General features: G+C 59.9%; 44 protein-coding genes and 4 tRNA genes (1 of these 48 only partly in view). 25 read left to right on the forward strand and 23 right to left on the reverse strand.

Annotation, left to right across the window (positions count from 1 at the left end; translation table 11 throughout):
• From HMPREF2884_RS02235 to asd, 3 genes are all read left to right on the forward strand, one after another.
• Positions 1 to 438 carry the 3' end of a thymidylate synthase gene (locus HMPREF2884_RS02235; RefSeq protein WP_049353365.1) on the forward strand. The gene continues 444 nt to the left of window position 1, outside the view, so 438 of the gene's 882 nt are visible here — the last part of the coding sequence; its start codon lies beyond the left edge, outside the window; it ends in the stop codon at positions 436 to 438.
• A gap of 22 nt (positions 439 to 460) precedes the next feature.
• Complete coding sequence (locus HMPREF2884_RS02240) at positions 461 to 1,114, forward strand: dihydrofolate reductase (protein ID WP_070615213.1); 654 nt, start codon at positions 461 to 463, stop codon at positions 1,112 to 1,114.
• 247 nt (positions 1,115 to 1,361) lie between these two features.
• Positions 1,362 to 2,501 carry an aspartate-semialdehyde dehydrogenase gene (gene asd / locus HMPREF2884_RS02245; protein WP_049353807.1) on the forward strand — a complete coding sequence of 380 codons (1,140 nt, stop codon included), beginning with the start codon at positions 1,362 to 1,364 and terminating at the stop codon, positions 2,499 to 2,501.
• Between the two features lie 110 nt (positions 2,502 to 2,611).
• Here asd and HMPREF2884_RS02250 read toward each other — a convergent pair whose 3' ends face one another.
• The gene (locus HMPREF2884_RS02250) at positions 2,612 to 2,908 is read right to left on the reverse strand and encodes a PGPGW domain-containing protein (RefSeq protein WP_239665120.1); all 297 of its coding nucleotides are present in this window, start codon (positions 2,906 to 2,908) and stop codon (positions 2,612 to 2,614) included.
• A 308-nt stretch (positions 2,909 to 3,216) separates the two neighbouring features.
• Here HMPREF2884_RS02250 and HMPREF2884_RS02255 point away from each other — a divergent pair, with 308 nt between their 5' ends.
• Together HMPREF2884_RS02255 and HMPREF2884_RS02260 are read left to right on the forward strand one after the other, a co-directional pair.
• Positions 3,217 to 4,644, forward strand: a complete 1,428-nt coding sequence (locus HMPREF2884_RS02255) for an MFS transporter (protein ID WP_070615214.1) — start codon at positions 3,217 to 3,219, stop codon at positions 4,642 to 4,644.
• A gap of 132 nt (positions 4,645 to 4,776) precedes the next feature.
• Entirely contained in the window at positions 4,777 to 5,748 is a 972-nt protein-coding gene (locus HMPREF2884_RS02260; protein WP_070615217.1) for a histidine kinase, read from the forward strand.
• Between the two features lie 103 nt (positions 5,749 to 5,851).
• Here HMPREF2884_RS02260 and HMPREF2884_RS02265 read toward each other — a convergent pair whose 3' ends face one another.
• The 3 genes from HMPREF2884_RS02265 to HMPREF2884_RS02275 form a co-directional block, all read right to left on the reverse strand.
• Positions 5,852 to 6,958, reverse strand: a complete 1,107-nt coding sequence (locus HMPREF2884_RS02265; protein ID WP_070615220.1) for a UDP-N-acetylmuramate dehydrogenase — start codon at positions 6,956 to 6,958, stop codon at positions 5,852 to 5,854.
• Between the two features lie 234 nt (positions 6,959 to 7,192).
• Positions 7,193 to 7,654: a MaoC family dehydratase gene (locus HMPREF2884_RS02270; RefSeq protein WP_070615225.1), complete on the reverse strand. Its 462-nt coding sequence runs from the start codon at positions 7,652 to 7,654 to the stop codon at positions 7,193 to 7,195.
• Complete coding sequence (locus HMPREF2884_RS02275; protein ID WP_005504824.1) at positions 7,654 to 8,106, reverse strand: MaoC family dehydratase N-terminal domain-containing protein; 453 nt, start codon at positions 8,104 to 8,106, stop codon at positions 7,654 to 7,656. Before HMPREF2884_RS02275 ends, HMPREF2884_RS02270 begins: the two co-directional genes overlap by 1 nt.
• A gap of 209 nt (positions 8,107 to 8,315) precedes the next feature.
• Between HMPREF2884_RS02275 and HMPREF2884_RS02280 the strand changes: the two genes are divergently transcribed.
• Positions 8,316 to 9,317 (forward strand): LLM class flavin-dependent oxidoreductase, encoded by a 1,002-nt coding sequence (locus HMPREF2884_RS02280; RefSeq protein WP_070615238.1) that lies wholly within the window; start codon positions 8,316 to 8,318, stop codon positions 9,315 to 9,317.
• Positions 9,318 to 9,501: 184 nt separating this feature from the next.
• Here the strand turns inward: HMPREF2884_RS02280 and HMPREF2884_RS02285 are convergent.
• From HMPREF2884_RS02285 to HMPREF2884_RS02305, 5 genes are all read right to left on the reverse strand, one after another.
• Positions 9,502 to 9,573: transfer RNA gene (locus tag HMPREF2884_RS02285), tRNA-Thr, on the reverse strand.
• 1 nt (position 9,574) lies between these two features.
• Positions 9,575 to 9,648: transfer RNA gene (locus HMPREF2884_RS02290), tRNA-Met, on the reverse strand.
• 38 nt (positions 9,649 to 9,686) lie between these two features.
• A tRNA-Thr gene (locus HMPREF2884_RS02295) sits at positions 9,687 to 9,758 on the reverse strand.
• A gap of 270 nt (positions 9,759 to 10,028) precedes the next feature.
• Positions 10,029 to 12,233 carry a DEAD/DEAH box helicase gene (locus HMPREF2884_RS02300; protein ID WP_070615242.1) on the reverse strand — a complete coding sequence of 735 codons (2,205 nt, stop codon included), beginning with the start codon at positions 12,231 to 12,233 and terminating at the stop codon, positions 10,029 to 10,031.
• A gap of 659 nt (positions 12,234 to 12,892) precedes the next feature.
• Entirely contained in the window at positions 12,893 to 14,752 is a 1,860-nt protein-coding gene (locus tag HMPREF2884_RS02305) for a DUF2079 domain-containing protein (RefSeq protein ID WP_070615245.1), read from the reverse strand.
• Positions 14,753 to 14,972: 220 nt separating this feature from the next.
• Here HMPREF2884_RS02305 and HMPREF2884_RS02310 point away from each other — a divergent pair, with 220 nt between their 5' ends.
• Entirely contained in the window at positions 14,973 to 16,235 is a 1,263-nt protein-coding gene (locus tag HMPREF2884_RS02310; protein ID WP_070615248.1) for a DNA-3-methyladenine glycosylase family protein, read from the forward strand.
• Between the two features lie 90 nt (positions 16,236 to 16,325).
• On the opposite strand, the gene HMPREF2884_RS02315 is transcribed toward HMPREF2884_RS02310, so the two are convergent.
• The 3 genes from HMPREF2884_RS02315 to HMPREF2884_RS02325 form a co-directional block, all read right to left on the reverse strand.
• Positions 16,326 to 16,703, reverse strand: coding sequence for a thioredoxin family protein (locus tag HMPREF2884_RS02315; RefSeq protein ID WP_005504813.1), 378 nt, complete (start codon positions 16,701 to 16,703; stop codon positions 16,326 to 16,328).
• Positions 16,704 to 17,088: 385 nt separating this feature from the next.
• Positions 17,089 to 17,170, reverse strand: a tRNA-Tyr gene (locus tag HMPREF2884_RS02320).
• 225 nt (positions 17,171 to 17,395) lie between these two features.
• On the reverse strand, positions 17,396 to 17,782 hold the full coding sequence (locus tag HMPREF2884_RS02325) for a hypothetical protein (RefSeq protein ID WP_070615250.1): 387 nt from the start codon (positions 17,780 to 17,782) through the stop codon (positions 17,396 to 17,398).
• Positions 17,783 to 17,924: 142 nt separating this feature from the next.
• On the opposite strand from HMPREF2884_RS02325, the gene HMPREF2884_RS02330 reads away from it, so the two are divergent.
• The gene (locus HMPREF2884_RS02330) at positions 17,925 to 18,416 is read left to right on the forward strand and encodes a YajQ family cyclic di-GMP-binding protein (protein ID WP_070615254.1); all 492 of its coding nucleotides are present in this window, start codon (positions 17,925 to 17,927) and stop codon (positions 18,414 to 18,416) included.
• A 217-nt stretch (positions 18,417 to 18,633) separates the two neighbouring features.
• Here HMPREF2884_RS02330 and htpX read toward each other — a convergent pair whose 3' ends face one another.
• Both htpX and HMPREF2884_RS02340 read right to left on the reverse strand, forming a co-directional pair.
• Positions 18,634 to 19,518 carry a zinc metalloprotease HtpX gene (gene htpX, locus HMPREF2884_RS02335; protein ID WP_070615257.1) on the reverse strand — a complete coding sequence of 295 codons (885 nt, stop codon included), beginning with the start codon at positions 19,516 to 19,518 and terminating at the stop codon, positions 18,634 to 18,636.
• Positions 19,519 to 19,657: 139 nt separating this feature from the next.
• Positions 19,658 to 19,921, reverse strand: a complete 264-nt coding sequence (locus tag HMPREF2884_RS02340) for a hypothetical protein (protein ID WP_049338049.1) — start codon at positions 19,919 to 19,921, stop codon at positions 19,658 to 19,660.
• Positions 19,922 to 20,115: 194 nt separating this feature from the next.
• Here HMPREF2884_RS02340 and HMPREF2884_RS02345 point away from each other — a divergent pair, with 194 nt between their 5' ends.
• Positions 20,116 to 20,706, forward strand: coding sequence for a Fur family transcriptional regulator (locus tag HMPREF2884_RS02345; protein WP_070615261.1), 591 nt, complete (start codon positions 20,116 to 20,118; stop codon positions 20,704 to 20,706).
• 114 nt (positions 20,707 to 20,820) lie between these two features.
• On the opposite strand, the gene HMPREF2884_RS02350 is transcribed toward HMPREF2884_RS02345, so the two are convergent.
• Entirely contained in the window at positions 20,821 to 22,155 is a 1,335-nt protein-coding gene (locus HMPREF2884_RS02350) for an SseB family protein (RefSeq protein WP_049338047.1), read from the reverse strand.
• Between the two features lie 280 nt (positions 22,156 to 22,435).
• Here HMPREF2884_RS02350 and HMPREF2884_RS02355 point away from each other — a divergent pair, with 280 nt between their 5' ends.
• Positions 22,436 to 23,773 carry a DUF6882 domain-containing protein gene (locus HMPREF2884_RS02355; RefSeq protein ID WP_070615264.1) on the forward strand — a complete coding sequence of 446 codons (1,338 nt, stop codon included), beginning with the start codon at positions 22,436 to 22,438 and terminating at the stop codon, positions 23,771 to 23,773.
• Between the two features lie 188 nt (positions 23,774 to 23,961).
• On the forward strand, positions 23,962 to 24,933 hold the full coding sequence (gene rarD, locus HMPREF2884_RS02360) for an EamA family transporter RarD (RefSeq protein ID WP_070615268.1): 972 nt from the start codon (positions 23,962 to 23,964) through the stop codon (positions 24,931 to 24,933).
• Between the two features lie 114 nt (positions 24,934 to 25,047).
• Here the strand turns inward: rarD and HMPREF2884_RS08980 are convergent, their stop codons facing one another.
• The 4 genes from HMPREF2884_RS08980 to HMPREF2884_RS02375 form a co-directional block, all read right to left on the reverse strand.
• The gene (locus HMPREF2884_RS08980) at positions 25,048 to 25,194 is read right to left on the reverse strand and encodes a methionine/alanine import family NSS transporter small subunit (protein ID WP_083309666.1); all 147 of its coding nucleotides are present in this window, start codon (positions 25,192 to 25,194) and stop codon (positions 25,048 to 25,050) included.
• Positions 25,195 to 25,202: 8 nt separating this feature from the next.
• The gene (locus HMPREF2884_RS02365) at positions 25,203 to 26,786 is read right to left on the reverse strand and encodes a sodium-dependent transporter (RefSeq protein ID WP_070615271.1); all 1,584 of its coding nucleotides are present in this window, start codon (positions 26,784 to 26,786) and stop codon (positions 25,203 to 25,205) included.
• Positions 26,787 to 27,165: 379 nt separating this feature from the next.
• Positions 27,166 to 28,227, reverse strand: coding sequence for a polyprenyl synthetase family protein (locus HMPREF2884_RS02370; protein ID WP_005504796.1), 1,062 nt, complete (start codon positions 28,225 to 28,227; stop codon positions 27,166 to 27,168).
• 54 nt (positions 28,228 to 28,281) lie between these two features.
• Complete coding sequence (locus HMPREF2884_RS02375) at positions 28,282 to 29,013, reverse strand: demethylmenaquinone methyltransferase (protein ID WP_005504795.1); 732 nt, start codon at positions 29,011 to 29,013, stop codon at positions 28,282 to 28,284.
• Positions 29,014 to 29,268: 255 nt separating this feature from the next.
• On the opposite strand from HMPREF2884_RS02375, the gene HMPREF2884_RS02380 reads away from it, so the two are divergent.
• The 3 genes from HMPREF2884_RS02380 (at position 29,269) to HMPREF2884_RS02390 (ending at position 31,856) form a co-directional block, all read left to right on the forward strand.
• Positions 29,269 to 30,108, forward strand: a complete 840-nt coding sequence (locus HMPREF2884_RS02380; RefSeq protein WP_005508313.1) for an ABC transporter substrate-binding protein — start codon at positions 29,269 to 29,271, stop codon at positions 30,106 to 30,108.
• 131 nt (positions 30,109 to 30,239) lie between these two features.
• A complete protein-coding gene (locus HMPREF2884_RS02385; RefSeq protein WP_005504788.1) occupies positions 30,240 to 31,043 on the forward strand; it encodes an amino acid ABC transporter permease in 804 nt (267 codons plus the stop codon).
• Between the two features lie 33 nt (positions 31,044 to 31,076).
• Positions 31,077 to 31,856 (forward strand): amino acid ABC transporter ATP-binding protein, encoded by a 780-nt coding sequence (locus HMPREF2884_RS02390; RefSeq protein WP_049349160.1) that lies wholly within the window; start codon positions 31,077 to 31,079, stop codon positions 31,854 to 31,856.
• A 101-nt stretch (positions 31,857 to 31,957) separates the two neighbouring features.
• On the opposite strand, the gene HMPREF2884_RS02395 is transcribed toward HMPREF2884_RS02390, so the two are convergent.
• From HMPREF2884_RS02395 to HMPREF2884_RS02405, 3 genes are all read right to left on the reverse strand, one after another.
• The gene (locus HMPREF2884_RS02395; protein WP_070615274.1) at positions 31,958 to 32,791 is read right to left on the reverse strand and encodes an oxidoreductase; all 834 of its coding nucleotides are present in this window, start codon (positions 32,789 to 32,791) and stop codon (positions 31,958 to 31,960) included.
• 223 nt (positions 32,792 to 33,014) lie between these two features.
• Entirely contained in the window at positions 33,015 to 33,392 is a 378-nt protein-coding gene (locus HMPREF2884_RS02400; protein WP_049327511.1) for a cupin domain-containing protein, read from the reverse strand.
• 168 nt (positions 33,393 to 33,560) lie between these two features.
• Positions 33,561 to 35,237: a phosphatase PAP2 family protein gene (locus HMPREF2884_RS02405; protein ID WP_070615277.1), complete on the reverse strand. Its 1,677-nt coding sequence runs from the start codon at positions 35,235 to 35,237 to the stop codon at positions 33,561 to 33,563.
• Positions 35,238 to 35,530: 293 nt separating this feature from the next.
• Here HMPREF2884_RS02405 and HMPREF2884_RS02410 point away from each other — a divergent pair, with 293 nt between their 5' ends.
• The 3 genes from HMPREF2884_RS02410 (at position 35,531) to HMPREF2884_RS02420 (ending at position 39,779) form a co-directional block, all read left to right on the forward strand.
• On the forward strand, positions 35,531 to 36,574 hold the full coding sequence (locus HMPREF2884_RS02410; protein WP_070615280.1) for an o-succinylbenzoate synthase: 1,044 nt from the start codon (positions 35,531 to 35,533) through the stop codon (positions 36,572 to 36,574).
• A 78-nt stretch (positions 36,575 to 36,652) separates the two neighbouring features.
• Positions 36,653 to 38,482 carry a 2-succinyl-5-enolpyruvyl-6-hydroxy-3-cyclohexene-1-carboxylic-acid synthase gene (gene menD, locus HMPREF2884_RS02415; RefSeq protein ID WP_070615281.1) on the forward strand — a complete coding sequence of 610 codons (1,830 nt, stop codon included), beginning with the start codon at positions 36,653 to 36,655 and terminating at the stop codon, positions 38,480 to 38,482.
• A 277-nt stretch (positions 38,483 to 38,759) separates the two neighbouring features.
• Positions 38,760 to 39,779, forward strand: a complete 1,020-nt coding sequence (locus HMPREF2884_RS02420) for a glycosyltransferase (RefSeq protein WP_070615284.1) — start codon at positions 38,760 to 38,762, stop codon at positions 39,777 to 39,779.
• A 108-nt stretch (positions 39,780 to 39,887) separates the two neighbouring features.
• Here the strand turns inward: HMPREF2884_RS02420 and HMPREF2884_RS02425 are convergent, their stop codons facing one another.
• Positions 39,888 to 40,796 carry an MBL fold metallo-hydrolase gene (locus HMPREF2884_RS02425; RefSeq protein WP_070615287.1) on the reverse strand — a complete coding sequence of 303 codons (909 nt, stop codon included), beginning with the start codon at positions 40,794 to 40,796 and terminating at the stop codon, positions 39,888 to 39,890.
• Between the two features lie 287 nt (positions 40,797 to 41,083).
• Between HMPREF2884_RS02425 and gluQRS the strand changes: the two genes are divergently transcribed.
• The 8 genes from gluQRS to HMPREF2884_RS02455 all read left to right on the forward strand — a co-directional run bounded on the left by gluQRS (position 41,084) and on the right by HMPREF2884_RS02455 (position 50,301).
• The gene (gene gluQRS, locus HMPREF2884_RS02430; RefSeq protein WP_070615290.1) at positions 41,084 to 42,094 is read left to right on the forward strand and encodes a tRNA glutamyl-Q(34) synthetase GluQRS; all 1,011 of its coding nucleotides are present in this window, start codon (positions 41,084 to 41,086) and stop codon (positions 42,092 to 42,094) included.
• A 381-nt stretch (positions 42,095 to 42,475) separates the two neighbouring features.
• Positions 42,476 to 43,963: a sodium/proline symporter PutP gene (gene putP, locus HMPREF2884_RS02435; protein ID WP_070615293.1), complete on the forward strand. Its 1,488-nt coding sequence runs from the start codon at positions 42,476 to 42,478 to the stop codon at positions 43,961 to 43,963.
• A gap of 215 nt (positions 43,964 to 44,178) precedes the next feature.
• Complete coding sequence (locus HMPREF2884_RS08985; RefSeq protein ID WP_083309667.1) at positions 44,179 to 45,573, forward strand: AAA family ATPase; 1,395 nt, start codon at positions 44,179 to 44,181, stop codon at positions 45,571 to 45,573.
• 37 nt (positions 45,574 to 45,610) lie between these two features.
• On the forward strand, positions 45,611 to 46,159 hold the full coding sequence (locus HMPREF2884_RS08990; protein ID WP_246827908.1) for an RloB family protein: 549 nt from the start codon (positions 45,611 to 45,613) through the stop codon (positions 46,157 to 46,159).
• Between the two features lie 88 nt (positions 46,160 to 46,247).
• The gene (locus HMPREF2884_RS02440; protein WP_070615297.1) at positions 46,248 to 47,201 is read left to right on the forward strand and encodes a 1,4-dihydroxy-2-naphthoyl-CoA synthase; all 954 of its coding nucleotides are present in this window, start codon (positions 46,248 to 46,250) and stop codon (positions 47,199 to 47,201) included.
• A gap of 169 nt (positions 47,202 to 47,370) precedes the next feature.
• Positions 47,371 to 48,729 carry an AMP-binding protein gene (locus HMPREF2884_RS02445; RefSeq protein WP_070615300.1) on the forward strand — a complete coding sequence of 453 codons (1,359 nt, stop codon included), beginning with the start codon at positions 47,371 to 47,373 and terminating at the stop codon, positions 48,727 to 48,729.
• Positions 48,730 to 48,837: 108 nt separating this feature from the next.
• On the forward strand, positions 48,838 to 49,752 hold the full coding sequence (locus HMPREF2884_RS02450; protein ID WP_070615303.1) for a 1,4-dihydroxy-2-naphthoate polyprenyltransferase: 915 nt from the start codon (positions 48,838 to 48,840) through the stop codon (positions 49,750 to 49,752).
• A gap of 102 nt (positions 49,753 to 49,854) precedes the next feature.
• On the forward strand, positions 49,855 to 50,301 hold the full coding sequence (locus tag HMPREF2884_RS02455; RefSeq protein WP_070615306.1) for a PLD nuclease N-terminal domain-containing protein: 447 nt from the start codon (positions 49,855 to 49,857) through the stop codon (positions 50,299 to 50,301).
• The last annotated feature ends 34 nt before the right edge of the window (positions 50,302 to 50,335 follow it).

Below are 50,335 nucleotides of genomic sequence, written 5' to 3' on the forward strand. Positions count from 1 at the left end.
GAGGTGGACAATATGGCGCTTCCGCCCTGCCACGCACTCTTCCAGTTCTACGTGCACGAACGCGCGGACGGTGTGAAGGAGCTGTCCTGCCAGCTGTACCAGCGTAGCGCGGACATGTTCCTGGGTGTGCCCTTCAACATCGCCTCGTACGCGCTGCTGACCTACCTGATTGCGCAGGAGGTAGGCATGGAGCCGGGCGAGTTCGTGTGGACCGGCGGCGACTGCCACATCTACTCGAACCACCTGGAGCAGGTGAAGAAGCAGCTGGGCTACGGCACCGACCCGGAGGGTAACCCCTACCCGCCGCGTGAGCCATACCCGTACCCGAAGCTGGTTATTAAGACGAAGAAGCCTTCTATTTTCGATTACGAGTATGAAGACTTTGAGCTGGTGGATTATAAGCACCATCCCGGTATTGCCGCACCGATTGCGGTCTAACTGCAGGTAATGAGGAGGCATGATGTTTCGTCTGGGCGCTATTTGGGCTCAAACTGATGCCGGCATCATTGGTCGTGACGGGGATATGCCCTGGTACGCGCCGGAGGATTTGGCGCACTTCAAGAAGGTGACGCTGGGCGCTCCGGTGATTATGGGTCGCCGCACCTGGGAGTCGTTCCCGCCGCGTTTTCGCCCCCTGCCGGGCCGTACGAATATTGTGATTAGCCGTTCGGTTACCGAGGCGGAAGAACGCGATGGTGCCCTGTGGGTTCCTTCGCTGGATGCGGCGCTGTACGCGGCTCGTGACGCTGCAGGCGCGCCGGTCGAAGCTACCCCCGCAGATACCGCCGCGGTTGATGCTTGGATTATTGGTGGCGGTTCCGTCTACGTGGAGGCGCTCTCCCGCACCGACCTGCCCGCCTTCGGTCGGGTGAAGACGGTGGAGCGGACCCTCTTCTACTGCCAGGAAGGTAACGAGATTACCGGCGATACGCGAGCGCCCGAACTGCAGCTTGCAAATTCTGCGGGTAGCTACGAAGGCGGCTCACCGAACGGGTGCTGGCGGGTCACCTCCGAGAGTGCATGGGAGAATAGCGAGAAGGGTTACCTGCTCGATGAGTCGGGCACGAAGAACCCCATGTACTTCTCGTTCCAGCGTCTGGAACGTCTCTCCTAAGAACGTCTCCATAGACCGTCAGCTCTAGCAAACAACCTCTGACAAACAAGCTCAGACGAGCGACTCAAGCCTGCGGCTACTCCGCCCGGAGTACCGCGGGCTTGAACGCTTTAACGCGCCCCGATACAGTACCTGGTGCCGAGTCGGATACCAAGCCTAGCGCCTGCGCGGAATGTCCCGTTCCGAATATCAAATTTTTTGTACGGTGTTAGTCCGCACCCGCCAGCCTGAGAGTACACTGGGAACCATGAACTTTAATCCCGGTGACTCTGTAGGTTTTGTTGGCTGGCGCGGTATGGTGGGCTCGGTCCTCATGAAGCGCATGGTTGAGGAAGGCGACTTCGAGGGCATTACCCCCGTCTTCTTCACTACCTCTAATGTTGGTGGCGCTGCGCCCACCTTCGACGGCGTAATTGAACCGTCCGAACTGAAGGACGCATACGACATTGATGAGCTGCGTAAGCACTCGATTATTGTGACCGCTCAGGGCGGTGGCTACACCGAGGCTGTGCACCCGAAGCTGCGTGCAGCCGGCTGGGACGGCCTGTGGATTGATGCCGCTTCCACCCTGCGCATGAACGATGACTCCATCATCGTGCTGGACCCCATCAACCGCGACGTCATCGACCGCGGCCTGGCATCCGGCGTGAAGGACTTCGTCGGCGGTAACTGCACCGTCTCCTGCCTGCTGATGGGCCTGGGCGGCCTCTTCAAGAACGACCTGGTCGAGTGGGCTACCTCCATGACCTACCAGGCAGCGTCCGGCGGCGGTGCCCGCCACATGCGCGAGGTGCTCGCACAGTTCCGCGACCTGGGCAACGAGGTCTCCGAGGAGCTGAACGACCCCGCATCCGCAATTCTGGACATTGACCGCAAGATTCTTGCTAAGCAGCGCTCCGGTGAGCTGGATTCCTCCCAGTTCGGTGTGCCGCTCGCTGGCTCCCTGATTCCCTGGATCGACTCGGATCTGGGTAACGGCCAGTCCCGCGAAGAGTGGAAGGCTGAGGTTGAGACCAACAAGATCCTGGGCCGCTCCGAAGATGACAAGATCACCATGGATGGTCTGTGCGTCCGCATCGCTGCGATGCGCTCGCACTCTCAGGCGCTGACCATCAAGCTCAAGAAGGATCTGCCGCTCGAAGAGATCGAGCGCATCATCGCTGAGGACAACCCCTGGGTTCGCTTCGTGCCGAACGAGCGTGAGGCTTCCATGGAGCAGCTGACCCCCGTGGCTGCTTCCGGTTCTCTGGAGATTCCGGTTGGTCGCGTGCGTAAGCTGGCTATGGGCCCCGAGTACATTAGCGCGTTCACCGTGGGTGACCAGCTGCTCTGGGGTGCTGCTGAGCCGATTCGCCGCATGCTGCAGATTGCTGTTGGTAAGCTCTAAGGCTCACTGACAAGCTATAAGAAAGCCCTCGCTACCATTCTTTTCGGATGGGAGCGAGGGCTTTTTGTGTTTGCCTATAGCTTGCGCAGAGCGGATCAGCGCGAGCTGGTTTAGCGCTGGTTTGCGGCGGCGGCTTTGCGTTCTGCCTTGCGTGCGGCTTTGTGTTCCTTGCGCTGCTGTCGCCAGGCGCGGTAGCGGTACCAGGCGGTGAGCACCACGTGCTTCATGAAAATATTGGCGCGGCGTGCCCAGGTGAATTCGGTGCCCCAAATGCCCAGGCCTATGAAGATGAACAGCCAGCCGGGGCCGGGGGTGACGAGCATAATCAGTCCGGCGATGAAGCAGAAGGCGCCCACGCCGATGACAAGGGGCTTGTAGAGATGACGCATGACCGGATGCGCGTGCATACGCTCCTTGCGGGCTTCGAGCCAGCGGTGAAAGCGGCTGGTCTCGCTTTCCTTGACTTCATCTTCAATGGTTTTCAGGGGTGGTCCTTCCAGACGTGCCGTAGGTGAGTTTCACCGGGCGGCGGTGGTTAGAGGATAGCACCTACCGCTGGATGGGTGCTGTGAAAGATTTCTTTATGTTGAGATTTTTCCGTCATCTTCAAAATTTTTTCGTTTCAATAGTGTTCAAGTCGAAAGTACCTTTATACACTGTAAGGGAACAATTCGCCCGGCACTACGCCTAAACACTAAGGAAGCGACCCACTACCGTGTCCTCCCCTCGTCCCGTATCAACGGACTCATCCCGCACCAATGCTGTTGCACCCGCTGGTACCGCTGCACCCGCTACTGAACGCAACGCCGCACCGACCCTCAACGAATGCCTCGAAAACCTGCCCTTCACCCGTGCCCACGGCAAGCTCCTGGGTATCTCGGGTCTTGGCTGGGCACTCGACGCCATGGACGTAGGTCTCATCTCCTTCGTCATGGCGGCCCTCATCAAGGAATGGCATCTGAGCCCCACCGAAGCCTCCTGGCTCGGTTCCATCGGATTCGTCGGCATGGCGCTCGGCGCAACCTTCGGCGGCCTACTCGCCGATAAGCTCGGCCGCCGCTACATCTTCGCACTCACCCTGCTGATTTACGGTCTGGCGACCGGTGCTTCCGCCCTGGCAACCTCCCTGGGTGTGTTGCTCGTCTTCCGTTTCCTGGTCGGTCTGGGTCTGGGCGCGGAACTTCCCGTGGCATCCACCCTGATTTCTGAGTTCTCGCCTCGCGCTATCCGCGGCCGCGTCGTGGTCGCTCTGGAGGCTTTCTGGGCTCTGGGCTGGATCCTCGCCGCTCTCATCGGCACCTTCATCGTTCCGCAGGCGAACGGCTGGCGCTGGGCGCTTGCCATCGGTCTGATTCCCGCCATCTACTCGCTCGTAATCCGTATGGGAACCCCCGAGTCGGTGCGCTTCCTCGAGTCGGTCGGCAAGCACGATCAGGCACGCCAGGTGGTCGAACGTTTCGAGGCCTCCCCCGCGCTCTTCTCCCGAACCGGTAAGAAGCAGACCGAAGACGCTTCCGCACACGGTGCCGCAGAAAGTGCTGACAACGCAGAATCCGCGAAAATCCACTCCATCTGGGCTGCCGGTCAGCGCCGCAAGACCATCGCCCTGTGCGTCATCTGGTTCTGCATCAACCTCTCCTACTACGGCGCGTTCATCTGGATTCCGGCGCTGCTGAACGCCCAGGGCTTCAGCCTCGTGAAGTCCTTCGCATTCACCCTCATCATGACCCTCGCCCAGCTGCCCGGCTACGCGGTCGCCGCCTACCTCATCGAAAAGTGGGGCCGACGCGCAACCCTGGCGACCTTCCTGCTCGGCTCCGCACTGGCGGCAGCTGGCTACGGCATGGCGCACTCCGAGGTATTCATTATCCTCGCCGGTTGCATGCTCTCCTTCTTCAACCTCGGCGCGTGGGGCGCCCTCTACGCCCTGAGCCCGGAGATCTTCCCGACCCACCTGCGAGGAACCGGCACCGGTGCCGCCGCCGGTATCGGCCGTATCGCCTCCATCGCGGCGCCGCTCATTGTGCCGCCGCTGGTCGCATTCGGTGGAACCCCGCTGCTCTTTACGCTCTTCTCCACCGCGTTCCTGGTAGCGGCAACCACCGTGTTCCTGCTGCCTGAACGCCGCGGCGAGTCCCTCTAACGAGCCGCCTAGCCTACATGATGGGCTGTCCCTCCTGAACGCTTTTTCCGAGCAGTCAGAAGGGGCAGCTCATTTGTCATTTAAGCCCCCTATCCATGCGCCACAACCTCAAACTATGAGAGGATACGTTCTATGCTCGATTCCTTCCTCTCCAGCCCCTACCGCACAGAGTTCAGCCCCTGGCCCGTGAGCGAACACTACGCCACCGAACGTGCCGGCGGGGTGCCCGAAGCCATGCTGCTGCCGGGCGAACTCACCGTGCACCGTGGCGACGGGGCAAAAATGAGCTACTACCTGGACTGGCCCGAGGAATTCAACGAATACACCCGCGCAATCACCCTGCGCCCGCGCACCAAAAACGGCTACCCACAGGACTTTACGCTCAGCGTCGCCGTACGCGACGGCCAGGCTGTCTTCACCGCAACCGCCCTCAGCTTCTGGGAACAGCGCGACGGCCGCCCCTACGACCATGAGCCCATCGCCCGCGGCTACGTGGACGTCGTAGCCTACGAATCCTGCGCGGAATACGCAGGCAATTCCGCCGCGCCCGCCCTCATCGGCTGGGATATCGCAGACCTCTACCCTGCACGCATGGCGCTCATCCGCGCCCTCTGCGAAGGAATCGCCAGCAGCATCACAATGGGCACCCAAATCCTCGCGGACGGGCAGGTACAGGTCGACCACAAGGACGGGGATCTGCTCGCCCTACACGTAAACGCGATTAGCACCGTAGGCGGCATGGTCCGCGCCCTCATCATCGAGCAGGACCGCGTGCCCAGCGGCGTATCCACCGGCACCACTACCGGCGCCTCCGAGCGTGCCGATCTGCAGACGCGCGCCTACTACGCCAACGTGCTTTCCCCCGTTCCCGGCGAGTTCGGCAACCTTGTCTGGTCGCACAGCGAGGATGCGGAATACTACCCGTACCGGCCCACGCGCCATAAGCCGATTTTCCACGCCCCCAGCCCGCCGCAGAAGCTTCCCCTGGCGGTTCAGGTACTGATGGAGCACCTGCCCGCCGCTCCCCTTGCGGCAACGCGCACAGCGCCCAAGCGCAGGCCCTACCTGCCGGGGCAGGTGCGCATCTCCTCACCTCGCCACTAGCTCAGCAAGTCAATACAACGCTTCGGGCGGCCTCTTTATCAGAGACCGCCCGAAGCGTTTATTCTATGCATCCTCGCGCTACGAGAGGCGAGAAGTTGAGCGTTTAGATTTCGCCGTTGACCACGACAGGCTCAGGAACCAGGGTCACACCAAAACGTTCACGCACGCCATCGCGCACAGCGCGGGCGATAGCGAAGATGTCCTCAGCGGATGCGCCGCCGCGGTTCGTAATCGCCAGGGTGTGCTTGGTCGACAGGCTTGCACGGCCCTGAGCGATCTCGCGAGACTCACCCTCCAGACCGAAGCCCTTCTCGAAACCGGCGTGCTGAATCAGCCAAGCAGCCGAAAGCTTCACGTGATCGGGGTCCTCGACACCCGCGGTGAACGGGGAAGTCTTCACGACCACCGGGAAGTTCGGGGCGCCCTCCGGCAGGGAATCCAGGGTCGAGCGCGGAACGATCGGGTTGGTGAAGAAAGAACCGGTGGAGAAGGTGTCACGGTCCTCGGGGTTGAGCACCATACCCTTGGAGCCGCGCAACTGAAGCACCTTCTCGCGTACCAGGGCGGATTCGGCGCGCTGACCGGGCTCAACACCCAGGCTCTTCGCCAGCTCGGCGTAACGAATCGGGGAGGACAGGCTACCGAGGGTGAACTGGAAATCAACGGTCAGCACCACGTAGCGGGGCGAGCCGTTGACGGTTGCGCGCTTGAGCACCGAGTCGCGGTAGCCGAAGCGCAGGTCTGCGCTCGCGAAGGTCTTCCGAGTGTTCTTTTCGCGGTCCCAGGTGCGTACGGAGGCGATGAACTCGCCCACCTCAACGCCGTATGCGCCGACGTTCTGCACGGGGGTTGCACCCACGGTGCCGGGAATACCGGAGAGAGCCGCGGGGCCAACCCATTCGTTCTCGATGCTGAGCTTCACGAAGTCGTCCCAGATGGTGCCCGCCTGCACGCGCACGTTTGCGCCGCCGCATGCGGGGATGGGCAGAACCTCTACGCCTTCGGAGGCGATGTGCACGACGGTTCCGTTGAAGCCTTCGTCGGAAACCAGCAGGTTGGAGCCGCCGCCCACGATGAGGACGGGTTCGCCTGCGGCGTCTGCAGCGGAGACTGCTTCGATAATTTCTGCTTCGGAGGTGGCGCGGACGTAGGTCTTAGCGGGACCGCCTACCTGGGCGGTGGTCAGTTCGCTCAACAGCTTTTCAGTCATAGGTTAAGAATACCGGTCGTTGTGCGGGGTCAACACCCGCCACGCGTTAAAGTCACGAAAACCTTATGGTGATTTTTCCTTCATTTTCCGGCGCGCCTCCCGCAGAAAGAAGCGCCACCACCTGCGCCGGCGAGCGCGCAGCCGAGCATGCAAAAGCCCCGGAACCACCGCATCGGGTAGCGCCGGGGCCTTCACATAGTTGCTTTCACACGGCTATCTGCAAGCACAGAAACTCTATACCGAGAGACGAACCACAGCCTGACTCTTCATCAGAACCTTCTGCTCCTTGCCTTCCTCGTCACGAGCGGTGACGGTCAGGTCAATGCGGGCGGTGCGCTCCTCCTCATTCAGGGCACCCACCTTACCGCTGATGGTCAGGGCGTTCGTGGGGGTGTCGGGGTTTTCGCCGCCGGGCGCATCCGCCACGGGAACGGGCTTGGTGAATCGAGTCTGGTAGTCCACGATTGCGCCGGGGTCGCCCGCCCAGTCGCTCACGAGCTGCACGGCGGTACCCATGGTCAGCATGCCGTGAGCAATCACGCCGGACAGGCCCACCGACTGAGCAAAACGCTCGTTCCAGTGAATCGGGTTGAAGTCACCGGATGCGCCAGCGTAACGCACCAGCGAAGCGCGGGAGAGCTCCACGGTACGCGAACCGATTTCCTGGCCCTTTTCAAGATCTACAAAACGCACCATTAGTTTTCCTCCTCAGCACGAACCAGCAGGGAAGAGATGCAGGTGGTGACCGGCTCGCCCTGCGCGTCAACGATTTCTTCGCGGGTGGTCAGCATTGCGCCGGCACCCATAACGCGCACGGAGTCCACGTGAACTTCGGTGCGCAGCTCATCACCGGCAACGATGGGGCGGTGGTGGGTGAAGCGCTGGTCGGCGTGCACCACGCGGGAGAAATCAATACCGGCGGAATCGTCGTTGATGAGTGCCGCGTCAGCTGCCTGCGCCAGGATAATGGCGAAGGTCGGCGGGGCAATCACATCTGCGTACCCTGCCGCGCGGGCTGCCTCAACGTCGTGGTGGAGGGGGTTTTCTGCGTGAACTGCTCGGGCAAATTCGCGGATCTTTTCGCGACCGACAACGTAGGTGTTCTCGGACGGGTAGACCCTGCCCACAATCTCAGGGTTAATGCTCATGATTTCAGTCTACCGTTCTTGTGCACAGTGTTCAGCTCATACGCACAGAGTGGACAGACCACTGTACAGGTAACCGGCGTGCAGGCAACCAGCGTGCAGGCGTGCAGTATTTCGTCGCATTTTTACCTGCTAGCGAAGGCCCCTACCCATCCAGCCCAAGCAGGCGTAGGCTGGACGGGTACCCGCAATCTATTTCAGAAGGAAAAGTTATGTCTTCCAACGTAAAAATTTCGGTGCTTGACCTGATGCCGCACCGCCCCGACCAGAGCCAGCACCAGACCATGCTCAACACCATCGATGCCGCCCGCGCGGCTGAGTCCTACGGGTACGAGCGTTTCTGGGTCGCCGAGCACCACAATGCCGGCTCCCTGCTGTCCTCAGCAACCGTCGTGGTCATGGCGGAAATCGCTGCCGCAACCGAGCGTATTCGCGTGGGCTCGGGCGGCATTATGCTCCCCAACCACGCACCCTACGTGGTGGCGGAGCAGTTCGGTACCCTCAACGCGTTCCACCCTGGTCGTATTGACCTGGGTGTGGGCCGTGCGCCCGGCACCGACCCGATGACCGCCGCCGCTCTGCGCCGCGACGATTCTGCCGCCATGAGCTTCCCCGCCGAGGTGCAGCAGCTGCAGCGCTACCTGGGCGAGCCCTCCCCCATGCACCGCGTGCACGCCATTCCCGGCCAGGGCTCGAAGGTGCCCCTGTACATTCTGGGTTCTTCCCTGTTCGGTGCGCAGCTTGCCGCACAGCTGGGTCTGCCCTACGCGTTCGCTTCGCATTTTGCGCCCGCAATGCTGCAGGAGGCGGTAGACACCTACCGCGCAAACTTTAAGCCCTCGGAGCACCTGGAGCAGCCCTACGTCATGGTGGGTGCCACCGCAATGCTCGCCGATACCGACGAGCGGGCACGCTACCTGTACACGAGCCAGCAGCAGCATTTCCTGGGCGTGGTGCGCGGCAATCTGTCTTTCGCACCTCCCGTGGAGGATATGGACGCCGTCTGGACCGACGCGGAGAAGATGCACATTGAACGCATGACCGCCGAAGCAATCGTAGGTTCCCCCGCCACCGCGCAGGCTCGTATTGAGGACCTGGTGGCGCGCACGGGCGCTGACGAGCTCATCGTCATGACCGAGGCGTGGGAGCATGAGGACCGCCTGCGCTCCTACGAGCTACTGTCCCAGCTGCCGGTAGTGAGCCGCGCCTCCTAACGCTTTGATCAGAGCATAAAGATGAAGCCCCCGAGTATTTTTCTCGGGGGCTTCGCTATGCCCGGCATCGAGCCGTGGGGCTGAGTACCTATTGAGCACCTGCAAACCGGGCTTCCGGCAAAGAAAATAGGCAGACAAAATTGGCAAACAAAAAAGCCTGCCTCCGAAGAGACAGGCTTATCTGAGCCCCGACCGGGAATCGATCCCGGGACCTCCATCTTACCAAGATGGCGCTCTACCACTGAGCTATCGGGGCGTAGCGGTGGACGGGCTCGATCCGTCGACCTCACGATTATGAGTCGTGCGCTCTAACCAGCTGAGCTACACCGCCACATCATTAATACGTGCTCTCGCATGAATTAATGAGAGAGCCCCGACCGGGAATCGATCCCGGGACCTCCATCTTACCAAGATGGCGCTCTACCACTGAGCTATCGGGGCAACAGGTAAAACTATACAGGTCTTCAAGAATGCTCGCAAGCGGAAAAGCTATGGCATACGCCACATTTGATGCTTACTTGTTCTCCACGGTGCCTCATGAGCACCCAGCATCGACCAGACACCATCACTCCAGCTGACGCAGACACACGAAGACCGGCAGGAGAGCTCATCACTCCCCTGCCGGTCTTTGACTCATATGCGGATGACAAGGCTGCTAGCCGATAGCCTCAGCAAGCCCCTCCTACCGCAAATCCAGGCTTAGCTGAAATCTTAGTAGCGCTTGCCGCGGCCGCCGAAGTCGCGGCCGCCGTCACGGTTACCGCGGTAGCCGCCCTCACGGCGGTTATCGCGACCGCCGAAGTCGCGGCCACCGTCACGGTTGCCACGGTAGCCACCCTCACGGCGGTTATCACGGCCACCGAAGTCGCGACCGCCGAAGTCACGGTCATTGCGCTTGCCACCGAAGTCACGGCCGCCACGCTTGAAGTCGCGGTCGCCACCGAAATCACGGCCACCCTCACGGTTACCGCGGTAGCCACCCTCACGGCGGTTATCACGACCACCAAAGTCGCGGCCACCGTCACGGTTGCCACGGTAGCCACCTTCACGACGGCCACCACCGAAGCTGCGGCCACCGCCGCCGCCCTTGGGACCGTTGTCCTTGCGGATGTTGATGAACTCGCCAGCGATCTTGGTGTCACGCAGACGGTCAAAGAAGTCGCGGGGCAGGTCCTCAGGCAGGCCAACAATGGTGAAGTGCTGGCGAATGTCGATGGAGCCAATCTGGGAGCCCTTAATGCCACCCTCGTTAGCCAGTGCACCCACAATAGCGCCTGCGGTCACGCGGGAGGAACGGCCAACGTTCAGCTTGTAGTTGACCATGCCCTCGTCGTTGTGCGCGCGCTTTGCCTTGCGGCCGCCGCGGTCCGAATCGTCGTCGGAGAAGGGGCGGGAGTTGCGCGCGATGTCCTCTTCCTCATCCAGGAAGAACGGGCGACCCTGCTGGGCGATAACAGCCAGTGCGGCTGCGATGTCCTCAGCGGTGGTGTCGTGCTCGTTCTCGTAGTCCTCGATAATCTGGCGGAAGAAGCTCAGGTCCTCAGACTCGATGGTCTCGGTAATCTGCTGTGCGAAGCGCTGCTTACGGGTCTCGTTCACTGCCTCTGCGGTGGGCATGTGCATCGGCTCGACCTTCTGGCGGGTTGCCTTCTCGATCTGACGCAGCATGTACTTCTCACGCGGGGTGACGAAGAGGATTGCGGCACCTTCACGACCTGCACGGCCGGTACGGCCGATGCGGTGCACGTAGGACTCGGTGTCGTGGGGGATGTCGTAGTTGACGACCAGGGAGATGCGCTCAACGTCCAGGCCGCGTGCAGCCACGTCGGTTGCTACGAGGATGTCGATGCGGCCATCACGCAGGGCGTCAACGGTGCGCTCACGCAGCTGCTGGGGGATGTCACCGTTGATCGCTGCTGCCGCGAAACCGCGTGCCTTCAGCTTGTCGGCAACTTCCTCGGTTTCCTTCTTGGTGCGCACGAAGACAATGATGCCATCGTAGTTTTCGACCTCGAGCACGCGGGTCATTGCATCCAGCTTGTGGGAGTGCATGACCTGCATGTAGCGCTGGGAGATATTTGCGCTGGTGGTGGTCTTAGCCTTGACGCGAATCTCGGTGGGGTCGTTCAGGTACTGCTGAGCGATCTTGCGGATCGAGTTGGGCATGGTTGCGGAGAAGAGCGCAACCTGCTTGCTGTCGGGAGTACCTTCGAGGATCTTCTCCACGTCTTCTGCGAAGCCCATGCGCAGCATTTCGTCTGCCTCGTCCAGTACCAGGTACTGCAGGTTGGACAGGTCCAGGGAGCCCTTCTCCAGGTGGTCAATCACGCGGCCGGGGGTACCGACGACGACCTGCGCACCACGGCGCAGACCAGCCAGCTGCGGGCCGTAGGGGGAGCCACCGTAGATGGGCAGGACGGTGAAGTCCTCCATGTGGGTTGCGTAGGAGGAGAAGGCTTCTGCAACCTGCAGAGCCAGCTCGCGGGTGGGTGCCAGGACCAGAACCTGGGTGTCGCGGGAGATGCCGTTGACGTCAGCAAGTTCAGCCATGCGGGACAGTGCCGGCAGGGCGAATGCTGCGGTCTTACCGGTACCGGTCTGTGCCAGACCGACCACGTCGTGGCCTTCCAGCAGCAGGGGGATGGTCTGTTCCTGAATAGGGGACGGCTTCTCGTAACCGACCTCTTCCAGGGCTGCCAGGACACGGGCATCCAGGCCCAGGTCGGTGAAGCGTACGCCTTCTTCTTCAGCCTTGTCGGCGGTTTCTTCTGCGGGGGTTTCTACAGTAGCTTCTGCGGTGGTTTCTTCTGCTTCTACAGCAGGGCTCTCAACGGTGTTCTCGGTGATGTTCTCAGTGGTCACAACGGTCTCTGCCTCGGCGTTCAGTTCGCCCGGGGTAGCAGTATTCTCAGTCAATTTTTCCTCTATACGGTAGGGGTGGAAGCGCACGCTTTTCGGCGCTTACCGGGTGTCCCCTTCACGGCCCAGCCACACATCATCCCCTGGGGAGTAGAACGTCCAGGGGTCCTCCGTTACCGGCGCATTCTGCAGAGGTGTTCTGCGGATGCTGCGGGTAGCGGCTTTTGCTGGGGGTGGTCTTGAATTTCTCGGCACATTATCCGCACGCTTGTTCGTACTCTGCGCTTGGCGCACAGTAGTCCCTGTGGATCAGGGGTGTACAGGGTGGGTAATGCTCACATGCAATGTCACGTATTCCTGGTGGTTCGCCTTCCCGCTTACACGGCGGTGGTGTGTCTGTTACAGCAGACGCAGCAAAGACGCTGGACCAGAGATCGTTAAGAGAAGCCCGCGTGTACGGTGTAAACCGCAAGTTTATGGGGCGTATCAATCGGTGATGGTGAGTACGGCGCACCTACAATTCCAGCACCACCTTGGGTGCCGGGTGCGCACAAGACCTTCATCGGGGGTTCCCGTGTTCTACCTAGTCTACCTTAGCGGCACCCGATTAACCCCAAAAGGTGCTTAAAACCTCATCTCTTAACGGCGAGCGCCCACCCTCGCAGCCGGAGGGCGGGCGCTTTTCGGGCACGCATCGTGCCTATGTAGTCCTCGGATTAATCTACGCGACGCACAATATCAATCGTGCCGACGGTCGCGTACTTAGCGTAGGAATGGCCGTAGCGGTCGGCCGCGTACTGTGCGGCGTTGGTCGGCGGGTTGCCGCCCCAGGAGTTGCTCCTGCGGTCGATGACCACGTAGTCGGGTGCGGGCTCACCGGTGTGACCGATCCAGTAGACGGTGCGACCGGGAATCAGCTGAGTCAGAATCGACAGGTCAGAGGCGACCGACACCCCTTCGGGTACCTTCTGCACGGCGTCCTGCTTCATCTGGTCGGTGGCGGTCAGAGCCGAGGCGGTGAACTGCGCATTGCCCAGGGAGGCGAGGGGCTGCTGGGAGCCTGCCACGAAGATCGGGGATACCGCAAGGAAGAGCGCCACGGCGGGCAGAGCCCATACGGGTATGCGGCATGCCAGGGCGCTGAGGCGGCCGGGTTCGGTGTTGGCCTGGGATTCCTCGGCGGAGGCGCTATCGGCTACTCGCGCAGCCGAGCGTACCGGAATTGCGGCGGGAACCACGCCGTAGCGTACACGCACGACGGCATCCAGCAAGGCGAGGAAGACAACGGGCATGAGCACGAGCGAGTAGTGCCAGGTGCTTGCCCAGTAGGATTCCATGGTGGAGAGCAGACGCCAGGCGAGGGTCGGCAGGGCAATTGCCGCGAGCGGAGAAATCACCCAGAGGACCGCTCCGGTAATGAGCAGCAGGCCGAGGGTTGCCAGCTTGGTGTTGTTGCTGAGCATCTGCAGCGCTGAGCCGAAGGGGTCGCCCAGGGCTGCGGAGAAATTCACTTTGTCGGCGTAGTCGAAGTTACCGCCGCTGTTGAAGTAGGGCAGAATCACGTAGATGGCGACGGCGGACCAGAACACACCCCAGATTATGACCATGGTGGATTCTGCGACGGCGGGGGTGCGTGCCCACGAGGAGTAGAGCTGCTGCATGCGGGTGCGCATGGGGGCGGGGGTACCAGCGGAGAGGCGCGGCATCAGAATGTCAACAGCGATGCTCAGCCAGCCGGTGCGGATAAAGATGATGAGGCCGATGGCTGCGACAGTAATACCCATATCTTCTTTGACGAAGGCGATGGGCAGGGACCACCAGCAGGCGTAGGCGAGGTAGCGGGCACGTTCGGTGCCACTCACTCGCGAGGCGAGCACCAGGTAACCGAGGCTCATGGCGAGTAGCGGCACGGCGAAGGCTACTTCGTGGAATTGGGCGGCGATAGCTTGCTGAACGCCGAAGCTGAGGGCGAATCCGGCACCGAGTAGCAGACCGGTGATGGTCGGGATGACGCTCTGAAGTTTTGCGGACTGAGCATTCTGCGCAGGTTCGTTCCTCTGCGCGTCCTCAGTCTTCTGGGCGTCTTCAGCCTTCTGGGCAAGTGCGAAGGCACGCTGAGTGAAGCCCACAATGGCGAAGCTTGCGAAGGCGACCAGGGCGTTCTGCACGACCAGTAGCGTGGTCGGCGAGGGGAACAGCGCGTAGATGGGTCCCAGAAGCACCAGAATCGGGTGGAAGTGGTCACCCCAGAGGTTAAAGTCGGGCCCCTTAATGGGCACGATGGGCACGGAGAAGTGCGAGTACGCCTGCGCCATCTGGGTGAAAATCGCCAGGTCCCAGGAGGGGGTCACCCAGTGCTTCATCTGCTGAAGCGAGTAGTAGGTGTACAGCGCCATGACGGCGGCGGCAAGCAGCAGACCGGGTAGAAGTTCAAGGGGGCGGATGCTCTTGACGCGCTCGGTGAAGGACTGACGCGGCTTTTTCTGGGTACGCTGGCGGCGCGCGCCTGTAGCGGTGCCTCTCGTCGTTTCAGGTGCGTTAGTCGTCGAGGGTGCGTCATGTGCTTCCGGTGCCATAGGCGTCCTTCTCTCGGGGTGTATGTCCGGGCGTGGGCGCCCTTGTGAACGGGCGGAACGCATAGCCTGTGTTGTGCCGGTGGCGGAGTTTGCGTTCGTTCTCGCTCTACCTTTTAGGGTATCGCATTAGCGGTGTGCCTGCCCTGCCGAGTATTTCTGGTGCTTTAGCTGGGGGGCGTAGATTGGTGGGGCGTGGTCGATGAGGGAATAGACTGGTGGAGTGAGTACGATTCCTTCCTCAAACCCCGGCGGTACGGCCTCCGGTAGCCTCCCGGCAGCGGGTGCACGGCGCATCCGGCATCCTTTGGCGGCAGCTGGTGTGCCCTATGCGCCGGCGTTTACGGATGTTCTTCAGGAGCCTACCATTCTTAGCCAGCCGCGCGTTCAGGTTCGTACTCTCTCCTCCGCCGCTTCGCCCCTTCCCGGTGCCCTGGCTCCCGAGGCGTGCGAGGTTGTAATTGAGCCGCATGTTCCGGTGCAGTTGGCGCAGACTTTGGGTTCGTTGCGCCGCGGTGCTCAGGATCTTTCGTATCGTGCGCTGAGCCGCGCGGATGGTGCCGAGCGAATCTGGGTGACGGCTCGCACACCGTTTCACGAGTTCCCGGCCGTACTGTACGCCGAACGTTTGGCGCAGCCAGCCGAGCTTCCCGAGTCTATCCCTTCCCTGTTTCGTGTGCTGATGCGCCCGGTGCGTATTCGCATCTGGGTTTCTTATAGTGCCGCAGATCAGCAGATGCAGGCGCGAGCCGATCTTCAGGCGTTGGCGCAGGAAATGACGTACTGGCTGGGTCTGCACGACCCCGCCGAGCAGTTTGGCGCTCTGCCTTCTTTTGCTTCTCTTCCGCCGCGTATTCAGCAGGCGCGGCGGCAGAATCCGGGGCTCCGCCTCAGCGCCTCGGGGCAACTGGACCGGCAGATGCTCAACGCCGTTGTGGAGCAGCGCATCACCCAGACTGAAGCGTTCAGAACCCTGGGCTGGGTTCTGCGAAAGTACGGCTCCCCCGCCCCTTCGACCGGGTTGGAGCATCAGCCCGAAGGCATGCGCGTCTACCCGACCGCCCGGACCCTGGCGACGATTCCTACCTGGGATTGGCATCGGGCGGGTGTGGACAAAAGCCGCTACGATGCCGTGTACGCTTACGCGCGTTCGGCTGAGTCTCTGAAAAACATTGCAGCAAGTGGGGACATCGCGCTACTGGCGCGAAGCCTGCACACTGTGCGCGGCGTGGGCCCGTGGAGTATTTCCGAGGCTCTACAGCGCGTGTGCGGGCACCCGGACGCCATCAGCGTGGGTGACTACCATCTGGCGCACGCGGTCGGTGAGTTATTCACCGGTCAGCGCACCGATGATGCGGGTATGCTCTCCCTATTGGCACCCTACAGCCCGCATCGGCAGCGCCTGGTGCGGCTCATGCACGCCTCGGGCTTTTCGAAGCAGCGCTACGGGGCGCGTATGACCATTGAGGATCACCGCGGCCGCTAACGCTCCCTCACGAGGTTAAAAGGGGACGGGGCGCCCCTGCCGGTTGTGCCGGCGGGTGCGCCCCGTTCAAGCTCTTTTGTGGTGGTGAGCTTACTTCTTCTCTGCAGAGCCCTCTGCTGCTGCGATTTCTGCACGGACCTTGTCCATGTCAAGCTCGCGGATCGAACCGATCACGGTCTCCAGCTGGTCTTCGCGCAGTGCGCCAGCCTGCTGGTAAACCAGGATACCGCCACGGAAGCCCATGATGGTGGGGATGGAGGTGATGCCTGCTGCCTGAGCGAGCTGGCCCTGGTCCTCGGTGTCAACCTTGCCGAAAACAATGTCGCTGTGCTTCTCCGAAGCCGCCTCGTAGACGGGGGAGAACTGCTTGCAGGGACCGCACCAATCTGCCCAGAAGTCCAGGAAGACGATGTCATTGCTCTCGACGGTAGCAGTCAGGTTCTGCTGAGTAATTTCAATAGTAGCCATGAGATAAAGCTACACCCTCAAGACCCCAATCGCTAATTGTTCGCCCTGGGATTCAAACATTGTGAAAGATATGACAAATTGCCGTCATAGTAAATACTTTTCGCAGCTGTTTCAGCCGGTTCACGGGCGTGTCGCGAACACTCTGGCGAACGCCCCTGCATCTACTGCTGGAGGCGCCCGACCCGGCAACCGAAGCCACCGAGTGAGCTCTCCCTCCCCACCCCCCCCGCAGAAAAGCCCCTCGCGGACATCGGGAAAATACGGGCGCAACCACGGAAGACCGCTGTGGTGGAAAGCCGCTGGGCAGGAGGGTAGCTGCGGGAGCCACCTTGAAACTGGTTTTAGATACACAAAAGCCCGGTTACTTTCGTAACCGGGCTATTTGTGGCAGGTGAGGGATTCGAACCCCCGTAGGCAGTGCCAGCTGATTTACAGTCAGCCCCCTTTGGCCGCTCGGGTAACCTGCCGCCTAGCTAGGTGCTAGTTGCTCGCTCAAGCGAACAGAGACTACTCTACAGCAGTTTTAGAGACTTGTACACTTCACGCAGGGTTTTGTGACGAAGGTTATATATCTGGTTATATTTATCATCTTTTCGTCACATCAGAGCGTCGGTGCGCGCTCACCGCGCATCCATATCTATCGCAGCGCCCGCGCTCTCACCTCATAAATAAAGCCAATGCCTACAGCAACTTTAGAAGGAGCGGGACGGAGTATCGCCATCCTGCTCAAGCAGAAGCACAATCTCCAGGTGCTCCAGGTAGCGGCGCGCCTGCTCCACAGTGCACATGTCGCCAGCAATCTCACGCTCCAGGTCACGGCGAACTCCACGGAAACGCGCCACCAGCGAAGGTTCCGTCAGAGTGATACCGATACCGTCAAAGAGGGAGGGCTCAGCGTCTTCCTCGTGCAGGTCAAGATGAATCTCGTGGTGGTCAGATTCGTTGAGACGCTCCGCCTCAGGAATACCCTCGGGCTCAGCGCCCAGAGAGGTATGCAGGTCGATGAAAAGGAGGGTTTGCAGGTCGCGAGCTTCCTCGCTCGTGCGCAGGTCCGTCGTGGACAGGTTAGGAGTAGTCATATTTCTATTGTCCTCTTTTAAGGTTAGTAACGCCTGTAAAACAGGCTCGTATTTCTGATAGTTAGCTGTGAACAAGAGCCCCCAACCCGGTAGGCTAGTACTAACCGGTGCCAGTAGCACCTCATTCACGAAAGGAAAGCCCATGGCTAGCGAATCTTCGTTCGACGTTGTCTCCAAGGTCGACAAGCAGGAAGTATCCAACGCCCTGCACCAGGCGCAGAAGGAAATCTCCCAGCGCTACGACTTCCGCGGCGTCGGCGCAGAAATCGACTACTCCGGCGACAAGATTCTCATCAAGGCAAACGCCGAAGAGCGCGCCCTGGCAGTGCTCGACGTTTTCCAGTCCAAGCTGGTCAAGCGCGGCATCTCCCTCAAGTCCCTGGACTCCGGCAAGCCCTACGCATCCGGCAAGGAAACCCGCATCGAATGCTCCATCAAGGAAGGCATCGCGCAGGATCAGGCGAAGAAGATCTCCAAGATGATCCGCGAAGAGGGCCCCAAGGGCGTGAAGGCAAACATCCAGGGCGATGAGCTGCGCGTCTCCTCCAAGTCCCGCGATGACCTGCAGGAAGTCATTGCAATGCTCAAGTCCGCTGACCTTGAGGTTGACCTGCAGTTCGTCAACTACCGCTAAGCTCATGCACCCCCCACCCCCTGAAGGGTAAGGGGAGGTGGCGAGAATCCGAAAGGTAAAAATCCTCTACACAAAAATCCTCGGGGTGGCTACTTCCACAGTAGCCACCCCGAGGATTTTTTGCCTGCCGACCCGTCATCGCGGGTCACAATCGTCACGCCGGGTCATATTCATACAGCATCGCTTTTGCTCCCGGATGATTCAGCGAAGAAAAGACTTAGTACTGCCCCATCTCACGAGCCTGCTGCTGCAGACGCGCAATACGCTGGTCCATCGGCGGGTGAGTAGAGAGCATGTTCTTCAGCGAGCCGAAGGGGTTCGCAATCATCATGGCGCTCGCCGCCTCCGTGTTGCGGTTGTTCGGGTCCATCGGATACATGGACACACCACTCTCCAGCTTGTTCAGCGCCGAAGCCAGCGCCAGCGGGTCACCGGTCAGACGTGCACCGTCTTCGTCGGCATCAAATTCGCGGGTGCGGCTAATAGCCATCTGAATAACCTGCGTAGCAATGGGAGCTAGCAGCGCAATCACAAACATCGCGAGAGGGTTCGAGCGTTCACCATCGCGGCTGGAACCACCGAACATCGCACCAAACGAAAGAATCTGCGCAATCGTACCGATGATGGAGGCGATACCCGCTGCCACCGAAGAGGTGAGGATATCGCGGTTGTACACGTGCATCAGCTCGTGGCCGAGCACGCCGCGCATCTCGCGCTCATCCAGCAACTGCAAAATACCCTCGGTGCAACACACCGCCGCGTTCTGCGGGTTACGACCGGTTGCAAACGCATTCGGGGTCATGGTCGGTGCCACATAAAGGGCGGGCATAGGCTGACCCGCGCGGGAGGACAGCTCCTCCACAATGTCGTAAAGCACCGGAACCTCTTCGCGGCTGACCGGGTAAGCATTCATGGAACGCAGAGCAAGCTTATCGGAGTTCCAGTAGGTGTACGCGACCGAACCCAAGCTAAACAGGCCCATAGCCCAGATGAAAATGGAGGTGCGGAAAGTCGCCGAAAGCAGGCCACCGATGAGCAGCATCATGCCCACCATGGAGCCCATCAACAGGGCAGTTTTCAGTCCGTTGTTATGGCTGTGCATGGGTATCCTCCTGAACAATTAGGTCAGTGCGTACAGCGTGTACTTGACTCTATAGAATACGTGCAAGCACCCGCGTGTGCACCTTCTGGAGCGCAGATTCACCCAGAGCGTCACCCATGCGCCGAAAGCGCAAAAGGGATTAGGGAATAGCGCCCGGAATATTCACCAGGGGCACCTGCTCCAGCACCTGTGCCGTAGCAGTCGGAAAAATACCGAGCAGCAGAATCGTGCTGTAAGCACCCAGGAAAAGGATGAAGAGCAGGCCGAGCATCAGCTGACCTTCCAGATCAAAACCCGTGGTAGTGCTACGGTACTGGCCGTAAATCACCGGGGTCACGATGGGCACACCGAAGAGCAGAATCATCAGCAGAATGTAGATGGGGTTTGTGAAGTCGTACACCATGACCCTATCCTCCTTGATGGTGATCGCCGGTACGGGTTACTCTAGGTTCTTTGATTGTACGGCATCTCTTCACACCCGAGGCCGGGGTGAGGAGGGGCGCCACAGAGTGGATGAAAGGGACGCCCTGCCGGCTTATTATGAGTTTTTCATAAGATAATGATGAATTTCTCATAATAATGTGTAGACTTAAACTTATGACCGACGCAAAGACAACCTCCGACACGAAGAAGGCTCAAAGCCCAGACCATTACAATACCGGCTGCGCCCACACCACCGGCCTGCCCATGCTCTCCGCAATGAGCCCTGAACAGCTCGAAGAAGCATGGACCACCGGGCTGCGCGCCAGGGGCCGCCGCGTCACCAAGCAACGCCTCGCCGTACTCCACGCAGTGCAGGAACACCCGCACTCCACCGCCGACACCATCGTGCAGGCAGTCCGCGAGCGCATCCCCGCCATTACGGTCCAGTCCGTCTACGTGATTCTTGCCGACCTGACCGACATCGACCTGCTGCGTAAGTTTGAGCCGCCGGGAACCCCCGCCCTCTACGAAACCCGCACGGGCGACAACCACCACCACGCCTTCTGCGTACGCTGCGGCAAGGTCGAAGACGTGGACTGCGCGGTCGGCTCCGCACCCTGCCTGACCCCCAGCGATTTTCACGGCATGGCACTTTTCAGCGCAGACGTGCTCTACCAGGGCGTATGTGTAGACTGCCAGACCGAGCAGGAGGCGGCACTCGCCCGCACCCAGCAGGAAGCGGCAACGCGCATCCTGGCGGCATAACCCTATAGCCCCGGGAGTCTCGGGCAGGCTCGGTCATGAGAGCTTTTAAACCGTTGAGGCGGCGACACGAGTAGTGTCGCCGCCTCAACGGTTTAAGTTATTTAATGCAGGAGCTTAGGCACCCATGCGGGGCTGAGAGCCCACAATCTCCAGCAGCTCGCGAATCTGCGCCGCGGTCAACACCGTGGAGGGGTTAATCGCGTTCACCTTCACGCTCGGAGCACCAATCTCCAGGGCGTAACGCAGAATATCCAGGGCGTTCGCCGAACGCACCTCAATATGCGGATCCAGTGCCGCAATCTCAATGGGCGAAGTGAACACCAGCAGACTCTGCGGGTTGCCGTTCTCATCCGGGTCAAAGACGAAAGAGGTACCGGACGGGTCAGCCGGGTCAACACCCACCAGCAGCACGGACGCCGGGGACACCAGCGAGCCGAGTAGCATCTGCATGTTGTCCTGGGTCAGCGCCATCTTCGCGCCGTCGTTACGGGGCGAAGTGACAATCCACTGCACCTGAGCGCGCTCAATGTAGCACTCGTGGTCGGTGCCGGGGTCAACCACAATCAGGTCCAGCGCCTCGTTGCCGAGGAAATCGATAAAGACCTTCATCGCCGGTTCGCGCAGAATCAGCTCGTCGCCCTCGGACTCCTGACGCACGTAGCTCTTGCCAATGTGCTCGGAGGAGGAGAACACGCACAGCGCCTGCATACCGGTCTCGGGCATGCGAATAACCTGGTGGGTCAGCACCGACTCGGGGCCCATCGGGTCGGTCTCAGACGGAATCAGCAGGGAACCGGTCGCATCCAGTAGAACGTCGCCGCCGAGCATCGTGCGAACCACGTTAATGAGGGTTCGCTCCTGCACATCGTTACGGAACGTCTCAAGAGCGGCGACCAGGTAGGGGTTCGGAATCTCGTGCTCGCTCGAAGACAGCGCTGCGGCGGCAGAGTGGCGGGCGCGACCCTCCATACGTTCACGAGCCCAGGCGGGAATACGCGACGCGTCACGCGGGAACTCAGTCAGGTGCTCACGCACGTCGGTCGCGGTCAGGGTGCCTTCATTCTTCCAGCTGGCGGGCTCATCGTCACGGTTATAGGAGGCACCCACGCTGAACTGCGGGTTCGGCCAGCCGGTTGCCGCCACCACAATGGAGGCGGTGAACCAGGTGCCGCGGTTACCGTCGTAGGCGGCACGCTGCAACTTGCGAACCTCAGCAATAATGGGCGAGCCGTCCTTGAGCGGGCCGATAGTGCCAATGAACTCTTCACCGTCGCGGAATTCACGCACACGCACGAAAATCTGACCTGCCAGAGGTTTGACGTCCAGCACCATTTCGCTCCAGCCGGGGTCAACACTAACGACATCCAGCAGCCAGCTTCCAATGTTGTTCAGCGCATCCTGGATGCGCGCGGCGCGGCTACTCGTCTCGGCGAGGCGGGGTTCAGTCATAGTTCATACATCCTTGAGTGTGAATACGGCGCGGCTGGAGGCATCCGTGTTCGGTCGTAGTGTCGGCTTACAGGGTGCCGGAAGAAGCCGTCTCTTCGATTCTAACGAACACAGGCACTCAACGCAGATAGTTTACGCCGAAAGATATATGCTCTACCTCTCCCCTACACCTCTTACAGACGGTGCATTCGACCCTCTTAACGTCCAATACGCCTAAAGCGCACCCCAAAACCGGGGATACACGGCATAGTGAACGCTAAAAGGTTGATAATCTTGAAGCATGACGAATTCTCTGCAGGACCTTATCGACGCATCGATCTTTATCTCCACCGAGTACCAGGCTCGACTCGCTGAGCTCGTGGGTACCTCCGAGTGGAACGTGGATTTCACCTCCCAGTCTCTGGATTTTGAGACCACTCCCCCGCTTTCGCTCAAGCCGCACCTGCTGGGCACCGAATCCGAGAACCGCGGTACTTGGATTTGGTCTTGGCAGCAGCTGGGCTACTTCCCCGACTCCGTTGTTTCCGCTGCTATTCAGGCGCGCGAAACCGGTGAGCGTGACGGCCTGGCCGAACTGACCACCGACGAGCTGCCCCTCTCCGAGTCCCTGGCACGCCGCCTGACCCTGGCAACCAAGACCATCAGCGGCCTGTACGCACACTACCCGCTGCCCGCGGGCGCTGGCGTGCGCGCATGGACCCTGCTGGAGGGTGCCGAGCTGACCCTCGAGGCCCCGACCTACAAGGGTATCGGTCGCGTAATCGCGAAGACCCTGCAGAGCGAAGAAATCCACAACCAGGTTCTGGCGGTGGACTCCTACGCTCAGCAGCGCGGCTTCCACATCGCCTGGGACACCGAGGCAACCGCCGTGCTGACCGCAACCGACGGTGCCCTGCGCCTGTGGTTCGACGAGGGTCGCATCAGCGGCATCGAGCAGGCTGAGCCCCAGGTTGGCCCCGAGGTTCTGGAGCAGTGCGCAGCCGCTGCCGCACAGCGTCGCGAATCCCTCGCCGCACTGCGCGCCGAGATTGAGCGCGTGGCAGCCGCAGAGGCAGCCGCTCAGAACGCACAGCGCGAGCAGGAGGCAGCAGAACGCGCCGCCGCACGTGCCGAGGCCGAAGCTGAGCGCGCGGTCGAGATCGCCGAGCACGCACCGGTCGCAGAGACCGAGGTACCCGGCGTCGAGAGCACCGAGAACCTCTACCCCGCCGACGAGGCTCCCTTCGATCAGGAGCCGGCAGAGTACGCAGAGCCCGGCTTGGTCACCGTGGAGACCCTGCCCGGCGAGTACGAGGCAGAGGAGACCGAGCAGGCTCGCGTCTACACTGACGAGTCCATCGGCGCCGAGCAGCCCGAGTACGAGACCGTTGAGGCTTCCGCAGAGTACGCTGAGGAGCCGGTCGCCGTTGAGACTGTAGCTGAGCAGCCCGCAGAGGCCGAGCAGCCCGCAGCAGAATACGAAGAGCAGCACGTGGAGCCCATCCGCAACGCTGGCGCAGCTCCCGACCTGCAGGCAGAGCGCGAAGAGGCAGCCCGCCGCGAGCAGGAAGAAACTGCACGCCGCGAGGCAGAGCAGCCCAAGAAGAAGGGCTTCTTCTCCCGCTTCTTCGGCCTCTAAACCGAATACGCAGCACTCCTCAGGCGCGGTATCCTCGTGGTACCGCGCCTGAGGCATCTATAGCGTATGCTGCACCCTGTATCGGGTACAGTAGTGTGCGCGCATCGAAACCTGTGTGGATACCCAGCCGGCGCATCCCGATGAATAGCTTAGAAGAACGTAACCGAAGAATCAGGTCAGACGAAACCATGTCAGAAACGCAGAAGCACACCACCCGCAACGGGTTTATCACCATCATCGGCACCTACATCATTTGGGGTCTGCTCCCCCTGTATTTTGTGCTGATGGCGCCGGCAGGACCGATTGAGATTGTGGTGGCGCGAGTGGTCTTCTCCCTCATTTTCTGCGCCCTGCTACTACCGATTGTGCGGGCAACCGCGGACTTCCGCCGCGCCCTCAAGGACCGCCGCATCATGCTGGTGCTGACGGCGGCATCGTTCCTCATCTGCGCGAACTGGCTTATCTACGTGATGGCAACAACCAGCGGTCACACGATTGATGCGTCCCTGGGATATTTCATTAACCCGCTGGTCTCCGTGGTGCTGGGCGTGATTTTCCTGCAGGAGCGCCTGCGCGCCGCGCAGTGGGTATCCGTCGCAATTTCATGTATCGCGGTGCTGATGATGAGCCTCATCTATGGTCAGGTGCCCTGGACGGGTCTGGGCCTGGCGTTCTCCTTCGGCATCTACGGCCTGCTCAAGGCACGCGTAGCCCACGACGTGAGCCCCATCGTTTCACTCTCTCTCGAAACTCTGATTCTGGCGCCCTTCGGCATTGCCGCCCTCTTTGTGCTCAATGCTCAGGGACAAATGACCCTCTTCAGCGAAGGTGCCGGGCACTTCTGGCTTCTCGCATCCACCGGCGTGGTCACCGTTGTGCCCCTCATGCTCTTTGCGGCGGCAACCAAGGTGCTACCGCTGTCAGTCATTGGCATGGTGCAGTACCTGGGCCCGACCATCCAATTTGTTCTGGCGCTGACCGTTCTGCACGAGCAGATGAGCGCCGATAAGGTGCTGGGTCTGAGCCTCATCTGGATTGCGCTCATCATTTTCACCGTGGATGCGGTGCGTGCCTCCCGCTCCTACCGCGCCTCCGCGCTGTCCGACCCGGAAACCGGCATGATCCCGCTCGTAAAAGCTGAAGACGTACAGAGCAAGTAGCTCTCCCCAACCCGGCTAAAACACTGTCCCGCACAAAATACACTCCCGCATACAACAAAGTGATGCCCCGCAGACCTTAGCCTGCGGGGCATCACTTTATATCGCGTTCACACGCTAAAGCTCAGACCCCTGAGCTTCAGCAGCAGCAGCATCGAGAGCATCCAGATCCGGATGACGGTGCAGGTTCAGCAGAGCCAAACCCAGGCCACCCCAAATGATCAGGATTGCCACAATGAGCATCACAATTGCGGAGATAGACATGAGGGCTCCTAACGGGTAATAGTCGAATCAACGTGGCCGTGCTCCACCTGACCGGAAATCACCGGAGGTGCCGGCGGCTCTTCAGCCGCACGAGACTTCTTCGACCAGGGCAAAAGAGAAATAACAATCGCGCCAACCACCAGCAGTGCGCTCATGCCCCAACCGAAAATCGCCAGCAGATCCGCGGGGTAACCCTCATACGGAGTCTGAATCAGCTTCCAAACGCTCTGAATCAGGGAGTAACCCAGAACCAGCGGAGTCACGACAGCCAGCAGACCCATCCAGATCTTGCCGACCTTGATGGAGGAGTAGCGGTTCAGGTGCTCAGCCAGAGCGGGCAGAGCACGCACCACGTATGCAACCACGATAATGGCGCACAGGCCGGCAGCCAGAATACCGAAGAGGTTCACGAAGTTATCGAGAATATCCAGTACGTACAGGCCGGTGGTGGTCGGCATCAGCAGTAGCGAAATCAGAGCCATCGGAACAATCACCAGAATGGTAGACGCCAGACGGGACGTCGCGAACTTATCCTGAATACCAGCGATAATCACCTCAAGAATCGAGATCAGGGAGGTGAAACCAGCAAAGAGCAGGGAGCCGAAGAAGAGGATACCAATCAGCACGCCGCCGGGCGCCTGAGAAATAATGGTCGGGAACGCGATGAACGCCAGACCAATACCGCTGGTCGCAACCTCGCTCACCTGGGTGCCAGCAGCCTGAGCCATGAAGCCCAGAGCCGCGAACACACCAATACCAGCAAGAAGCTCGAAACCGGAGTTCGCGAAACCAACCACAGCACCGGAACCGGTCAGGTCAGTCTTAGGCTTCAGATAGGAAGAATAGGTGACCATAATGCCGAAGCCAATGGACAGCGAGAAGAAAATCTGACCGTAAGCAGCAACCCACACATCGGGGTTAGCCAGGGAGTCCCAGCTGGGGGTGAACAAAGCGTTCAAGCCGTCCACAGCACCAGGCAGGGTCAGCGAGTAAATCACCAAACCAACGAACATGACCAGCAGCAGCGGGATGAAGATAATGTTGGCTGCGCCCACGCCCTTCTGAACACCCAGAGCCATCACAGCAAGCAGAACGCCCCACACCAGAACCATGGGAATCAGGATGTTCATGTTGAAGTCCAAGGAGACGCCGGGATCCTTTGCGACCTTCAAGAACTCGCCCTGGAAGAACGCCTTCGGGTTATCGCCCCACTCATTCGTGAAAGAGAAAACCATGTAACGCAGAGCCCACGCCACAATAGCGGCGTAGTAGATAGCGATGACAAAGTTGATACCCATGTGCCACCAGCCAATGAACTCGGTCTTACGGTTCAGACGGCGGAAAGCCAGCGGGGACGACGCACGCGCACGGTGACCGATTGCGTAGTCAAAGAACAGGAAGGTCAGACCGGCGGTCAGCAGGGCGACAATATAGGGAATCATGAAGGCGCCGCCGCCGTTATCAAATGCGATGTAGGGGAAACGCCAAATATTGCCCAGACCAACAGCAGAACCGATGGCGGCAAAGATAAAGACGCGACGGCTAGAGAAGCCTTCGCGCTTCGTGGGCGCCTTAGGGGTAGATGCTCCCATAGTTGTAAACCTCGAATGTGTGGGGACGCGGATGGTTGGTGCGAGAATAACCCGTCGGGGTGGGTGGGGCTCTGCTCGCGTCCAGAAATAGTAAACGGCTCTCCAACACGGGTTGGGCGTGGGAGCCGTCAAACGTCTGAAGGGTGGATGTGCGCCTCAGGCATGCCTATAAGGATTACCTTAAAGGCATATAGCGGTCAAGGAGACCCCAGCATACGGAACTATGCGGGACAGGGCACCCGCTCATACCTACCCTGAAAACCGGCACTGACTAGCCATAATGCAGAAAACCCCCGCTGAATCCAGTCAGATTCAGCGGGGGTTTTGAAGTATGAGACGCATCAGCACTTACGCCAGGGCACACGCTACACGACGGGTTTTAGCCTTCGCGGTGAACCACAGCGTGAGCGAAGGACTCCAGCGCAGCCTTCGCGGTGGATTCGGGCAACGGAGCAATCGCGGCAATCGCGCGGTCCGCCCAGTCGTAGGCGATCTGCCATGCTTCCTGGGTGACCGGGTGGGCGGCGAGCGCCTCCACAGCGGTCTCCAGAGCCTCGTCGGAGCTGAGGTCGGCATCCAGCAGAGCGCGAACAGCAATAGCAGATTCGTCGCCGGCGGCTACCGCGCGGTCCAGCAGGATGGTCGGCAGGGTCGGCACGCCCTCGCGCAGGTCGGTGCCGCGGGTCTTGCCGCTGGTCTTGCCGTCGCTCACAATGTCAATCACGTCGTCAGCCAGCTGGAATGCCACGCCGACCAGCTCGCCGTACGCCTTGACCATGGAGATAACCTCTTCGGAAGCACCCGAAAGCAGGGAGCCGTACTCGCCGGCTGCGGCAATCAGGGAGCCGGTCTTACCCTCAATGACGGCAATGTAGTGGTCCAGCAGGTCCTGACCCTCGCGGGGGCCGGTGGTCTCAAAGAGCTGACCGAGCACCAGACGTTCGAAGGTCTGGGACTGAATCTTCATGGGGCGGGTACCCAGCTCGGAGACCAGCAGGGATGCGCGGGAGAAGATCAGGTCGCCGGTGAGAATGGCGACGGAGTTACCCCAAATCATCTGGGCGCTGTCCACGCCGCGGCGCTTGGGGGCGTCGTCCATAACATCGTCGTGGTAGAGGGTTGCCAGGTGGGTCAGCTCAACGACCACGGCGGCTTCGATGACGTCATCGTTGATTTCGCCGTCTACGGCTGCGCAGAGCAGCGCCAGCAGGGGGCGCACGCGCTTGCCGCCCGCGGAGAGCAGGTGACGGGATGCGACGTCCGCAAGGTGGTCGGTCTGTGCGATGGCTTCTGCCAGGCGCTCCTCAATACGTGCGAGGGAGGAAAGAATCTGCGGACCCAGCTTGGGGTCTGCGGCGATGAGTTCGAAGCCTGCGGGAAGCTTCAGGTCGAGGTCTCCCAGCAGGTCGGTTGCGGCAATGGGCTGCTCTGCGTTGCTCACGGTGTCTTCTATCTTCTTGGTGTTGGTGTCTTCGGTGGTGTGTGAACGCGGTATCTATGCGTTGTGTGCTTCAGGCTTGAAACCGCGGTGAATGGCGACGATGCCGCCGGTGAGGTTGCGGTACTGTACGGAGGTGAAGCCCGCCTCCTTGAACTTCTGCGCCAGTTCCTGCTGGTTGGGCCAGGTGATGATGGACTCGGCGAGGTATTCGTAGGATTCGGGGTTGGAGGAGATTGCGCGGGCAATCGGCGGGATTGCCTTCATGATGTAGTTCTTGTAGACCGCGCCGAAGGGGGCGAAGGTCGGGGTGGAGAACTCGAGGATGACGATGCGTCCGCCGGGCTTGAGCACGCGGTAGATTTCGCTCAACGCCTTGGGGTAGTTGGCGACGTTGCGCAGACCGTAGGACATGGTCACTGCGTCGAAGGTTTCGTCGTCGAAGGGTAGAGCGGTGACGTCTGCCTGCACGAAGGTCATGTCGGGGCGGCGGCGGCGACCCACGTCGAGCATGCCTTCGGAGAGGTCTGCTGCGATGACGTCCACGCCGGCGTCGGCGAAGGGTTCGGAGGAGACTCCGGTGCCTGCGGCTACGTCCAGCACTTTCTGACCGGGGTGCGCGTCTACGGCTGCGACTGCCTGCTTGCGCCAGTAGATGTGCTGGCCGAGGGAGAGGATGCCGTTCATGAGGTCGTAGCGTTCGGCTACGGTATCGAACATGGCGGCGATGTCGCTGGTTTTCTTGTCTAGGGTTGCGCGGGTTGCGCGGGTGTTCTTCTCTGCGTTCACGCTCTCAATTGTGGCATGGAGGTTACTAGATTCGATAGTTGGGTAAACCGTAGTAGTGTCGCACGGTGCGTTAAGGTGCGTTCTGGAGTGGTTTTCGAGTCGCTAATTCGGGGTTTTATTCAGTTTTTGGGAGTGTGAATTATCCATATTCAGCAAAAATTTATGAATATTTATGTATATACTTGCATTTTTTAACATAGGCGCGCACAATAGACCATAGATTTCATAGAGCACACCCCACACAGGAGCATCCCAATGAACACCGCATCCCTCAAGAAGGCATCCCTTAAGCCCCTCGCACTGCTGGCAGTACTGCCCCTAGCGCTGACCGGCTGCGTCTCTACCGCCAACGAGAACTCCGACGCCAACGGCGAGGTCAGCCTCGTCAAGTCCGGCACCCTCAGCGTCTGCACCAACACCCCCTACAAGCCCTTCGAATACGAAGAAAACGGCACCATCGTCGGGCTGGATGCAGACATCGCCAACGCTATCGCCTCTGATCTGGGTGTGAAGGCTCAGCTGACCTCCATCAGCTTTGAGGGCCTGGACTCCGGTACCGGCCTGGCCACCGGTCAGTGCGATATCGCCCTTGCCGGTATCGGCGTGACCGACGAACGTAAGAGCAAGATGGAATTCACCACCGTCTACTTCGACGACAACCTGGCAATCCTGGTTCCCAAGGGTTCCTCCATCACCTCCGCCGCAGACCTGAAGGGTGTCAGCGTTGGTGCACAGCAGGCAACCAGCGGTGAAACCTACGCCAAGGAAAACGGTGCAGAGGTCATCCAGTACGAAGACACCTCCCTCATGTTCTCCGCCCTGAAGACCGGTCAGGTCAAGGCAGTCGCAGCGAACCTCTCCGTGGTGTCCGAGGCACTGACCAATGACCCGGACTCCTTCAAGATCGCCTACCAGGATTCCGAGAACACCGAGCAGATTGCCGCAGCAGTTTCCTCCAACAACAAGGCACTGCTGACCAAGGCAAACGCTACCATCGCCAAGCTCAAGGAAAACGGCGAACTCGACAAGATGAAGGCCAAGTGGGTTGGTGCCACTTCCTCCACCTCCGCGAGCGCCTCTTCCTCCGCTTCCTAAGCATCTAGCCGGTTAGTCTCCCCCAATTCAGGAGTACCCTTATTACTTTTGGGTTGGGGGATTCTCCGGCCTTTACCCCTTGTGAGCGTGTAGAACGCTCTTGACCGAACAGCACACGGATAAGAAAGCGCATGTCCTCTAAACTCTCACCCCGTCAGAAGCAGAAGCTCTTCCGCTACGCACAGTACGCCCTTCTGGCAGTTATCGCCCTGGCAGCCATTCTTCTGGCTGACTGGAAGACCCTCAGCCAGCAGGTATTCAACCTGGACGTTGCGGCTCAGCAGTTCCCCGACGTCATCACCGTGGCGTTGAAGAACACCCTGCTGTACACCACCTTGGGCTTCATCGTGGGCCTCTCCGGCGGTCTGCTGCTGGCGCTCATGCGTATTTCTTCTATCGCCCCCTACCGTTGGATTGCGACCCTGTACGTGGAGCTTTTCCGCGGTATCCCGGCACTGCTGGTTTTCTTCGCGTTCGGTTACGGTATTCCTCTGGCGTTCAAGATCCGCTTCGTGGATAACCTGATTCCGGTGACCCTGTCCCTGGGTATGGTTTCGGCTGCTTACATTAGTGAGGTTCTCCGTGCGGGCCTGCAGGCGATCCCGAAGGGCCAGATGGAGGCGGCACGCTCCCTGGGTATGTCCCACACTCGCGCGATGATTTCGATCATTATTCCTCAGGCGTTCCGCGTGGTTCTGCCCCCGCTGACCAACGAGGTTATCTTGCTGACCAAGGACTCCTCCCTCGTGTACCTGCTGGGCGTAACGGTTTCTCAGTACGAGCTGGCGAAGTTCGGTCGTGAGGGCCTGACCGCCGCTAACGCGGGCCTGACTCCCCTGGTGGTTGCGGGTCTGTGCTACCTGATTATCACTGTTCCGCTGGGCCAGCTTTCCGCATACTTTGAGCGCCGCACCCAGCTTGCGGGCCGCAAGTAAGCGCAACGACAGATACGGATTACGGAAGATACTATGACTGCTTCAACTTCATCCATGGCCGCCTCCTCGGTGCGCATTTCTAACCTGCACAAGTCCTACGGCAAGGTTCAGGTTCTCAAGGGCATTGACATGCAGGTCGAGCCGGGCGAGGTCGTGTGCCTTATCGGCCCTTCGGGTTCCGGCAAGTCCACCCTGTTGCGTTGCGTGAACCTGCTGGAGGAGCCGAACGACGGCACTATCATGGTGGGTGATACCGAGGTTACCGACCCGGACGTAGACATTAACCGCGTGCGTACCCATATGGGTATGGTGTTCCAGCAGTTCAATCTGTTCGGCCACCTGAACATTCTGGATAACTGCACTATCGCTCAGATTAAGGTTCTGGGTCGTTCCAAGGCGGAGGCGGAGGCGGTTGCCCTCGAGCAGCTCGCCAAGGTTGGTCTGGAAGGCAAGGAAGACCGCTTCCCGGCTCAGCTGTCCGGTGGTCAGCAGCAGCGTGTGGCTATTGCGCGTGCGCTGTCCATGAACCCGGACCTGATGCTCTTCGACGAACCGACCAGTGCGCTCGACCCGGAGATGGTCGGCGAGGTTCTGAGCATTATGCGCAACCTTGCCGACGAGGGCATGACCATGATCGTGGTGACCCACGAGATGGCGTTCGCCCGCGAGGTCGCCGATAAGGTCGTCTTCATGGCCGATGGCGTGGTCGTGGAGGAGGGTCCCGCCGATCAGGTGATTGGCAACCCCCAGCACGAACGTACTCAGGCTTTCTTGGCGCGCGTGCTCGATCCGACCCACGCCGTAGTAGACTAGTACTAGCTCTTGAAAAACGTAGCGGGCGGTGCTGTACGAAACATTCTGTTTCGCGCAGCACCGCCCGCTTTTTAATGCTCTAGTTCGCCGCTATTTCGGTTCTAGAAGATACGGCGCGCCACCTTGTCAAAGAGACGGTCCGGTAGCACGGTATGCAGGAACACGGAGGGCTTAGCACCGAAACCTACCAGGTAGCGGGTCTTGGGGCGGCGCGCCTCCAGGGCTCGCAGAATAGCGTTAGAGATAACCTTGGGCTCTGAAAGGTTAGAGGACGGCGAGTAGAGCTTACGCATATTTGCCGCAACCCGCTGCGCCTGAGCCGCGTAGACACCGTTTCGGGAGGATTCCTCCAGGTGGTCTGCCGCAATGAGTCCCCAGGGGGTCTTGATGCCGCCGGGCTCGATAATGACCACGTCAATACCGAACTCTTCAACTTCCATGCGCAGTGCATCACTGAACGCCTCAAGGGCGTACTTGGTGGCGTGGTACCAGGCACCCAGGGGCGAGGTAATACGCCCCGCCATCGAGGAGATATTCAGGATGCGCCCGCTGCCCCGTGCGCGCATATGCGGCAGTACCAGCTGGGTGAGGCGCGCCAGGCCGAAGAGGTTCACCTCGAACTGGCGGCGTGCCTCGTCGATGGGGACGTCTTCAATGGCGCCGTAGGATCCGTAGCCTGCATTGTTGATGAGCACGTCAATGCGGCCTTCTGCGTCAATAATCTGCTGTACGGCGGCTTCCATGGATGCTTCATCGGCAACATCCAGACTGAGCGCTTTCACACCCTCGGAGGCGAGCTCTTCAATCTTCTCAACGCGGCGGGCGGCACCGTAGACGGTGTAGCCGTAGCGCACCAGTAGCGGCGCCACGTCGTAGCCAATACCGGAGCTGGCCCCGGTGAGAAGAACGACCGGGCGTTGCAGTGACTTGGGCATTGCGTATCCTTTCGGGTTGCTCCCTGGAATGTTAGCGGGAGTGTACTTCTCAGGGTACGCTCGCGCGGGACGAACCGGCGTGCAAAAAGCTCAGGGCGTAGCGTGAGGGCATTCTCGCCAGCACATGTGAGAGCAGGAAGGCAGATAAAAAGCTCGCCGCGGCATCCTGTGCAGATGCGGCGGCGAGCTAAGGTTTTGGGGTCAGGGGTTTTGAGGCCGGGGTTTAGACCTCTTCGACGTCAATGTTGACCTTGGGTTCGGGGTGCGATTCGCCGGTCAGCATGGTCACCAGCAGGGTGGAGTCCTTCACGGCGCGCAGGGAGTGCAGCAGCTTAGCGGTCACGTGAATCGGCTTGCCGGGCACCAAGGTAATATCGCGGTCCTTCACATGGAAGATCACCTCGCCCTTGAGCACCTGCACGAAGATGGGGTGCACGCTGTGGTGCTCATGCCAGGACTGGCCTGCAGCCAGTTCCATGAGGGTCAGGTTGCCGCCGTCGGCATCAACAATCTTGCGAGCCTGGGGCTTATCTTCAAAGGGGGTCAGCGCTTCGGTGAGCTGGGGGAATACGAGGACGCGGCCTTCGTGGGTACCTGCCATGGTACGCACCTTTCTCTTCAGGGGTGAGTGAAAGGGGGTGCGCAACCCCCTCCCTAATATTGGTATTAAAAATACTAAATTTCTTATATTGTATTCCCCTCCCCACGCCGGGACAATACCTCAGCTCACATCGAACTGAAACATCCCGCGCAAGGAGGGGAACAACATTTACTGGTAACTCCACACCTTCGAATACGCGGAGCGATTACTATTACGCGGACGCAACAGGTTCACCATCAGCGCCGTCGTACCAAAGCTCACCGCAATAATCATGCAGGTCGCCGCAGTAAACGCACCACCGGGAATCGGCGCAAAAATCGCAATCAGATACAGGATCACCGCGCAGAACGACAGGAACAGCGTTGCAATCGTCATCAACGGCACCAGCACCAAACCACCACGCGCCGGCACCGCAAAATCTGCCGGACGCACATAACGCAACACACCCATACCCACAACCGTCCAGATGGCGGTGACCAGAATAGCGGTCACCACATCCGCCGGGCGGTGCCAACCATTAATAATCGTGGAGGCGCCCGTCAGGCAGGTCGCCAACGCCGCGCAGAGAGCCACCGTGGGCCGCAAGAAACGAGGCGCCGCCAAAAAGAGCGCCGCGCCAGCCGCCGCCGCGAAGGTCGTGTGGCCACTGGGCGCCGAGTTGCTCAGCGCCTCCTGAACGCCCAGGTCGGGCTTCACGATCAGATAGTGCTTAAGCAGATACGTACTCGTCACCGCCGCAGCCCCAACTAGCACGCCAATCAGCGAGGGCAGGAACCGGTGCTTCCAAATCAGCACCGCAATCAGACCCAGCACCGCAATCACACCAACAATCGTGGGCAAAGAATCCAGCGCCGTCAGGGTCGGACCGCGGTAACTCTTGAACTGGTTCGCGTACTCGGTGTACGCCTGCTCATCAACCTGCTGGCCGGTCGTCGTGTAAATGAAGAACACAAACGCGCCGTAGAGAGACAGGCCCAAGAACAGCAACGCCATCACGTGACGCATCAAAATACTGGTACTCGGAAGATGGTGCCCCTGCTCTTCGCCGGGACGATTCACCGGGCGGCCCGAAGCATCCACGGGAACCTGACCGGTCTGAACATACGCACCGTTCGGGTAGGCGGCGGCAGGATACGCCTCGGGAGGATAAGCCACCGGCTGCGGAGGTGCCTGCGGCGGCACACGCTGGGGAAGCGGCTGCTGGGCGCTTATCTGTTCAGCACCCATCTGAGGAGCGCCCATGTGTCCAGCACCCATATTGGCGTTCAGTGGGAAACCGCTTACGGGAGGCCTCGGCGGGTCAAGGCGGCGCGTAGCCTGCATGGGTTCATCCGCACCGTAGTGCCCCTGGGAAGCGCGTTCCTGCGGCGAGGGAATCGTCTCAGGAATCTTAATGGGGGCACGGTAAACGCGCGGCAAAGGACGGGTCGCGCCAATAACTTCTGTAGAGTCCTGGTGCGAAGAAATAACTTCGGTATTCGCCGATTCAGCGTTTACGGAACCCGCATTTGCAGAACCCACAGACGTAGCTTCGTGAGCCGGCGACGAACCGTAATCCATCAAAACTTTCGTACGGTCATCACTGTGCGTAGCGGCAGGGGTAGCCGTTTCGTGGGAGGTGAGCACCTGGGTAGCATCCTGATAATCAGAAAGCACCGCAGTCGGGTCCTGATAATCAGAAAGCACCGCAGTCTCATCAGAGGAAAACACCGTAGTGGGCGCATTGTCAGCAGCGGCCGCATGCACATCAGCGGGGTGAAGCACACTGGTAGCATCGAGGTTTTCGGAACTCTCCCAACCGGAGTTTCCCGAACCCGATGTATTTGCCGGTGTTTTCTTCTTCATACCCCTTCGTACCTTCTTGCCCTCATGTCTGTTAGCCATACCCGAGCCCGCCGATGCCAGCCCCTCAAAACGGTAGCCCCCAAGCTGCCGTTTTATGCGAAGCACCGTCCGAGTTCTCGGGCGAATAACTACCTACTATCCCAGGTTAAGCTATGAAAAACTAAAGTTTTTTCGACCACAACCTGAGAGTTTCCAGAGAATGCGTGACAGGGTGCGAGCGCACCCACCCGCCCCCAGAATGTTATGGTGAGCTCATAGCGCATCACAGAAGGGCAGATACCTTGAACACCAGTATGAGCGTGCCGCCTCTCGGCTACGGTTTTCACCTCACGAACACTCCCCTGCCGCCGCTGCAGGAGGTTCTGGAGAACCTGTTCACGGTCGAAATTCCGATGACGGTCACCTTCCGCGGGGTCAATAGCCGCCAGAGCGCGCTGATTTGCGGCCCGTACGGCTGGGGCGAGTTCGCGCCCTTCCTCGAGTACGGTCCGCAGGAGTCTGCGGCGTGGCTTGCCTGCGCGCTAGAGGCGGCATGGTTGCCTGCCCCGGAGCCGGTGCGTACGCGCATCCCGCTGAACGCGACCCTGCCCGCGGTGCCCGCCGAGCGTGTGCCGGAGGTGCTCGCCAAGTACGAGGGTGAGATTCAGGAACTGAAAATCAAGGTGGCGGAGAAGGGTCAGAGCCTCGCCGACGACGTGGCCCGCGTGGCCGCCGCGCGCGAGGCGCTCCCGAATGCGCGTCTGAAGGTGGACGCGAACATGGGCTACGCCCTCGCCGGTGCCCTTGATGCGCTGCGCAAGTTCTGTGAGTACGGCATTATCTACGCCGAACAGCCGGTGGCAACCATTGAGGATATGGCTGCGCTCCGCTTTGCCATTGCTAAGGAGGGGCTGCCCGCCCGCATTGCCGCAGACGAGTCAATCCGCAAAGCGGAAGACCCTCTGAAGGTGGCTCGCGCGAACGCCGCGGACCTGATGGTTATCAAAGCGGCACCGCTGGGCGGTGTACGCCGTGCGCTCGCGCTGGTGGAGCAGGCGCAGCTTCCGGCGGTGGTTTCTTCTGCGTTGGAGTCTTCGGTGGGCATTGCCACCGGTGCCTCTCTGGCGGCTTCCCTACCGACCTTGAGGTACGGGTGCGGTCTGGGCACGGTCTCCCTCATGGCTGAGGACGTTACCGACGAGCCGCTCATCGCCCGCGACGGGTTCATGGACCTGCGCACCATCACCCCCAGCCTGCAGCGCCTGGAGCGTCTCGCCACCGACAAGCAGACCCGCCAGTGGTGGGTGGAGCGCGTCACCGCCTGCTACCGGGTTCTGGAACGCACCTGCGGACTGTGAAGACTGCAGTTGTCAAGGTCGCGCCTGTGAAGGGTAACCATAACTGAATGAAAAACCTTACGGCATTAGAATGGTACGGTGACTGAAAACCGCTCAACCCCCGCCATGCTCACCGCAGTATCCGTGCTCGATTCGCTGATTCGTGCCGGTATGCGGCATGTTGTCGTGTCTCCGGGATCCCGCAGCGCACCTCTTGCGTACGCTATTGCCGCCGCCGCTGAAGCCGGCGCCCTCATTGCGCACGTGCGCGTGGACGAGCGAAGTGCAGCCTTTACCGCCCTGGGTATTGCCAAGGCGTCCGGTCAGCCCGTGGGTCTGGTGTGCACCTCCGGTACGGCACTGGGCGAGTACGTGCCCGCCGTCATGGAGGCGTATCACGCCGGTGTGCCCCTGGCGGTGCTGAGCGCTGACCGCCCGGAGCGTCTGCGCGGTAGCGGCGTGAATCAGACGACCCGCCAGGCGAGTTTCTTCTATCCTTTTGTGCGTGGTGAAGCTGATTTGACCTCCTACCCCGAGCAGGTGGAGGGCGAGCAGACTCAGGCTTTTGCGGCGTGCTTGAACGCGCTGACCGGTCGTAGCGCCGAGCATTGGCGCAAGCAGTCTGCCGAGCCGATTGGCCCGGTGCACCTGAACATTTGTTTTGATACGCCGCTGACCCCCTCGGGTCGTTTTGCGCAGATGCTGCCGCAGTGGGCGCAGAGCCTGCTGGAGGATTACGACCCGCAGGCTGAGGGCCGCGCCCGCGCCGCCCGCGCTGAGGGCTCAGGGCTCTCCAGCGCCGAGCAGCGTTGGCTTCTGGATTCTTTGGAGGCGCAGGCGGACCTGGCGGAGTTCACCCCGGCGCACCGTACCGTGGTGGTTGCCGCTGACGGTGCCGGCGAGTTTGCGGCGGAGTTCGCGCGCGTGCTGAACCTGCCACTGTTTGCGGAGCCTTCCTCCGAGGCGCGCCACGGCGCAACCTCCATTCCTCACTACCCGCAGCTGCTCGCTGATGGTTCGTTCGCCCCCGCCGCCCAGATTGAGCGTGTGGTGCTCTTCGGCCACCCGACGCTCTCGCGCCCGATTACCGCACTGCTGGAACGCAAAGATATTCAGTGCGCGTTCTACGCCCCGCGCCGCGCCAGCTGGTACGAGCCGGGCGCTCGCTCCTTCGTGGAACTGTCGACCCCGCATGAGCTTGCCGAGTTTGCGTGCGCATCCTCTGCTGCCGCTGATGAGCTGGTGGACGAGCTGAGCTGGCTAGAGCAGTGGGTTGAGCCCGCCCGCGAGCTGCAGGATGAGTGTCTGCGCGCCATTGCCGCCTACGAACACCCCGGTGCTGAGAGCTCGGTTGACTACACCGATTACCGCAACCGCACCGCCGGCCGCTCCTACGCCCGCCGCGTCTGGCAGGATGCGGTGGCTCAGCGCCGCCTCATGGTGCTGGGTTCATCAAACCTGGTGCGTGATTTGGATGCGGCGGCCCCCGCCCTGGGTGAGCCCGCCCCCGCACGCGTGTTTGCTAATCGCGGTCTTGCCGGTATTGACGGCACGATTGCGACCGCTATCGGTGTGTCTCTGTCGGGCTACTACCCTGCCGGTGTGGATGAGAACTCCCGCCCGGTCATTGGTGGTACCGCCCTGCCGGTGACCCTGCTGTGCGGTGACCTGACCTTCCAGCACGATGTGTCCTCGCTGAACCTGCCGAATACGGAGCTTCTTCCCGAGCTGCGTGTTGAGGTCTTTGACGATGCCGGCGGCGGTATTTTCACGACCCTTGAACACGGTGATATGGCTCGTCAGGAGCAGTTCACCGCCGCTGTGGACCGTTTCTTCACGGTGGCTGCCGCCCCGAATACTGATTTGGCGCGCATGGCTGCCGGGTTTGGCACCGAATCGGGCGTTGAGGTGCGCATTCACACACCCTAAAGCTGTTTCTAAAGGCAGCAGGCTAAGCCCCGTGCGCAGGGTTGAACGATATACTGAAAATTACCTGTGCCATAGCCTTCCGTGGCTGAACGCTAGCCGGTCGTAGCGGTTTCACTCGCCGCTGCATTCGCGTTTTTTGCGCGCCTGCTGACGTAAGGCACCCTATCTATCATTTATTGACATTCACGCTCTTGCCGCTGATGCACACCGCCCGCAACCCGAGGTTTTACCCCGGTGAGCCCGGCGCATGCGGCGGACGTTGCTCCCAAGGATTCTCATGAGCTCACTCGATATTATTGTTGCTGTCCCCTCTGGAGCCGGTTGGGTTCCCGTACACGCCATGGCGGAGCTTCTCGCCCGCTACACCGGCGGCACCGTGCACACCGTGGATGTGGGCGCATCCCTCAGCAAGGAAACGAAGCTTCTGGCGCGTCTGCCCCGCCTCAAGGGCGGCTCCAAGCGCTGCCTGGTGATTGCTTCTGATCCCGGTCAGCTGTACGCCATTTCGCAGCGTTCCTTCGCGTTCTGCCGCTACGGCGCGATTTACGGCTGGGTGATTGATAGCTTCTGGGATGACCGTATTCCCGCGGTGGCTAAGTCCTCCACCTACGACCGTATTTTCGTTGCGGACGTTGATGACGTTCAGCCCTGGACTGCCGCGGGCGTGAAGGCCCCCGGCGTTCTGCCCTGGGGTGCGGATGTTTGGAGTGCTTTCTCTGACCGTCTGGCTGCGCTGGAGTCGAAGAGCACCGACCTGCTACGCGTGGGCCGTCAGCCCGCCGCCTACGAAGATGACGAGGCGACCGCCGCTCTCGCCGGCGAGCTGGGTCTGAGCTTTGAGGGCCGCCCGCCCTTCGGTGCAAATGACCGCGAGTCGGCTCAGCACCTGCAGAATTCTCTGAACCGCGCGAAGTTCCTGCTGGCGTTCTCCACTTCGGTCAGCCCGGCACCGTACACTCACCCGACCAAGGAGTACATCACCGGCCGTTGGACCGACGCTCTGGCTTCGGGCGTGACCGTGGTCGGCAAGGTTCCGAACACCATCACCGTACGTGAAATCCTTTGGGATGGCGCGACCATCGACATTGATCACGCGGATGCACGCGCGGGCCTCGCGCAGGTTGCCGATGCGGTCTCCCGCTGGACTCCAGCGCAGGGTGAGCAGCAGATTCGTCAGGCTCTGCAGCATCTGGATTGGCGTCACCGTTTCGTGCAGCTTTGCGAGGCAATGGGTGAAGTCCCGGCTTCTTTGGCGGCTGATTGCGAGGCAATGCGCGCCCAGTACGTTCAGCGCTAAATACGTGCCCTAAGGTTATGGGTATATAAAAGGTGAGGGCTGGTTTCTATCATAGAAACCAGCCCTCACCTGCATTTATGCCCCATGAGGCATATTGCATACGGGGTTTTAGTACGAAGCCTGACCCAGAGTAATCGGACCCGTGAAACCACTGGTGTCCGGGTGATCCGCTTCGAGATATGCCGCTACCGGTGCACCTTCAAGCTGAGCCAAACGATCCAGCAGGAAGCGAGTAGCACCCGGTGCATACGGCAGCTTATACATTGCCGCGGTCGTCGCCTCGTCATCACGATTTAAAGTGGAGGAACGAATCGACTCAATAGCGGTCACCATGGTGTTGCGTTCACGCTCCACGAAGGTGCGGTCTACCGGCTCACCGTTACCGGGCACAAACACGCGGTAGCGATCAAATTCGAGCACGGCGCCGAGAGTATCAATCCAACGGTCGGGGAAAGAATCCTCGAAGTAGGGATCGGTACCCTCTTCAATCAGACCGCCCATGAACAGCACGTCATCAACACCGACCATAATGTCACCGTCGGTGTGGCCGGGTCCCATGTACATGAGGGTTGCGCTACGCTCACCCAGGTCGATGGGGGTGAAAGTGATGCCGTCGCCCCTATTGGCGACCAGGCGGTTGGGAACAACAATATTGGTGGCGGCACCCTGATTGTGTGCCATTTCCGGTTCCAGCGTCTCGACGTAGGGACGCTGCGCCTCACCGTATTTACGGATTGCACGCGCGGCGCGAGGATGCGCCCAGAATTCTTCGGTACCCATTGCCGCGAAAACATCGTTACCGAAGAAACGCTCATAGTGTCCATGAGTGTTTACGACGGTGATAGGAAGGCGCGTGAGACGGCGAACCTCATCATAGATTTCGGTTGCCTGACGGGGACCTGCGCCGGTATCCACGACAAGTGCCCGTTCCAGTCCGAGGACCAGTCCGGTGTTCAGTCGGTAGTTGTCGGTCGCAATACGGTACACGCCGTCTGCGAGTTCAATAGTACGAGCCATAGATACAACCCTACTGTAATTTTTGGCGACTGAGGGGCTATTCGGCCTTCTGGAGAACATATTTTTGCACTATTGCACGCCTCTAAGGGGATAAAAGTGCATCATTCTGCATAATTCGGCCTCTACGGACAGCTGATACGTGATGCTTGACAACCTCCACAGATTGATTAGCCGGGTAGCGCGTTCCCTCGGCTAGTCCAGCGCCGGTTAGGAGCCAGTGAGCAGTCAGTGAGGAGCCCGTGGGAATCTGAGCAGGAACCAGAAATCGCGCCCTATAGGATAGGAGTATGACTTCTTCCTCTAGCCTTTCCTCTGCTCAGCTTGCAACTCTGCCGTTCCCCAGCGGCACCGGACGCTACGCCCCCTCCCCTTCGGGTGATTTGCACCTGGGTAATTTGCGTACCGCTATTCTGGCGTGGGCGATGGCGCGCCGCGGCGGCAAGCCCTTCTACCTGCGCGTGGAGGATCTGGACCGTGTGCGCCCGGGCGCGGCGGAACGCCAGATTGCTGATTTGGCGGCTCTGGGTCTGGATTGGGATGCGAGCCCCGGCAGCGCGGCAGAGAGCACCGAGGGCAAGGAAGCAGGTGTGCTGTACCAGAGCACGCGCCTTGCCGCCTATGAGCAGGCGGTTGCGCAGCTGCGCGAGGCGGGTCTCGTGTACGAGTGCTACTGCACCCGCCGCGAAATTCAGGAGGCCTCGAGCGCCCCGCACGGTGCACCGGGCGCCTACCCGGGTACTTGCCGCGAGCTGACGGAGGCACAGCGGGAGGAGCGCCGCACCCAGCGTCCGCCGGCTCTGCGCCTGCGTGCTGAGTGCACGAGCTACACCGTGCAGGATGATTTTTACGGCGCATACACCGGCCTGGTGGATGATTTTGTGCTGGTGCGTAATGACGGCACCTACGCCTACAACCTGACCTCCGTGGTGGATGACGCCTTTGTGGGGGTTGAGCAGATTGTGCGCGGCGATGATCTGTTGCCTTCTGCGCCCCGCCAGTCGTATTTGGCGCAGCTTTTGGGTTTGGCGCAGCCGCGTTACGCTCACGTGCCGCTGGCGCTGAACGAGGAGGGTAAGCGCCTGGCGAAGCGTGATGGTGCGGTGACTCTGCCGCAGTTACGTGAGGCGGGCGTTGAGATTCCGACGATTTTGGGGTGGATTGCCGCGTCTATTCCGGTGTATAACGCTGATGGTTCCGCTCATTCTGCGGATGTTCCAGTGCCCAATGCAGCAGCGATTTTGGAGCGTTTTGACCCGGCTCGTATGGCTACTGAACCGTGGGTCGTGAGGGATCTCTAAGCCTCTGTGACATTGTCGTGTAACAGTTCAACACTCCGAACGGCTTTTAAATTTTTCGTTTAATTCGTTTTAGATGCATATGCCATTGAGCGTTTGCGTTGCTTTTCAACTACATATCTTTCACTCAAGTGCCCGAAACCCTGATTTTCAGGGGTTTTTCGGGCACTTTTTCGCACACGCTCCCACATTGCCCCACGTGTACGACCAAGGAATTTACACAGCAAATACATATTTATTCCATAGCTTCTCATTCCTAGACGTCAAATAGACTTTATTTTCAGCCCCTCAAAGCCTAGACTGTATCCTATGCCACTCATAAAGTTATGGGGTAGCGCATAAATACACACAGGCGCACACTATCACCAGGAGAGAAGGAACATTATGGCCGCGAGTACATACCAGGTCATCGCGCTGGCGATTTATTTTGTTGCCATGATCGCAATCGGCCTATGGGCAAATAGCAAAAACAACAGTCTTGACGACTATGTGCTGGGCGGGCGACAGCTCTCCCCCACCGTCGCCGCTCTCTCAGCGGGCGCCTCCGATATGTCCGGTTGGCTCCTCATGGGTCTGCCCGGCGCCGTCTACCTCAGCGGCCTCTCCCAGGCGTGGCTCGCCGTCGGTCTGACCATCGGCGCATGGTGCAACTGGAAGTTCGTGGCACCGCGACTGCGTAGCTACACCGAAGTAGCAGGCGACGCAGTGACCGTCCCCGTCTTCCTGAGCAACCGCCTCCATGACACCAAGCGCGTGCTGCGCATCGTCTCCGGTGTCGTGATTCTGGTGTTCTTCACCTTCTACGTCTCCTCCGGCATGGTGTCCGGCGGTCTGTTCTTCAAGTCCTCCTTCGGACAGGAATACCACACCGGTATGCTCCTGCTGGCAGGCATCACCGTGTTCTACACCTTCTTCGGCGGCTTCATGGGCGCATCCTACACCGACATGGTTCAGGGCCTGCTCATGCTCGCAGCACTGATTGCCGTTCCGGTCGTCACTATTATTAACCTCGGCGGCGTGGGCCCCGTGGTTGAGTCCATCAGCCAGGTAAGCCCCGACGCACTGAGCATCTTCGCAGGCACCACCTTCGCCGGTATCGTTTCGTCCCTCGCATGGGGTTTGGGCTACTTCGGTCAGCCGCACATTATCGTGCGATTCATGGCGATGCGCACCCCCGCGGACGCTAAGTCCGGCCGCCGCATCGGCATCAGCTGGATGGTCCTGACCGTGTTCGGCGCACTGAGCGGCGCGTTCATGGGTATCGCATACTTTGCACGCCACCCCGAGGCATCCCTCACCAACCCGGAAACCGCTGAGTCGGTCTTCCTGGACCTCTCCCAGATTCTGTTCCACCCCCTCGTTGCGGGCCTGATTCTGGCTGCGGTTCTGGCGGCAATTATGTCCACTCTCTCCTCGCAGCTGATCGTGTGCTCCTCCGCTCTGGTGGAGGACCTCTACGGCATCTTCTCCTCGAAGAAGCTCAGCGCATCCAAGTCCCTGTGGCTCGGCCGTGCAGGCGTGGCAATCGTGGCGCTGGTCGCCGGTGCCCTGGCATGGAACCCCAACAGCTCCATTCTGCAGCTGGTCGCATTCGCTTGGGCTGGCTTCGGTTCGGCATTCGGCCCGACCGTTCTGCTCTCCCTCTACTGGCGTAAGCTGACCACCCAGGGTGCACTCGCCTCCATGATTACCGGTGCCGTTGTGGCATTCGCATGGGGCCAGAGCCCGATGAAGTCCGTGCTCTACGAAATGGTTCCCGGCTTCGCTTCGGCATTGCTGGTCGCAATCATCGTCTCCCTGGTCACCTACAAGAAGAACCAGGTCATTGACGAAGAGTTCGACCGCGCGGTAGAGCTCGCGAAGGTCAAGTAAAGGTTTGACTCAATAAACCTCCGCATTCAGCGGATATATCGAGGACAGCTCAGCGAACCTCCAGAACCTTTATCGAAAGTGAGGACGTAGGTTCGCCCCCATCCCCGGCAGCCCGGTACTACAGCGTGTAGTGCCGGGCTATTTCCTTTTCCTTGAGAAAGGTACCAGTTTTCTGTTCCTCGCTTATATCAAGAACAGCATGATATATTCAAATCATGAAGATTCTTAGTTTCAGAGTAAAGAACCACAAGAGCCTCAGGGACGAGACTGCTTTAGAGCTTCTAGACCCGTCCTTTAAGACGCTCACTCCTAGCTCAGGTAAAACCTGGGACGATTCCATACATACAGTAGCAGGTATATTTGGTGCCAATGCATCAGGAAAATCCAATCTTCTTGATGCTCTGCGGTACTTTATAGCTGCAGTCAGGCACTCATCTACGTTATGGCAAAATGGCAAGAAAATTCCCTACGCCCCTTTTAGGCTAGACCAGAAAAGCAAAAACTCAGATAGTGTTTATGAACTGGATTTTCTTATCGATGATGTGCGTTATCGATATGGTTTTGGAACATCTGCACAAGGTATCACGTTTGAATACTTAGACCATATACCAAACAAGCGATGGAAAAAGATATTCACACGAGAACGCCTAGACTCCGGGGAGTACAAAGTTTCATTTGCAAGTGGAATTCAGAAGATAGAAGTAAGTAGCCGCGAACTTATACTTTCCCGGGCTGGAACTCTCAATCGAAACGACTCAATTCAGGAGATTTTTAAAAACATTTCGAACGGTATAGATTTTATTTCCCTTCCTAAGAATCAAAACTCTCGCATTAATAGAATCATAGCCGCTTTGGATGAAAAATCCATCTCATTTAACGAGATTGAGTCACTCTTGCAAATTGCTGATATTGGAATCCAGAAAGTCGATTTGTGGCGACATGAAAGTGAATACGACCCTAATAATCCAAATAGTTCCGACCCTAACATTCCACCAAAAATCATATTTGATCTCATGCGAAGCTTATCTTCTACTCAAGATTCGAATCAGGGCGATGAGACTAATAGCACTGAAAAACCAAGTTTACAAAAACTAATCCAACGTCGCCTAGAATTCATCCACCATTCCAGTGACGCTAACCCATCTCCCTTATATTTGAATGATGAGAGTGATGGAACCTTGGCCTGGTTGGTGGTATCTTTTGCTGCGCTCAAGGCTATCCGGTCTGGGGGAATTGTTTGTGGGGATGAGCTAGATTCTAGCTTGCATCCGTACTTGGTATATCTTCTTATCCGTCTATTTACAGATGAATCCATTAATACCCAGGGCGCCCAGTTAATTTTTACAACTCATGACGCTACAATTCTAAATCAGCAAGAACAACTTGGGCTAACCTATAACAATATATGGTTTACTGAGAAAAGCCGAGAAGGAGTCACCGATTTATTTTCCTTAGGAGATTTTCCCCATAAGGATAATAAGAATATTGAACGCCTCTACTTATCAGGAGTATACGGAGCGGTACCCTTTACAGCAGCCAGCCTGTTTGAACCACTTGTTAATTTTTCTCCCTCTGACTACATCACAAAGGGGGATATTGATGAGCGGTAGGCGCAGTCTTCGACGAGACCCTCGTAAACCTCGTGCTATGAAAAAAAGAATACTTATATGCGTCGAAGGGGAAAATACTGAAATAAGATATTTCCAGAGTCTCATCCAAGAACTTAGATCAGAAAAAACCCATGTTTTTGTTGACAAACCCAAAGGGACCGACCCGATGAGCATCCTTACAGGATGCCTAAATAACACAGGTGAATATTCTGAACGTTTTTGCGTCATCGATGTTGACCAGCACCAAAATTTAGAGAAAGCTCTTAGCGATGCAGCCAAAAATGGCATCTCTATAGTGGTTACAAATATTAAATTTGAGGTATGGCTCCTATGGCATATTGATGACTTCCCAAATAGTTATATGTCAAGTTCTGATATAAATAAACGGGTAAAAAATATATGCAAAAAATTCCCTTTTATGACAGGCCGAAACAACAAGGACTTGCATAGCAGCTTTCCTATTGGCAATTATCATGAGGCATCGATTAGAGCTAGAAGAAGAGACCCAAATATGGCTTTTAACAAGAAGGGCCCAAACCCTTCGAGTGCTATGCCGCTTCTAATCGATAAAATTATCAATGGATAAATAACATCCATTTCATATTGAGAAAGCCCGGGCCGCACACACGTTGCCCGGGCCTTCTTCTATGCCCGGGCAACGTAGAATAGGGTCTATGACTGCACAACTTCCCGAAAAGGTCTCGGACATCTTCAACCCCGCCGACTGGCGCGTCGTCGAAGGCTTCGAAGACTTCACCGACATCACCTACCACCGCCAGGTTCAGCGCGACGAAAACGGCGAAATCGTACGCGATCTGCCCACCGTGCGCATCGCGTTCGACCGCCCCGAGGTGCGCAACGCATTCCGCCCGCACACCGTGGACGAACTCTACCGCGCCCTCGACCACGCACGCATGACCTCCAACGTAGGCACCGTGCTGCTCACCGGCAACGGCCCCTCCGCCAAGGACGGCGGCTGGGCATTCTGCTCCGGCGGCGACCAGCGCATCCGCGGCCGCGACGGCTACCACTACGCCAGCGGTGACACCGCAGAAAGCATCGACCCGGCACGCGCAGGCCGACTGCACATCCTTGAAGTGCAGCGCCTCATCCGCACCATGCCCAAGGTCGTTATCGCCCTCGTCTCCGGCTGGGCTGCAGGCGGCGGCCACTCCCTGCACGTAGTTGCTGACCTGACCATCGCCTCCGAAGAGTACGGCAAGTTCAAGCAGACCGACGCAACCGTCGGCTCCTTCGACGCAGGCTACGGTTCGGCGCTGCTCGCACGCCAGGTGGGTCAGAAGTTCGCCCGCGAAATCTTCTTCCTTGCCAAGGAATACAACGCACAGCGCATGTACGAAATGGGCGCAGTCAACGACGTCGTTCCCCATGCAGAGCTCGAGAACAAGGGCCTGGAATACGCGGCGCATATTGCCCGCCAGTCCCCGCAGGCAATCCGCATGCTCAAGTACGCCTTCAACCTGCCCGACGACGGCATGCTCGGCCAGCAGGTCTTCGCCGGTGAGGCAACCCGCATGGCATACATGACCGACGAGGCCGTGGAGGGTCGCGACGCGTTCTTGCAGAAGCGTGACCCGGACTGGTCCAACTACCCCTACTACTTCTAAGAGATAGCCCTTCTACAGAAGTAGTTTCAGATGCATAGGCTCGGAGCCAGATTCAACCCTGAGAACCTCAGCTAAGAATCCGGCTCCGGCGCATTTGATGCCGCACCGGCATATGACACCGGCGCATGACAGCACGCAGCCGCGACAAACAGCCGCTAAGGATTTAGCCATGATGAACACCCCCGTACCCGGGCTCGCGCCCTCCCCCGCCCCGCAGGAGGCTGCCCTGCACCCGCAGGCGGTACAGGTGCGCGCCGATCAGCCCGCCGACCCTCACGCCATGCTGAGCGCCTTTGAGCAACTACTGGGCGGGTACGCGGCGGATGCCGATGCAGCTGCGGAGCCTATCGCCCTGGTGGTGGGCACCTCCGGATCCACCGGAACCCCCAAACGCACCGCGCTGACCGCGCGAGCTCTTGCCGCCAGTGCGGTAGCCACCGAGCGCTTCTTCGGCTCAAACTCCGATGCCGCCTCGCAGTGGCTCCTGGCCCTTCCCGCGCACTATATTGCCGGCGCGCAGGTACTCGCCCGCTCCGTGCTCGCAGGCACCGCCCCGGTCATTGCCCGCTCCGTCATTGAGCCCGTGCACTTTAGCCCCGAGGTCTTCCTGCAGGCGGTTGAGCGCATGAGCTCGGCACGCCGGTTTATCTCCCTGGTACCCACCCAGCTCCATAAGCTGCTCGAAAGCGCGGACGCCAACCCGCACCTGGGCGCTGAAATTCACGAGGCGCTCGGATCCTTCACTGGAATCCTACTTGGAGGCGCCCCCGCCAGCGCCGACCTGCTCGCCGCCGCCACCGCCCTGGGGCTGAACACGGTGACCACCTACGGTAGCGCCGAAACCGCCGGCGGATGCGTCTACTCCGGCTCCATACTGCCCGGCGTGCGGGTTGAGCTCGTGCCCGAAGAAGGTATGCCCGCCGTGCCGGATATTGAGGGGAAGCCGGCGAATGAAGAGTCTGTGCAGGTGGGTCGTATTTGGATCAGCGGAGCGCACCTCGCCAGCGGCTACATTGGCGACGCCGCCCGCACCGCCGAGCACTTCTTCACCGCCGCCGACGGCACCCGCTGGTACCGCACCGACGACTACGGGCTGTTGAGCCCTGCAGCGGCTCCCAACAGCACTGCACACAGCAACGAGCAACGCCTACAGGTGCTCGGCCGTAGCGACGACGTACTCATCAGCGGAGGCGTAAAAATCTCCGCCCGCGCCGTGGCGACCGTCCTCGAAGAGCACCCCGCCGTACGCGAAGCCTGCGTAGTCGGCCTGCCCGATGCCCGCTGGGGCACCGCCATTGCCGCCGCAGTCACGCTCGTACCTTCTGCCGGTGCTGCACCTGCTGAGAATAGCCCCGCCCTGAACGAAGAACTCAGCGCCCTGCTGCGTGCCCGCTGCACCGAAAAGCTCGGTGCCCCCGCCGCACCCAAGCAGCTGAGCATCCTGCCGGATTTCCCGCTCACCAGCACCGGCAAGCCGGACCGCGCAGAAATATACAGTATCCTGGACAGAGACTACCGTCAGGGCTAAAGCAGGCTCATCCGCGGGTTTCACCCCGCACACGCAGCCGCCCGCACGCCCTGACCGTCACACACAAAACCCACGCATCATACGCACTTAGACCCGGAAGGAACCCCCGTGGCAACTGCCGCCCAATGGATTGAAGGCGCTCGCCTGCGCACCCTGCCGCTCGCCGTCGCCCCCATTATTGCCGGCTCAGCTGCCGCCTACGAGGTCAACGAATTCAAGCCGCTCTACGCGTTCTTGGCGTTCCTCGTCGCATTCTTCCTGCAGGTCGGCGTGAACTACGCCAACGACTACTCCGACGGTATCAAGGGAACCGATGAAGACCGCGTGGGTCCGCTACGCCTCGTCGGTTCCGGCGTGGCAAGCCCTCGCTCCGTCAAGTACGCCGCCTTCGCCTGCTTCGGCCTAGCGATGCTTGCCGGTCTTGCCCTGGTGGCTCTGGCGAACCAGTGGTGGTTCCTGGCGATTGGCGCCTCCAGCGTCTTCGCGGCGTGGGGCTACACCGGCGGCAAGCACCCCTACGGCTACATGGGCCTGGGCGATGTGTTCGTCTTCGTCTACTTTGGTCTGGTTGCGACCCTGGGCACCCTCTACACGCAGGCGCACACCCTGACCCTGCTCGGCTGGGTTGGTGCTATCGGCATTGGTTTGATTTCCTGTGCGCTGCTCATGGCGAATAACGTGCGTGACATTCCCACCGACATTGAGGCGGGCAAGCTGACCATGGCGGTCCGCCTGGGCGAACGCTGGTCACGCATTACCTACATCGTGGAGATGGCGCTGGCCCTGGGTCTGGGCGTGCTCCTGCTCGATGAGAACCCCTGGTTCCTGCTGATCTTCCTGCTGGTCGGCCCGACCATCCACTCCTGCGTGACCGTGTGGACGCGCGGCGGCCGCGACCTGATCCCCGTGCTCAAGCAGGCGGGTATTGTGGCGTTCGTGTACTCCGTGATTCTTGCCCTCGCCGTGTGGCTGGGCTCGCTGGATATTATTAGCCACGAGGTTCAGGTGTTCACCGGCTACTAAGCCGACGTACAAATCTGCGCCGGATTGCCGCGCCGTTACGCCGTTGGCGGGCACCCGGTTCACAGTTCCGCAATAACGCGGCGGTATGTCATAGTAGTGCTTATGATTCGAGCCATGCTGATTATTGGCGGCGCCGCCCTCATCGTGGGGCTGACCCTTTACACCCTCTTGGACGCCGTCCGCACCCCCGCACACGAGGCGCGAACCCTGCCCAAGTGGCTGTGGGTTCTCGTCACCCTGCTCTTCCCCGTGGTGGGCCCGCTCATGTGGCTTATTCTGGGCCGCCCCAAAACACAGCCAGCAGCACAGCCCGCAGCAGGCGCTCCTCGCCCCGGCTTCGGTCAGCGACGCAGCACCCCGGCGCCCTCGGTGTCTTCCCCCGACGACGATGAAGAGTACCTGCGCTGGCTCAAAGCAAAAGCAGAACGCGAACGCCGCAGCCGCGAGGCAGAATCGAACAACAAGCAGGATTCTGAGCGTAAGGATTCCGAGCCTAAGGACCCTGAGCTTAAGGATCCCGAGGACGGCACGCCGAATCAGGGCAGTTAGGTTTGGCGGCTCTTCCGAGTTGAGTGTGGGTGAC

Origin of the sequence: Rothia sp. HMSC073B08 (assembly GCF_001812975.1) — a bacterium.
Taxonomy (GTDB): Bacteria; Actinomycetota; Actinomycetes; order Actinomycetales; family Micrococcaceae; genus Rothia; species Rothia mucilaginosa.

Coding starts and splice junctions, on each gene's coding strand:
- HMPREF2884_RS02405 (WP_070615277.1), bottom strand. CDS start 35,237: ATGAAGAAGAAAACACCGGCAAATACATCGGGTTCGGGAAACTCCGGT.
- HMPREF2884_RS02350 (WP_049338047.1), bottom strand. CDS start 22,155: ATGACTGAACCCCGCCTCGCCGAGACGAGTAGCCGCGCCGCGCGCATC.
- HMPREF2884_RS02260 (WP_070615217.1), top strand. CDS start 4,777: ATGCTCGATTCCTTCCTCTCCAGCCCCTACCGCACAGAGTTCAGCCCC.
- HMPREF2884_RS02440 (WP_070615297.1), top strand. CDS start 46,248: ATGACTGCACAACTTCCCGAAAAGGTCTCGGACATCTTCAACCCCGCC.
- HMPREF2884_RS02305 (WP_070615245.1), bottom strand. CDS start 14,752: ATGGCACCGGAAGCACATGACGCACCCTCGACGACTAACGCACCTGAA.
- HMPREF2884_RS02240 (WP_070615213.1), top strand. CDS start 461: ATGTTTCGTCTGGGCGCTATTTGGGCTCAAACTGATGCCGGCATCATT.
- HMPREF2884_RS02280 (WP_070615238.1), top strand. CDS start 8,316: ATGTCTTCCAACGTAAAAATTTCGGTGCTTGACCTGATGCCGCACCGC.
- HMPREF2884_RS02265 (WP_070615220.1), bottom strand. CDS start 6,958: ATGACTGAAAAGCTGTTGAGCGAACTGACCACCGCCCAGGTAGGCGGT.
- asd (WP_049353807.1), top strand. CDS start 1,362: ATGAACTTTAATCCCGGTGACTCTGTAGGTTTTGTTGGCTGGCGCGGT.
- putP (WP_070615293.1), top strand. CDS start 42,476: ATGGCCGCGAGTACATACCAGGTCATCGCGCTGGCGATTTATTTTGTT.
- HMPREF2884_RS02395 (WP_070615274.1), bottom strand. CDS start 32,791: ATGCCCAAGTCACTGCAACGCCCGGTCGTTCTTCTCACCGGGGCCAGC.
- HMPREF2884_RS02390 (WP_049349160.1), top strand. CDS start 31,077: ATGACTGCTTCAACTTCATCCATGGCCGCCTCCTCGGTGCGCATTTCT.
- HMPREF2884_RS02445 (WP_070615300.1), top strand. CDS start 47,371: ATGATGAACACCCCCGTACCCGGGCTCGCGCCCTCCCCCGCCCCGCAG.
- HMPREF2884_RS02250 (WP_239665120.1), bottom strand. CDS start 2,908: ATGCACGCGCATCCGGTCATGCGTCATCTCTACAAGCCCCTTGTCATC.
- HMPREF2884_RS02400 (WP_049327511.1), bottom strand. CDS start 33,392: ATGGCAGGTACCCACGAAGGCCGCGTCCTCGTATTCCCCCAGCTCACC.
- HMPREF2884_RS02380 (WP_005508313.1), top strand. CDS start 29,269: ATGAACACCGCATCCCTCAAGAAGGCATCCCTTAAGCCCCTCGCACTG.
- gluQRS (WP_070615290.1), top strand. CDS start 41,084: ATGACTTCTTCCTCTAGCCTTTCCTCTGCTCAGCTTGCAACTCTGCCG.
- HMPREF2884_RS02455 (WP_070615306.1), top strand. CDS start 49,855: ATGATTCGAGCCATGCTGATTATTGGCGGCGCCGCCCTCATCGTGGGG.
- HMPREF2884_RS08990 (WP_246827908.1), top strand. CDS start 45,611: ATGAAAAAAAGAATACTTATATGCGTCGAAGGGGAAAATACTGAAATA.
- HMPREF2884_RS02340 (WP_049338049.1), bottom strand. CDS start 19,921: ATGGTGTACGACTTCACAAACCCCATCTACATTCTGCTGATGATTCTG.
- HMPREF2884_RS02410 (WP_070615280.1), top strand. CDS start 35,531: ATGAGCGTGCCGCCTCTCGGCTACGGTTTTCACCTCACGAACACTCCC.
- HMPREF2884_RS02325 (WP_070615250.1), bottom strand. CDS start 17,782: ATGACTACTCCTAACCTGTCCACGACGGACCTGCGCACGAGCGAGGAA.
- HMPREF2884_RS02385 (WP_005504788.1), top strand. CDS start 30,240: ATGTCCTCTAAACTCTCACCCCGTCAGAAGCAGAAGCTCTTCCGCTAC.
- HMPREF2884_RS02425 (WP_070615287.1), bottom strand. CDS start 40,796: ATGGCTCGTACTATTGAACTCGCAGACGGCGTGTACCGTATTGCGACC.
- HMPREF2884_RS08980 (WP_083309666.1), bottom strand. CDS start 25,194: ATGTCTATCTCCGCAATTGTGATGCTCATTGTGGCAATCCTGATCATT.
- HMPREF2884_RS02355 (WP_070615264.1), top strand. CDS start 22,436: ATGACGAATTCTCTGCAGGACCTTATCGACGCATCGATCTTTATCTCC.
- htpX (WP_070615257.1), bottom strand. CDS start 19,518: ATGCACAGCCATAACAACGGACTGAAAACTGCCCTGTTGATGGGCTCC.
- HMPREF2884_RS02420 (WP_070615284.1), top strand. CDS start 38,760: ATGAGCTCACTCGATATTATTGTTGCTGTCCCCTCTGGAGCCGGTTGG.
- HMPREF2884_RS02270 (WP_070615225.1), bottom strand. CDS start 7,654: ATGGTGCGTTTTGTAGATCTTGAAAAGGGCCAGGAAATCGGTTCGCGT.
- HMPREF2884_RS02315 (WP_005504813.1), bottom strand. CDS start 16,703: ATGGCTACTATTGAAATTACTCAGCAGAACCTGACTGCTACCGTCGAG.
- HMPREF2884_RS08985 (WP_083309667.1), top strand. CDS start 44,179: ATGAAGATTCTTAGTTTCAGAGTAAAGAACCACAAGAGCCTCAGGGAC.
- HMPREF2884_RS02275 (WP_005504824.1), bottom strand. CDS start 8,106: ATGAGCATTAACCCTGAGATTGTGGGCAGGGTCTACCCGTCCGAGAAC.
- HMPREF2884_RS02365 (WP_070615271.1), bottom strand. CDS start 26,786: ATGGGAGCATCTACCCCTAAGGCGCCCACGAAGCGCGAAGGCTTCTCT.
- HMPREF2884_RS02345 (WP_070615261.1), top strand. CDS start 20,116: ATGACCGACGCAAAGACAACCTCCGACACGAAGAAGGCTCAAAGCCCA.
- rarD (WP_070615268.1), top strand. CDS start 23,962: ATGTCAGAAACGCAGAAGCACACCACCCGCAACGGGTTTATCACCATC.
- HMPREF2884_RS02330 (WP_070615254.1), top strand. CDS start 17,925: ATGGCTAGCGAATCTTCGTTCGACGTTGTCTCCAAGGTCGACAAGCAG.